Origin of the sequence: Roseomonas aerilata DSM 19363, from assembly GCF_000711725.1 — a bacterium.
GTDB classification, from domain to species: domain Bacteria; phylum Pseudomonadota; class Alphaproteobacteria; order Acetobacterales; family Acetobacteraceae; genus Roseomonas; species Roseomonas aerilata.
Genome location: NZ_JONP01000014.1, coordinates 52353 through 106679 on the forward strand (window position 1 = coordinate 52353; position 54327 = coordinate 106679).

57 protein-coding genes, 1 tRNA gene and 1 pseudogene (2 of these 59 running past the window's edge) are annotated in these 54327 nt (G+C 70.1%); 26 read left to right on the top strand and 33 right to left on the bottom strand.

Features of this window, described 5'->3' with window-relative positions; all coding sequences use genetic code 11:
* Positions 1-28: the start of a DUF3553 domain-containing protein gene (locus BO39_RS16850; protein WP_043835489.1), read on the bottom strand. Its footprint begins 167 nt before the window's first position; the window shows 28 of its 195 coding nt (coding positions 1-28); its start codon is at positions 26-28; its stop codon lies off the left edge, out of view.
* Between the two features lie 125 nt (positions 29-153).
* On the opposite strand from BO39_RS16850, the gene BO39_RS16855 reads away from it, so the two are divergent.
* The 6 genes from BO39_RS16855 to BO39_RS16880 all read left to right on the top strand — a co-directional run bounded on the left by BO39_RS16855 (position 154) and on the right by BO39_RS16880 (position 6646).
* Complete coding sequence (locus BO39_RS16855; RefSeq protein ID WP_043835491.1) at positions 154-771, top strand: histidine phosphotransferase family protein; 618 nt, start codon at positions 154-156, stop codon at positions 769-771.
* Between the two features lie 75 nt (positions 772-846).
* Positions 847-3546, top strand: coding sequence for a hybrid sensor histidine kinase/response regulator (locus BO39_RS16860; RefSeq protein WP_043835494.1), 2700 nt, complete (start codon positions 847-849; stop codon positions 3544-3546).
* Between the two features lie 31 nt (positions 3547-3577).
* Positions 3578-4072 carry a chemotaxis protein CheW gene (locus BO39_RS16865; RefSeq protein WP_043835496.1) on the top strand — a complete coding sequence of 165 codons (495 nt, stop codon included), beginning with the start codon at positions 3578-3580 and terminating at the stop codon, positions 4070-4072.
* 11 nt (positions 4073-4083) lie between these two features.
* Positions 4084-4464 carry a response regulator gene (locus BO39_RS16870; protein WP_043835499.1) on the top strand — a complete coding sequence of 127 codons (381 nt, stop codon included), beginning with the start codon at positions 4084-4086 and terminating at the stop codon, positions 4462-4464.
* A 59-nt stretch (positions 4465-4523) separates the two neighbouring features.
* On the top strand, positions 4524-5831 hold the full coding sequence (gene cheB, locus BO39_RS31160; protein WP_084698209.1) for a chemotaxis-specific protein-glutamate methyltransferase CheB: 1308 nt from the start codon (positions 4524-4526) through the stop codon (positions 5829-5831).
* Entirely contained in the window at positions 5828-6646 is an 819-nt protein-coding gene (locus BO39_RS16880) for a CheR family methyltransferase (protein ID WP_043835501.1), read from the top strand. Before cheB ends, BO39_RS16880 begins: the two co-directional genes overlap by 4 nt.
* 126 nt (positions 6647-6772) lie before the next feature.
* Here BO39_RS16880 and ctrA read toward each other — a convergent pair whose 3' ends face one another.
* Positions 6773-7537: a response regulator transcription factor CtrA gene (ctrA, locus tag BO39_RS16885; RefSeq protein ID WP_043835504.1), complete on the bottom strand. Its 765-nt coding sequence runs from the start codon at positions 7535-7537 to the stop codon at positions 6773-6775.
* 141 nt (positions 7538-7678) lie between these two features.
* Between ctrA and BO39_RS16890 the strand changes: the two genes are divergently transcribed.
* On the top strand, positions 7679-8998 hold the full coding sequence (locus BO39_RS16890; RefSeq protein WP_052402237.1) for a FliI/YscN family ATPase: 1320 nt from the start codon (positions 7679-7681) through the stop codon (positions 8996-8998).
* Positions 8995-9408 carry a hypothetical protein gene (locus BO39_RS16895; RefSeq protein ID WP_043835506.1) on the top strand — a complete coding sequence of 138 codons (414 nt, stop codon included), beginning with the start codon at positions 8995-8997 and terminating at the stop codon, positions 9406-9408. The genes BO39_RS16890 and BO39_RS16895 overlap by 4 nt, the downstream gene beginning before the upstream one ends.
* On the opposite strand, the gene phhA is transcribed toward BO39_RS16895, so the two are convergent.
* The gene (phhA, locus tag BO39_RS16900; RefSeq protein WP_052402218.1) at positions 9378-10238 is read right to left on the bottom strand and encodes a phenylalanine 4-monooxygenase; all 861 of its coding nucleotides are present in this window, start codon (positions 10236-10238) and stop codon (positions 9378-9380) included. The genes BO39_RS16895 and phhA overlap by 31 nt on opposite strands.
* 114 nt (positions 10239-10352) lie before the next feature.
* Here phhA and BO39_RS16905 point away from each other — a divergent pair, with 114 nt between their 5' ends.
* The 6 genes and pseudogenes from BO39_RS16905 to BO39_RS16920 all read left to right on the top strand — a co-directional run bounded on the left by BO39_RS16905 (position 10353) and on the right by BO39_RS16920 (position 15775).
* Positions 10353-10826, top strand: coding sequence for an Lrp/AsnC family transcriptional regulator (locus BO39_RS16905; RefSeq protein WP_043835508.1), 474 nt, complete (start codon positions 10353-10355; stop codon positions 10824-10826).
* Positions 10827-10963: 137 nt separating this feature from the next.
* Positions 10964-11242, top strand: a pseudogene (locus BO39_RS34465) (PAS domain-containing protein); the annotation flags it as partial.
* 139 nt (positions 11243-11381) lie between these two features.
* Complete coding sequence (locus BO39_RS34470; RefSeq protein ID WP_052402219.1) at positions 11382-12050, top strand: hypothetical protein; 669 nt, start codon at positions 11382-11384, stop codon at positions 12048-12050.
* 15 nt (positions 12051-12065) lie between these two features.
* Positions 12066-12851, top strand: a complete 786-nt coding sequence (locus BO39_RS30080; RefSeq protein ID WP_281175562.1) for a methyl-accepting chemotaxis protein — start codon at positions 12066-12068, stop codon at positions 12849-12851.
* Positions 12852-12940: 89 nt separating this feature from the next.
* On the top strand, positions 12941-13819 hold the full coding sequence (gene mmsB, locus BO39_RS16915) for a 3-hydroxyisobutyrate dehydrogenase (RefSeq protein WP_043835511.1): 879 nt from the start codon (positions 12941-12943) through the stop codon (positions 13817-13819).
* Between the two features lie 111 nt (positions 13820-13930).
* The gene (locus tag BO39_RS16920; RefSeq protein WP_043835513.1) at positions 13931-15775 is read left to right on the top strand and encodes an SLC13 family permease; all 1845 of its coding nucleotides are present in this window, start codon (positions 13931-13933) and stop codon (positions 15773-15775) included.
* Positions 15776-15794: 19 nt separating this feature from the next.
* Here BO39_RS16920 and BO39_RS16925 read toward each other — a convergent pair whose 3' ends face one another.
* The 13 genes from BO39_RS16925 to BO39_RS16985 all read right to left on the bottom strand — a co-directional run bounded on the left by BO39_RS16925 (position 15795) and on the right by BO39_RS16985 (position 28443).
* Positions 15795-16691 (bottom strand): lipid A biosynthesis lauroyl acyltransferase, encoded by an 897-nt coding sequence (locus BO39_RS16925; protein ID WP_052402221.1) that lies wholly within the window; start codon positions 16689-16691, stop codon positions 15795-15797.
* Between the two features lie 2 nt (positions 16692-16693).
* Positions 16694-17716, bottom strand: coding sequence for a zinc-binding dehydrogenase (locus BO39_RS16930; protein ID WP_043835516.1), 1023 nt, complete (start codon positions 17714-17716; stop codon positions 16694-16696).
* Entirely contained in the window at positions 17716-18972 is a 1257-nt protein-coding gene (locus BO39_RS16935; RefSeq protein WP_043835518.1) for a beta-ketoacyl-ACP synthase, read from the bottom strand. The genes BO39_RS16930 and BO39_RS16935 overlap by 1 nt, the downstream gene beginning before the upstream one ends.
* Before the next feature lie 16 nt (positions 18973-18988).
* On the bottom strand, positions 18989-20161 hold the full coding sequence (locus tag BO39_RS16940; RefSeq protein WP_043835520.1) for a beta-ketoacyl-ACP synthase: 1173 nt from the start codon (positions 20159-20161) through the stop codon (positions 18989-18991).
* Complete coding sequence (locus BO39_RS16945; protein WP_043835522.1) at positions 20158-20616, bottom strand: 3-hydroxyacyl-ACP dehydratase FabZ family protein; 459 nt, start codon at positions 20614-20616, stop codon at positions 20158-20160. The genes BO39_RS16940 and BO39_RS16945 overlap by 4 nt, the downstream gene beginning before the upstream one ends.
* A gap of 7 nt (positions 20617-20623) precedes the next feature.
* On the bottom strand, positions 20624-20929 hold the full coding sequence (locus BO39_RS16950; protein ID WP_043835525.1) for an acyl carrier protein: 306 nt from the start codon (positions 20927-20929) through the stop codon (positions 20624-20626).
* Positions 20930-21056: 127 nt separating this feature from the next.
* Positions 21057-21818, bottom strand: a complete 762-nt coding sequence (locus BO39_RS32650; RefSeq protein WP_052402222.1) for an ABC transporter permease — start codon at positions 21816-21818, stop codon at positions 21057-21059.
* Complete coding sequence (locus BO39_RS32655) at positions 21815-22741, bottom strand: ABC transporter ATP-binding protein (protein ID WP_043835527.1); 927 nt, start codon at positions 22739-22741, stop codon at positions 21815-21817. The genes BO39_RS32650 and BO39_RS32655 overlap by 4 nt, the downstream gene beginning before the upstream one ends.
* Complete coding sequence (locus BO39_RS16965; RefSeq protein ID WP_043835530.1) at positions 22738-23859, bottom strand: ABC transporter permease; 1122 nt, start codon at positions 23857-23859, stop codon at positions 22738-22740. Before BO39_RS16965 ends, BO39_RS32655 begins: the two co-directional genes overlap by 4 nt.
* Positions 23860-23909: 50 nt before the next feature.
* Positions 23910-24845, bottom strand: coding sequence for a glycine betaine ABC transporter substrate-binding protein OsmF (osmF, locus tag BO39_RS16970; RefSeq protein ID WP_043835669.1), 936 nt, complete (start codon positions 24843-24845; stop codon positions 23910-23912).
* 62 nt (positions 24846-24907) lie between these two features.
* Positions 24908-27727 carry a PAS domain S-box protein gene (locus BO39_RS16975; protein ID WP_043835532.1) on the bottom strand — a complete coding sequence of 940 codons (2820 nt, stop codon included), beginning with the start codon at positions 27725-27727 and terminating at the stop codon, positions 24908-24910.
* A 187-nt stretch (positions 27728-27914) separates the two neighbouring features.
* Positions 27915-28000: transfer RNA gene (locus BO39_RS16980), tRNA-Leu, on the bottom strand.
* Positions 28001-28062: 62 nt separating this feature from the next.
* The gene (locus BO39_RS16985; RefSeq protein ID WP_043835535.1) at positions 28063-28443 is read right to left on the bottom strand and encodes a cupin domain-containing protein; all 381 of its coding nucleotides are present in this window, start codon (positions 28441-28443) and stop codon (positions 28063-28065) included.
* 83 nt (positions 28444-28526) lie between these two features.
* Here BO39_RS16985 and BO39_RS16990 point away from each other — a divergent pair, with 83 nt between their 5' ends.
* Together BO39_RS16990 and BO39_RS16995 are read left to right on the top strand one after the other, a co-directional pair.
* Positions 28527-29045 carry a disulfide bond formation protein B gene (locus tag BO39_RS16990; protein ID WP_245615224.1) on the top strand — a complete coding sequence of 173 codons (519 nt, stop codon included), beginning with the start codon at positions 28527-28529 and terminating at the stop codon, positions 29043-29045.
* Entirely contained in the window at positions 29042-29659 is a 618-nt protein-coding gene (locus tag BO39_RS16995; RefSeq protein WP_084698194.1) for a demethoxyubiquinone hydroxylase family protein, read from the top strand. Before BO39_RS16990 ends, BO39_RS16995 begins: the two co-directional genes overlap by 4 nt.
* Before the next feature lie 19 nt (positions 29660-29678).
* On the opposite strand, the gene BO39_RS17000 is transcribed toward BO39_RS16995, so the two are convergent.
* From BO39_RS17000 to BO39_RS17015, 4 genes are all read right to left on the bottom strand, one after another.
* Entirely contained in the window at positions 29679-30398 is a 720-nt protein-coding gene (locus BO39_RS17000; RefSeq protein WP_043835537.1) for a hypothetical protein, read from the bottom strand.
* Positions 30399-30446: 48 nt separating this feature from the next.
* Positions 30447-30629, bottom strand: coding sequence for a hypothetical protein (locus BO39_RS17005; RefSeq protein WP_043835539.1), 183 nt, complete (start codon positions 30627-30629; stop codon positions 30447-30449).
* Positions 30630-30663: 34 nt separating this feature from the next.
* Complete coding sequence (locus BO39_RS17010) at positions 30664-31242, bottom strand: HNH endonuclease (RefSeq protein WP_052402238.1); 579 nt, start codon at positions 31240-31242, stop codon at positions 30664-30666.
* A 216-nt stretch (positions 31243-31458) separates the two neighbouring features.
* Positions 31459-32124: an alpha/beta hydrolase gene (locus tag BO39_RS17015; protein WP_043835542.1), complete on the bottom strand. Its 666-nt coding sequence runs from the start codon at positions 32122-32124 to the stop codon at positions 31459-31461.
* Positions 32125-32168: 44 nt separating this feature from the next.
* On the opposite strand from BO39_RS17015, the gene gluQRS reads away from it, so the two are divergent.
* Positions 32169-33080 carry a tRNA glutamyl-Q(34) synthetase GluQRS gene (gluQRS, locus tag BO39_RS17020; protein ID WP_052402223.1) on the top strand — a complete coding sequence of 304 codons (912 nt, stop codon included), beginning with the start codon at positions 32169-32171 and terminating at the stop codon, positions 33078-33080.
* A gap of 34 nt (positions 33081-33114) precedes the next feature.
* Here gluQRS and BO39_RS17025 read toward each other — a convergent pair whose 3' ends face one another.
* The 3 genes from BO39_RS17025 to BO39_RS17035 all read right to left on the bottom strand — a co-directional run bounded on the left by BO39_RS17025 (position 33115) and on the right by BO39_RS17035 (position 36086).
* On the bottom strand, positions 33115-33990 hold the full coding sequence (locus BO39_RS17025; RefSeq protein WP_043835544.1) for a PhzF family phenazine biosynthesis protein: 876 nt from the start codon (positions 33988-33990) through the stop codon (positions 33115-33117).
* A gap of 240 nt (positions 33991-34230) precedes the next feature.
* Positions 34231-35046, bottom strand: coding sequence for an ABC transporter substrate-binding protein (locus BO39_RS17030; RefSeq protein ID WP_084698195.1), 816 nt, complete (start codon positions 35044-35046; stop codon positions 34231-34233).
* A 68-nt stretch (positions 35047-35114) separates the two neighbouring features.
* Positions 35115-36086, bottom strand: a complete 972-nt coding sequence (locus tag BO39_RS17035; RefSeq protein ID WP_043835546.1) for a tripartite tricarboxylate transporter substrate binding protein — start codon at positions 36084-36086, stop codon at positions 35115-35117.
* A 181-nt stretch (positions 36087-36267) separates the two neighbouring features.
* Between BO39_RS17035 and BO39_RS30085 the strand changes: the two genes are divergently transcribed.
* The gene (locus tag BO39_RS30085) at positions 36268-37527 is read left to right on the top strand and encodes a calcium-binding protein (protein ID WP_052402224.1); all 1260 of its coding nucleotides are present in this window, start codon (positions 36268-36270) and stop codon (positions 37525-37527) included.
* 5 nt (positions 37528-37532) lie between these two features.
* Here BO39_RS30085 and BO39_RS17045 read toward each other — a convergent pair whose 3' ends face one another.
* Positions 37533-37823, bottom strand: coding sequence for a 4a-hydroxytetrahydrobiopterin dehydratase (locus BO39_RS17045; protein ID WP_043835549.1), 291 nt, complete (start codon positions 37821-37823; stop codon positions 37533-37535).
* 63 nt (positions 37824-37886) lie between these two features.
* On the opposite strand from BO39_RS17045, the gene BO39_RS17050 reads away from it, so the two are divergent.
* The 4 genes from BO39_RS17050 (at position 37887) to BO39_RS17065 (ending at position 42414) form a co-directional block, all read left to right on the top strand.
* Positions 37887-38279, top strand: coding sequence for a metallopeptidase family protein (locus BO39_RS17050; RefSeq protein ID WP_043835684.1), 393 nt, complete (start codon positions 37887-37889; stop codon positions 38277-38279).
* A gap of 166 nt (positions 38280-38445) precedes the next feature.
* Positions 38446-40626: a TonB-dependent receptor gene (locus tag BO39_RS17055; RefSeq protein WP_084698196.1), complete on the top strand. Its 2181-nt coding sequence runs from the start codon at positions 38446-38448 to the stop codon at positions 40624-40626.
* 98 nt (positions 40627-40724) lie between these two features.
* The gene (locus tag BO39_RS17060; RefSeq protein WP_043835553.1) at positions 40725-41498 is read left to right on the top strand and encodes a histidine phosphatase family protein; all 774 of its coding nucleotides are present in this window, start codon (positions 40725-40727) and stop codon (positions 41496-41498) included.
* Between the two features lie 28 nt (positions 41499-41526).
* Positions 41527-42414, top strand: a complete 888-nt coding sequence (locus tag BO39_RS17065) for an NAD(P)H-hydrate dehydratase (RefSeq protein ID WP_043835555.1) — start codon at positions 41527-41529, stop codon at positions 42412-42414.
* A 4-nt stretch (positions 42415-42418) separates the two neighbouring features.
* On the opposite strand, the gene BO39_RS17070 is transcribed toward BO39_RS17065, so the two are convergent.
* From BO39_RS17070 to BO39_RS17090, 5 genes are all read right to left on the bottom strand, one after another.
* Positions 42419-43033, bottom strand: a complete 615-nt coding sequence (locus BO39_RS17070) for a LysE family translocator (protein WP_043835557.1) — start codon at positions 43031-43033, stop codon at positions 42419-42421.
* A 134-nt stretch (positions 43034-43167) separates the two neighbouring features.
* Positions 43168-43740, bottom strand: coding sequence for a uracil-DNA glycosylase family protein (locus tag BO39_RS17075; RefSeq protein ID WP_043835686.1), 573 nt, complete (start codon positions 43738-43740; stop codon positions 43168-43170).
* A 38-nt stretch (positions 43741-43778) separates the two neighbouring features.
* Complete coding sequence (gene cobB / locus BO39_RS17080; RefSeq protein ID WP_156963727.1) at positions 43779-44489, bottom strand: Sir2 family NAD+-dependent deacetylase; 711 nt, start codon at positions 44487-44489, stop codon at positions 43779-43781.
* A gap of 30 nt (positions 44490-44519) precedes the next feature.
* Entirely contained in the window at positions 44520-45056 is a 537-nt protein-coding gene (gene thpR, locus BO39_RS17085; RefSeq protein ID WP_043835562.1) for an RNA 2',3'-cyclic phosphodiesterase, read from the bottom strand.
* Positions 45057-45062: 6 nt separating this feature from the next.
* Positions 45063-45722, bottom strand: coding sequence for a GDSL-type esterase/lipase family protein (locus BO39_RS17090; protein WP_084698211.1), 660 nt, complete (start codon positions 45720-45722; stop codon positions 45063-45065).
* Between the two features lie 55 nt (positions 45723-45777).
* Between BO39_RS17090 and BO39_RS17095 the strand changes: the two genes are divergently transcribed.
* Positions 45778-46482, top strand: coding sequence for an ABC transporter ATP-binding protein (locus tag BO39_RS17095; protein ID WP_043835691.1), 705 nt, complete (start codon positions 45778-45780; stop codon positions 46480-46482).
* A complete protein-coding gene (locus tag BO39_RS17100; RefSeq protein WP_043835565.1) occupies positions 46479-48992 on the top strand; it encodes an ABC transporter permease in 2514 nt (837 codons plus the stop codon). Before BO39_RS17095 ends, BO39_RS17100 begins: the two co-directional genes overlap by 4 nt.
* Here BO39_RS17100 and BO39_RS17105 read toward each other — a convergent pair.
* A complete protein-coding gene (locus BO39_RS17105) occupies positions 48961-49713 on the bottom strand; it encodes an EAL domain-containing protein (protein WP_342666328.1) in 753 nt (250 codons plus the stop codon). The two genes, BO39_RS17100 and BO39_RS17105, sit on opposite strands and share 32 nt — an antisense overlap.
* 509 nt (positions 49714-50222) lie before the next feature.
* On the opposite strand from BO39_RS17105, the gene BO39_RS17110 reads away from it, so the two are divergent.
* A complete protein-coding gene (locus BO39_RS17110; protein WP_043835568.1) occupies positions 50223-51020 on the top strand; it encodes a Bax inhibitor-1/YccA family protein in 798 nt (265 codons plus the stop codon).
* A gap of 66 nt (positions 51021-51086) precedes the next feature.
* Here the strand turns inward: BO39_RS17110 and BO39_RS17115 are convergent, their stop codons facing one another.
* Positions 51087-52289: an MFS transporter gene (locus tag BO39_RS17115; protein WP_211257473.1), complete on the bottom strand. Its 1203-nt coding sequence runs from the start codon at positions 52287-52289 to the stop codon at positions 51087-51089.
* A 109-nt stretch (positions 52290-52398) separates the two neighbouring features.
* Here BO39_RS17115 and BO39_RS17120 point away from each other — a divergent pair, with 109 nt between their 5' ends.
* The gene (locus BO39_RS17120; RefSeq protein ID WP_043835570.1) at positions 52399-52980 is read left to right on the top strand and encodes a TetR/AcrR family transcriptional regulator; all 582 of its coding nucleotides are present in this window, start codon (positions 52399-52401) and stop codon (positions 52978-52980) included.
* Between the two features lie 45 nt (positions 52981-53025).
* On the opposite strand, the gene BO39_RS17125 is transcribed toward BO39_RS17120, so the two are convergent.
* Positions 53026-53889, bottom strand: a complete 864-nt coding sequence (locus BO39_RS17125) for a CarD family transcriptional regulator (RefSeq protein ID WP_245615225.1) — start codon at positions 53887-53889, stop codon at positions 53026-53028.
* A gap of 330 nt (positions 53890-54219) precedes the next feature.
* Positions 54220-54327: the 3' portion of a ferredoxin FdxA gene (gene fdxA / locus BO39_RS17130; protein ID WP_043835573.1), read on the bottom strand. The gene runs 225 nt beyond the window's last position; the window shows 108 of its 333 coding nt (coding positions 226-333); the start codon falls outside the window, past its right edge; its stop codon occupies positions 54220-54222.

Genomic DNA, 54327 nt, shown 5'->3' on the forward strand with positions numbered 1-54327 from the left:
ATTGGCCGGGTTCGAAGATACTGTTCATGTGATATCGCCGTCTGCTCCCGGTTCCGCCCAGCGGTTGCCGGGATGCGACTTCTCTGGCCGATCGCTTTACTAGCCATCAAGCACGGGAGTGGCAAAAGCGGCACTCTCAACAGGAGCGCACGGATGAACGTGCTGTCCCTCGCGCAGGACCTCAGTGCGCGTATTTGCCACGATATCGGTGGCCCCCTGGGTGCGCTGTCAGGCGCCCTCGACCTTGCGGAGGTGGAGCCTGTGGAGGCCCTCTCGGTCGCCCGGGATGGAGCCACGGCCATGCGGCTGCGGCTGCGGCTCTGGCGCGCGGTCGCCGGGGCCGGCGCCGGGCCACTCGGCCGCAGCGGACTCGCGGAGCTGCTCGACGGTACCCTTTCCAGCGGCCGAGTCGTGGCCGACCTGTCGGGGCTGCCGGAAACGCCGCTTCCCGCGCCGCTCGCCCAGGCCGCCCTCGCCGCCGTCATGCTCGGGAGCGAGGCGCTGCCGCGCGGTGGCACGGTCTACCTAGCGGGGGAGGCGAGCGGCCTCGCGATCTGGCCCGAGGGACGGAACGCGGCCTGGCCGTACTGCCTTACTGCCGCCCTGGCGGGTGACGAGGTCAGCGGCCCGCGAGACGTGATGGCTCCCCTACTGCTGCACCTCGCCGCGGCGGCGGGCATGGGGCCAGCCCTTGCCATGGGCCGCGACGGCGCGGCCGCGCCGCTGACGCTCATGCCGCAGGCGGTCGCCGCCGAAGCGTCGCGCCGCTGAGAATCGGCGCAGCTTTACCAATTCTTCGAGAGTTGCGCCGCATCCTGACCCCCGCAGATGGTTCGCGGGGTTCGCATGGACGACTTAATCGCCGACTTCCTCACCGAGACGAGCGAGGGCCTGGCCGGGCTCGATGCGGCGCTCCTCCGGCTTGAGCGTCATCCGGACGACCCTCGGACGATCGGTGAGATCTTCCGCCTCATCCACACGATCAAGGGGACCTGTGGCTTTCTCGGGCTCGGTCGCCTCGAGCGGGTCGCCCATGCTGGCGAGAACGTCCTCGGCCGCTACCGGGATGGTTCGCTGACCGTCACCTCCGGCGGTGTCTCGCTCATCCTGCGTGTGGTCGACCGGGTGCGAGAGATCATGGCCGGGCTGGAAGCCTCCGGTTCGGAACCATCGGGCGACGACAGTGCGATCATCGCCGAACTGGATGCGGTCTTCGCCGGCGAGATCCCTGCGGAAGATGCAGCCCGCGCCGCGGAAGCCGTCCCCCAGGCAGTTGTGCCAGCGGCTAAGCCGGCTGGCCGTACGAAGTCCGGCGGCAAGGCGGCGGAGCCCTTGGGTGCCGAGGCGGCCGCCGCCCCGGCGGAGAAGTCTGGCCGCGACCGGCGTGCGAAGCCTGCCCCCGCCGCGACGCCGGAACCAGCCGCGACCGTTGAAACCCCCGCGGCGCCGGTCCAGGCTGCTGCTCCGCCTGCCGAACCGATCCAGGCCACGGAGGGTGTCGGCGTCGCGCAGACGCTTCGCGTCAACGTCGACGTGCTCGAGAGCCTGATGACGCTCGTCAGTGAGCTTGTGCTGACGCGCAACCAGCTCCTCCAGCTTTCCCGGGCACGGAACGACAGCGCGCTCACGGGGCCTCTGCAGCGGCTGTCGCACATCACCTCCGAATTGCAGGAAGGGGTGATGAAGACCCGGATGCAGCCGATCGGCAATGCCTGGAAGGGCCTGCCCCGCCTCGTCCGCGACCTGTCACGCGAACTGGGCAAGAAGATCGAGCTGGAGATGCGGGGCGCCGACACCGAACTCGACCGGCAGGTCCTGGAAATGATCCGCGATCCGCTGACGCACATGGTCCGCAACTCCGGTGACCACGGGCTGGAGGGCCCGGCGGAGCGGCGCGAAGCCGGCAAGCCCGAGGCCGGGCGCATCATGCTCGACGCCTATCACGAGGGCGGGCACATCATTATTGAGGTCGGCGACGATGGGCGTGGCCTGCCGGTGGAGAAGATTCGCGCAAAGGCCATCGCCCAGGGACTGGCGACCGAGCAGGAACTGGCCGGCATGGGGGAGCGCGATATCCAGCGCTTCATCTTCCGGGCCGGCTTCTCTACCGCCGCCGCCGTCACCTCCGTCTCCGGCCGCGGTGTCGGCATGGACGTGGTGAAGACCAACGTTGAGAAGATCGGCGGCACGATTGATCTCCGCTCGCGCGAGGGGAAGGGAACAACCTTCCTCATCAAGATCCCGCTGACACTCGCGATTGTCTCCGCGTTGATCGTGGAGGCTGGCGGCGAGCGCTTTGCCATTCCACAGATCGGTGTGGTTGAGCTGGTGCGGGCCGGCGACGGCGTGATGCATATCAAGGATGCGCCGGTGCTGCGCCTGCGCGACCGGCTGCTCCCCCTCGTCTCCCTGTCTCGCCTACTGCGTCTCGATGAGCGGCCGGTGGCGGAAGGCGAGGCTGAGCGCGGCGGCTTCGTGGTAGTGACCCAGATCGGGCAGAACCTCTTCGGCATCATCGTCGACCGCGTGTTCGACACCGAGGAGATCGTGGTGAAGCCAGTGGCGCCAATCCTGCGCCATGTCACGATGTTCAGCGGTAACACGATCCTCGGCGACGGATCGGTGATCATGATCCTGGATCCCAATGGCATCGCCCGCGCGACCGGCGTTGGTGCTGAAGGTGTGCAGGAGGAGCGCCGCAGCACGGCTGTCACGACAGCCACCTCCGCCGAGCGCCTGTCGCTGCTACTGTTCCGTGCGGGCGATGGTGGGCCACGCGCAGTTCCGCTCGGCCTCGTAGCGCGTCTCGAGGACCTGCCCGCGGAGCGCATCGAGATGTCCCACGGCAAACCGGTTGTACAGTACCGCGGTGCGCTGATGCCGCTGGTTCCGATCGCCGATGGATGGACGATGCCGCCGTCCGGTGGGCGCCAGGCGGTGCTCGTTTTCGACGACAGCGGCCGTGCCATGGGGCTGGCGGTGGACGAGATCCTCGACGTCGTCGAGGAGTCGTTAAAGATCGAGAGCGGTCAGGACCGACCGGGATATCTAGGCACTGCCGTCATCTCGGGTCGCGCGACGGAGGTGGTGGACTGCGCCTGGTGGCTCCGGCAGGCCGGCGCGGACTGGTTCGGACCCCAGCGCCCGGCATCAGCCCGCCGCGCGCGTGTGCTGGTCGTGGAGGATAGCGCCTTCTTCCGCAACATGCTCGTTCCCGCCCTCGGCGCCGCCGGCTTCGAGGTGACGGCGGCGGCGAGCGGTACGCAAGCACTCAAACTGCGGGAAGCCGGTGAGAGCTTCGATGCCATTGTCTCCGACATCGAGATGCCCGAACTTGATGGGCTCGGTATGGCACGAGCCATCCGCGATGGTGGCAGCTGGCACGAGACGCCGCTGATCGCGCTGACCTCGCACACCGACGACGCCTCGGTTCGCCGCAGCCGGGAAGCTGGCTTCATGGATCACGTGCCGAAGTTCGATCGTGATGCGCTGCTTGGAGCGCTGCGCAGTTGCCTGGCCACCACCACGGCGCCCGGCGGGCACTGAGCCGTTCCCCGACACGCAGAAGGAGATGCCAATGGAAGCCGCTCTTGCCCCTCGTCGTACGACCGTTCCGGCAGCCGCCGAGACATCCGTCCTCACCCTAACCGTCGCGGGTCAGCTCTGCGGTGTGCCGGTCCTCGGCGTGCGCGATATTCTCGGTTCGCAGGCGATCACACCCATTCCGCTTGCGCCCGCTGAGGTTGCGGGGGGGCTCAACCTCCGCGGCAGGATCGTGACGGCGGTTGATCTTCGGCGCCGCCTTGGCCTGCCCGCGCGGGAAGCGGGTGGCCCTCTGCCGATGAGCGTGGTGGTGGAGGGAGGGGGCGAGCTCTACGCTCTGCTCGCTGACTCGGTCGGTGACGTTTTGGCTCTTCCGGAGGCCGGGCTGGCATCCAACCCACCGACGCTCGACCCACTCTGGCGCGAGGTATGCGCGGGCGTACACCAGGATGTACCCGACAGCAGTGGTGCGGCCGGAGCACGGCTCCTGATCATGCTTGATGTTGAGCGCATTCTGGATATTGGCTGAGGGAGCGGAAGATGCCGGACTGCCTGGTAGTTGACGACAGCCGCACCGTGCGTCGTGTTGCGCGGCGGATGCTGGAGGCACAAGGCTTCGTTGTACGCGAAGCCGAGGACGGCCAGCAGGCGCTGGAGGCCTGCCGGGCAGCCCTTCCTTCGCTCGTGCTGCTGGACTGGAACATGCCGGTGATGGACGGCATCACCTTCCTGCGCCTCGCACGGCAGGAGTTCGGCCCGGATGAGCCGCGCATCATGCTGTGTACCACGGAGACTGACTTTTCACGCATTATGACGGCACTGGAAGGCGGGGCTCAGGAATACATCATGAAGCCGTTCGACGAGGAGATTCTGGTCGGCAAGCTCGAGGTGCTCGGATTGCTGCCGGACCAGGCGGCGTGAACGAACCCTCCCCACACGTGCCACTCGTTCCGGCGTCCACCACGCGCCGCGTGCGCGTGATGATCTGCGACGACAGCCCGACGGTGCGCGGCATCCTCGCACGGCTTCTGGATGTCGATCCAGAAATTGAGGTGGTGGCGCGCGTCGCTGACGGACAGCAGGCGCTAAATGTTCTCGGCGAGGCGCAGCCGGATGTCGTGCTGCTTGATCTCGAAATGCCGGTGATGGACGGCATGACCGCGCTTCCGAAGCTGCTGCGGGCCGATTCGAGACTGGCCGTGATCGTTGCGAGCGCGGTGACACAGCGTGGGGCGGCGGAGGCCATGGCGGCCCTGCGCGCCGGCGCGTCCGACTACATTCCAAAGCCGGGCGCCGGCCAAGGCGGAGCCGCGGATCCAGTATTCCGTGCCGAGCTGCTGGAGAAGGTAAAAGGCTGGGCGCGTATGCGCCGGAGGACGGCGGCGCAGGCTTTCTCGGGAGGCAGCTTCACCGTCCCCACGCAAGCCATTGCGCCGGCACCTCAGGCGGCGCCCAGCGCCACCCCTCAAGCCAGTTCGGCCCTGCCCGGCCGCGGCCAAGGCGGAGAGGCGCCGGGTAGCGTTCCTCCTTTGCCGGCGCCGTGCATTGGGACCCCGCCTGTCCGAAGCGCGCCTGTCGCGCCCGTTCCTCTAAAGCGAGGAAGCCCTCCGCCGCAGGTGACGAACAGCCGGCCGGCGCAGGCGCCATTACGGCCTATGCAGCCGCGCTCGTCACGCTCGGCTCAGGCACCGGTCTTGCTCGCCGTCGGATCATCAACCGGTGGCCCGCAGGCGCTGGCCGCTTTCCTCCGCGGCCTCACCTCGGTGCCGCCAGTGCCGGTCGTGATTGTGCAACATATGCCGGCCGGCTTTACGGCCATGCTCGCCGACCACCTCGACCGCCTCGGCCCGCTTCGGATTGCCGAAGCGAAAGAGGCGGAGGGGCTGCGCGCTGGGCACGCCTATGTTGCGCCCGGCGACCGGCACTTGCTGGTCGAGCGCGGGCCGGCCGGTTTGCTTGCCCGGTTGCGGGACGATCCGCCGGAGCACTTCTGCCGCCCGGCCGTGGACCCAATGCTGCGCAGCGCGGTGCAGTCCTGCGAAGGGCGCGTGCTCGCGGTCATTTTGACGGGCATGGGGCAGGATGGCTTTGAGGGCTGCCGCAGCGTCGTTGCCGCGGGCGGCACGGTGTTCGCGCAGGACGAAGCGTCCTCGGTTGTTTGGGGGATGCCTGGCGCCGTGGCCCGTGGCGGGCTTGCGCAGGAAGTTCTGCCGCCTGAGCGGCTGGGCGCTCGAGCTTCGGCCGTCCTGGCCGGAACTGGTTTTCTGGTTGGAAGGATTGCATCGTGAGCGGAGCGGCGTTCGAAACGATCGCGGGGCTTGTCCGCACGCGCGCTGGAATCGTTCTTGGGGCAGATAAGGCCTACATGCTCGACACGCGCCTTGGCGGGGTGATGCGCGAGCACGGTCTGGAAAGCCTGGACGCCATGGCAGCCAAGCTGCGCGCGCCGGCGAGCGAACGTTTGGCGGCCGCTGTGACGGAGGCGCTGACCACCAACGAGTCCTTCTTCTTCCGCGATGGCAAGCCCTTCGATCACCTTCGCCGCATCCTGCCAAAGCTGGCCGCAGCGCGTTCGGGCGGGCAGCGCCTGCGCGTGCTCTCCGCGGCATGTTCCACCGGACAGGAGGCTTACTCGGTTGCAATGGTGACCGAGGGTCTCGGGCTGGCAGGGCGGATGGAGGTGGTAGGCACGGATATCAGCAACGACGTCGTGCGTCGGGCGCGGGAGGGGCTTTACTCGCAGTTTGAGGTCCAGCGCGGCTTGCCCGTGCAGATGTTGGTAAAGCACTTCAAGCAGGAAGGGCCCCAGTGGCGCGTCTCTCCGGCTCTTCGCGCCCTCACTCGCTTTGAAACGGGCAACTTGCTGGCGGATCTGCGGCCCCTCGGCACGTTTGATGTCATCTTCTGCCGGAACGTCCTCATCTACTTCGACGCACCGACGAAGACGCGGGTGCTGTCCGCACTCGCGGAGCGGCTGGCGTTGGACGGCGTTCTCTATCTTGGTGGCGCGGAGACCGTGCTCGGACTGACGGACCGCTTCGCGACGATCGAGGGCGAGCGTGGAGTCTATGCCCCCGTCGTTCGCAATCTCCTGGCTGGATAGTTCTGGAACTGGCGGTACACGGGTCCAAACCCCGGCCTCGAAAGCGCGTTCGGGCGGTTCTCCCCAAGAAGGTCGGGAGAACCGCCAGAGCTGTGCCAGAATGCTAAGATGCGGCTGCCCCTTGGGTCAGGCCGCTGCGTGGGTCGCCTCGCCCGAGGCGTTCTGCACCGAGCTCCCAAGCACGCTGCTTCCGCCGAAAGCCTGGCGAGCGGAGGAGGGGGTGGGATCCCGCAGCACATAGCCGCGGCCCCAAACGGTACCGATGAGATCCTCACAGCCGGCCTGAGCGAGCTTCTTGCGCAGCTTGCAGATGAACACGTCGATGATCTTCACCTCCGGCTCGTCCATTCCACCGTAGAGGTGATTCAGGAAGGCTTCCTTGGTCATGACCATCCCCTTGCGGAGGGTCAACAACTCAAGGATGGCGTACTCCTTGCCCGTCAGATGGACCGGGCGACCGCCGACGGTGGCTTCACGCGCGCCGAGATCAAGGTTCAGCCGACCGACGGTGATGCTCGGCTGAGCGAAGCCTTTGGTGCGGCGAATGATGGCCTGGATGCGGGCGATCAACTCCTGGCTGTCGAAGGGCTTCACGAGGAAGTCGTCGGCACCAAGGCCAAATCCCTTAACCTTCGCTCCGGGCCTTGACAGGCCGGACAGGATGAGGACGGGAGTGGTGCTGCGCCCGGCGCGGAGCCGACGGACGACCTCGTAGCCCTCCATATCCGGAAGCATGATATCGAGCACGACGATATCGTAGTCATAGAGCCGCGCGAGTTCGAGAGCCTCCTCGCCGGTATCGGCTGCGTCGACAATCATGCCCTGAGTTTTGAGCATGAGGGTCACGCCGCGGGAGGTGGTCAGGTCATCTTCTACCAGCAGGACGCGCATCGTTCCGTTCCTCACTCGTTCCGGTATCATTAAGACAACTTATGCGCGAAAGGTGAAGGGGTTTTTTCATCTCCAACGTGTATTAAGAGTTGAGACAAGGATCGAAAAATGTTCGATAGCCGCTCAACCTTTCTGAGCCACATGCGCAAGACAGCAAAAGAAATGCAGAAAATCAGTGTGATAACTAGCTACGGCAGGATCCGCTCCGTGCGGGGCCTGAGCATCGATGTTGCCGGCTTGTACCCTAATCCACCAATCGGAGGTTGTATCCGCATCGCTGCCGCCGGCCGGGTAGAAATACACGCGGAGGTTGTATCGGGTCGCGATGGCGGGGTGCTGGCAGTTGGACGTCGAGAGCTTGACGGCCTGACTGTCGGCGCTCGCGTCGAGCATGTCCGGCGCCTTGTCGTACAACCTTGTGCTGCCTGGCTCGGCCGCGTCGTCGATCCGACCGGTAGGCCGATCGACGGTCGTGGGTCACTGTCCTCGGGCTCCGTGCCCCGCCCATTGCGTGCACCGCCGCCTGAGGCCGGAACGCGAGCCAGGCTCGGTCCGCGGGTGGATCTCGGCGTCCGGGCGCTGGATGCCTTCGCCACCTGCCGACGCGGGCAGCGACTCGGCCTCTTCGCTGCGTCGGGCGTCGGCAAGTCGAGCCTCATGGCCATGCTGGCGCGCCATGCGGATTGCGATATTGCCGTCATTGGGCTGGTTGGGGAGCGCGGGCGCGAGCTGCGGGAATTCATCGAGGATGATCTCGGTCCCGAAGGCCTTGCCCGCAGCGTGGTGGTCTGCGCGACCTCCGACCAGGCGCCGCTGATGCGGAGGGACGCGGCTCTGGCCGCCATGGCCGTGGCCGAGCACTTTCGCGATGAGGGAAAGCGCGTCCTGCTGATGATGGACAGCGTGACCCGATTCGCCATGGCCCTGCGTGAGATCGGCCTCTCGGCCGGCGAGCCACCGGCGACCCGCGGCTTCCCGCCGAGCGTCTTCGCCGAGTTGCCGCGGCTGCTCGAGCGGGCGGGTCCCGGCGCGGAGGGCTGCGCGGGGTCCATCACGGGCCTCTTCACCGTTCTCGTCGAGGGCGACGACCACGACGAGCCAGTGGCGGACGCGGTGCGCGGCATCCTTGATGGCCACGTCGTCCTGGATCGTCGAATCGGCGAGGGCGGTCGCTACCCTGCCGTGGACGTGCTCCGCAGCCTATCGCGGACCGTCCCCGGCTGCCTGGAGCCGGCGGAGCGCTTGATCCTTGCGCGAGCGCGGCGGATCCTCGCCCTCCACCGCGACATGGCAGACATGGTGCGGCTCGGTGCCTACCGGGCGGGCAGCGACCCCGCGGTTGATGAGGCAGTGCGGCTTGCACCGGCGATCGAGGCTGTGCTGCGTCAGGGCAAGGAGGAGGCTGGCAGCGTGGCCGGTGCCTTCGCCGCCCTGTCGCTCGCCATGGGACCGGAGTCGTGAAGCGCGACCCCCTGGCCGTGCTGGCGCGCCTGAGGAGCGCCGAGGTCATGGCTGCGAGGCGCAGGATCGCCGATGAGGCGATGCTTCATCAGGCCGCCGAGGAAAGAGCGCGGGCCGCGGCTTGTGCCCTCGTGGAGGAGGGCAGGCATGGCGGGGACTACGCGGCCTGGCTGCCGCGTGGCATGGCGCTGCGGGATGCCGCGGCCGCGGAGACGGAGCGGGCCGCGCTGCGCATGTCCGATGCCGGCGCTGCCCTGGCCGCTGCGCGGGCCGCCGAGCGCGCCGTCGAGTCGCTCGCCGAGATGCGCGCGGAGGAGGCGCGGCGTGCCCTTATGCGAGCCGAGCAGCGCGCGCTGGACGAGGCGGGAGCCCGGCGGAATCAGCCCCAGACCCGGTCGCCCGGAGCCTGACCTCCCGGAGCGATCGGTTCGGCCGACATCGCCTCGTCCAACAACCCGGCGGCGCGGCCGATGGCGTCATAGAGTTCCGTGTAGTCCTCGATGACGAAGTATACGGGCTGTACCTCATCAATCCGGTAGGTGCTGCGGAGCACCCGCGGCAGGTCGAAACGAAGGCGGCGCGGCGCCGCCGATAGGGCGTGCAGCGTCTCAGTGCGGGAGGACAGGATGCCAGCACCGTAAGCGCGCAGCCCGTCCCGTTCAGCGATGAGGCCGAACTCGACCATGAACCAGTAGAAGCGAGCCAGTGGTGCGAGCTGGCCGCGCTGCCCGGCTTGCAGTCCGAGCTGTCCATAAGCCTCCAGGAATTCGGCGTAGTGCCGGTTCGTCAGGAGCGGGACGTGCCCGAGGAAGTCGTGGAAAATGTCGGGCTCGACGACGTAATCGAGCTCCTCCGGTCGCCGGATCCACTCGGTGACAGGAAAACGGCGCTGTGCGAGCAGTGCGAAAAACTGGGCGTCCGGCAGAAGGCCCGGGCACGGAACCAGGCGCCAGCCCGTCGCTCCCTGCAGGATCTCGGAGGCAGCGGAGAGGCTGGGCACGGCCTCGTCGCAACGAAGACGGTCGAGCCCTTCCCGCCAGGAAGAGGCGGCCCGTCCGGGGAAGATACCGCGCTGGCGGGTCACGAGTGTTCGCCAGGTGGCGTGGTCCGCTGCAGAACGCTCGATGGTGCTATCGGGTAGCGTTCCATCTGGTTGGGCGCGGTCGTAGTCGCCCCGCAAGCCCTGCGGCAGCGTCTCGGTGCCGATGATGCCGGTGGCCGGCTTGATCGTGCCATCCATCTCGTCGTCTCCCTTCCTGCGCTGAGCCTAGCCCGCCTCACGCGACAAAAGACGGCTAAACAGGCGCCTGGCTCGGCTATGAAGAGGGAGATTCACTTCAAAGGGGCGCAATGGATGGTGAAAATCACTCCTCAGCTCGACGCAATCGATCGGCGGATGCTGCGCGCCCTTCAACGGGACGGTCGGCTATCGGTCGTGGCGTTGGCCGAGCAGGTTGGCCTTTCTCCTACGCCGTGCCAGCGCCGGCTGCGACGCCTGGAGGAGGGGGGCGTCATCGGGCGCTACGCGGCGGTGCTCGATCCGGGGCGTGTCGGCCTGCCCTTGCAGGCTTTCGTGATGGTCGCGTTATCCAGCCATGCTGAGGAGGTGGTCGAGGGCTTCCAGAAGGCCCTTTCCGCCAGGCCGGAAGTGCTGGCCGCCTACGCGATGAGCGGCGAGATGGACTACCTGCTGCACATCCTGGCCGCGGATTTTGAGGCCTATGCCGACTTCGCCATGCGCGCCCTGCTGCGCATGCCCGGGGTGAAGGAGACGAAATCCTCCTTCGTGCTCGCCGCGCTCAAGCCGCCGGGCGAAGTGCCGGTCTGAGGCGGGGGTCACGAAACCAGGGCCCCGATAACATAAATGTGTTCCCATGCTGCCGGCCGACGCGTAGCGGTCCAGGAGCAGGCAAAATGCGAGATAACGGGCCTATCACAACAAAAGAGGTGCCACTTCCAGACGGCATGTTCCTTGTCTCTCAAACAGACGTCAACGGACGCATCACCTTCGTCAACAATGCCTTCGTGGAGGTCAGTGGCCTCACGCAGGAGGAGCTGATCGGCGCGCCTCACAACCTCGTTCGGCACCCGCACATGCCGCAGGCTGCATTTCCCGACCTCTGGACGACGGTGCGGTGCGGCATGCCTTGGGAAGTCCTCGTGAAGAACCGGACCAAGTCCGGCGACTTCTACTGGGTGCGGGCGAACGTCACGCTGGTGGTCCAGGACGGGGCCGTGGAAGGCTTCATCTCGATCCGCAGCCGCCCCTCCCGGGCTGAGGTTGAGACTGCGGAGGCCGCCTATGCACCCATCAGAGAGGGGCGAGGCAGCAAGATCAGGGTTTCCGGCGGCACGATCGTCAGCGCTGGCCCGGTGCGGCGCGATGCAGGCAACGCGCGGCATCGCCGCCAGCCTGGTTATCGATATGGCCGTGCTCTTCGCGGCCATCGTGGCGAACCTCCAGGCAGCAGCGTATGGGGTGGACTTCACCCTGCGGGCAGGCGGGTTGCTGTTCGTCGTGCTGCTGGTCTGCATCCACGCTGGCCTGTCCGTCGTCAGGATCAGGCGGGCCTTCCGCCAGATCGACGCACAGTTCGCCGCACTGGCGCGAGGCGACCTTCGCAATGCCATCGAGGACGCTTCCGTCCCTGAGCTTCGCGCCGTGGGCGGCTTCATGCGCGGCCTGCGCGCGAGACTCACCTATGTCGAGGAAGTCCGCATCCAGCGTGAGCGCGAGGCGCTGCAAACGCGCGTCGGCGCGCTGCGCGAGATGGCCGACAAGGTCGAGGGCGCGGCGCACGAGACCGCTGAGGAGGTGATGACGACCACACTCGGGATGACCAGCGACGCCACGACCATGGCCGATGCAGTGGAGGCCGTTGGACTGCACGCCGGGACCACTGCCCGTGCGGCCGGGAACGCGCTGGCCAGCGCCCAGACCATGGCCGCCGCCTCTGAGGAACTGGCCGTCTCGATCAACGGGATCACGCTTCGGGTCAACGAGGCGAACGAGACCACGCGCTCCGCGGTCGAGGAAAGCGACGTTGCGTAGCGGGCGATCAGCCATCTGCGCACCGAGGTTGAGCAGGTCAGCCACATCACCTCTCTGATCGCGGACATCGCGAGCCAAAGCCATCTGCTCGCACTGAACGCCACGATCGAGGCCGCACGGGCGGGCGAGTCCGGCCGTAGCTTCGCGGTGGTCGCCGGCGAGGTGAAGAAGCTCGCCGGCCAGACCGAGAAGGCGACGGAGGAGATCTGCAAGCAGATCGCGCAGATTCAGCAGGCGACGACCGACACGGTGGGGGCTGTGGCGCGGATCGGCGGCAAGGCCGGGCAGATCGACGAGGTGTCCGCCGCAATCGCTTCCGCGATGGAGCAGCAGAGCGAGGCCACGCAGGAGATCAGCCGCTCCGTCTCCGACGCAGCCGCTGCCGCGCAGGCAGTGACGGAGGCGATGGGGGGTGTGCTGCAGATCGCCGGCGAGGCGAGCGAGAAGGCGGGGCGTCTGCGTGTCGGCTCGGACGAGCTTGCGCAGCAGGCGGGCCGTTCCCGACAGAGGCTGGTGCAGGCCGTCCGCACATCGGTGGCCGAAGCCGAGCGGCGCACGCGCCAGCGCCACTCCGTGGACGAAGCGTGCGAGGTGTTGAGTGGCACGGGGCTTCAGGAGGCTCGTCTGGTCGATATCTCCGAGGAGGGGGCGCGAGTGACCGGCTGCTCGGATCTTGCGCCGGTACGCGCGTGGAACTGCGCCTGGCGCGTCACGGCATCGCGGCCCAGGGCAGGGTGGTCTTTGATGGCGGCAAGCAGGGTACGGGTCTTGCCTTCGACTCGCCGCTCGTGCTGCCGGTGACGCTCGTCGACGGAACTCGCCAGGCGGCCTGAGGTGGACCCGGACCTGGGCCCGGCCTAGCCTTCCCGGCAACGGATAAGGAGGAAGCTTTGGCCAGGATCGGCTTCGTAGGGCTGGGCAATATGGGCGCGCCGATGGCACGTAGCCTCGCCCGCGCCGGCCATCAGGTCTCCGTCTACGACCTCTCGGCAGAGGCAATGGCGCGCGCTGAGGGGACCGCGCACGCAGCATCGGGCACGGAGGCGGCGCGGGACGCGGAGTTCGTTGTCACTATGCTGCCGGCCGGCAGGCATGTGCGCGATGCCTGGCTGGGGGAGGGAGGTCTGGCTGCCGCCGCGCCGGAAGGGGCGGTGCTGATCGATTGCTCCACCATTGATGTCGCCACCGCCCGGGAGGTAGCGGCCGGGGCGAACCAGCCCTTCCTGGACGCGCCGGTGTCGGGCGGTGTCATGGGGGCGGAGGCGGCGACCCTCACCTTCATGGTTGGTGGACCCGCGGCGGGGTTTGCCCGTGCAGAGCCGCTGTTCCGTGCCATGGGGCGTACGGTGGTCCACTGCGGCGAAGCGGGAGCCGGGCAGGCGGCGAAAGCCTGCAACAACATGCTGCTTGCCATCAGCATGATCGGAACTTGCGAGGCCTTCATCCTCGCGGAGAAACTCGGCCTCTCGCATGAGGCATTGTTCGAGGTCGCCTCCAAGTCCTCCGGCCAGTGCTGGTCGCTGACCACCTACTGCCCTGTGCCGGGCCCGGTTCCGGCAAGCCCCGCGAACCGGGACTATCGCCCGGGTTTCGCCGCGGCGCTGATGTTGAAGGATCTCGGCCTCGCGCAGCAGGCGGCTGAGGAAACCGGGGTGGAGACGCCGATGGGTGCCCAGGCGCTGGAGTTATACCGGCGCTTCGTGGGAAAGGGAGGCGCTGAGACGGACTTCTCCGGGATTATCGGGATGCTGCGGGCCGGGGCGAGCTGATTCGCGCGGGGCCGCAACCCGCGGACCCCGCGTGCCTTCTGATGGCGGCGAAGCCGATGGGGAGAAGCCGGGCGGGAATCGCCGGGCGTCGGGTGTCGCGGCAGAGGCTTCATGACACTTGACCAAGGACTGGCCTTCGCGCTGATGGCGGCGACCATCGGCTTCTTTCTTTGGGGGCGGTTTGCTTACGACGCCGTGGCGCTGGGTGCGCTGCTCGCCGGCGTCCTCATCGGCGTCGTTCCCGCGAACAAAGCTTTCGAAGGGTTTTCCGACGACGTGGTGCTGATCGTCGCCGCGGCGCTCGTGATCAGCTCAGCCGTCGCAAAGTCGGGGGCCGTGGAGACGATCATGCGCCCGGTGACGCCGAGGCTGCGCACGGCTTCCATGCAGGTGCCGGTGCTCGTCGCGGTAACCATGCTGCTCTCGATGATCACCAAGAATGTCGGCGCGCTGGCGATCATGATGCCGGTCGCGCTCCAACTCGCGCGGCGCACGGGCACGCCGGTGGCGGCGATGCTGATGCCGATGGCAGCGGCGGCCATGGTCGGCGGCGTGGTCACGCTGGTGGGCACGGCGCCCAACATCATCATGTCCCGCGTTCGGCAGGAGCTGACCGGCACCGCCTTCGGCATGTTCGATTACACGCCCGTTGGGCTCGGAGTCTGCGCGGTGGCGCTGCTCTTCCTTTCCGTCGGCTGGCGGCTGTTGCCGGGAGGGCGGCGCGGCACGGCCTCGATGGGGGCGGCCTTCAACATCGGCAGCTACACGCTAGAGGCGCGCGTGCCGGAGGGTGGCGAGGCCGTGGGCATGACGGTGGCGGGGCTGGAGGCTCTGGCGGAGGGAGAGGTGCGCGTCTCCGGCATCCTGGCACCGGAGATGGCTCAGGAGGGGAAGGCCCCGGCCCGCCCTCACGGAGCGGTGGCCAATTCGTTTCCCGCCGATCCGCCCCAGCAGGACAGGCGCCTGACCGCGGGCGAGACGGTTCTATTGCGGGGCGAGCCCGAGGAACTGGAGCAATTGGTCGCCCGCGCCGGGCTGACCCTGGCCGAGGACAAGTCGCCGCCAGACGATCCGGAGACTGAGGAGGACGACCAGCGCGTGATGGAGGGGGTGATCACCGGCGACAGTCCGCTGGTCGGCCGCACCCCGGCCGCGGTGACGCTCCGCACCCGGCACGGCATGTCCCTGCTGGCGGTCAGCCGTCGCGGCGAGCAGCAGATCCGGAGCAGCCTGTCCCACCTGCGGCTGCGGGCAGGGGACGTGGTGCTGCTGCGAGGCCTCGCCGCCGCCATGCCGGACCGCCTGGGGGAGTTGCGCGTGCTGCCGCTGGCCGAGCGCGAGATGGCGCTAGGTAAGGGGCGGCGTTCCTGGATCCCGCTCGGGGTCCTGGCCGTGGCGATGGCGCTGGTGGCGATCGGGGCAGTGCCGATCGCGGTCGCCTTTTTCGGGGCCGTGGTCGCCCTGCTCGTCCTGCGTGTGATGACGACGCGGGAGGCCTATGAGGCGGTGGATTGGCCAGTGGTTGTCCTGCTGGCGGCGCTCATCCCGGTAAGCGGTGCCATCCAGCACACTGGCGGAACGGACCTGCTGGCTGGCTGGCTGACCGGTGTGGTGCAGGGCCTGCCTGGAATGGCGGCGCTCGCCGTGACCATGGTCCTGGCCATGGCGGTCACGCCCTTCCTGAACAACGCAGCGACCGTGCTGGTAATGGGACCGATCGCGGCGACCCTGGCGGGCAAGCTGGGGCTGAACCCCGATCCTTTCCTGATGGCGGTAGCACTGGGGGCCGCGAGCGACTTCCTCACGCCGATTGGGCACCAGTGCAACACGCTGGTGATGGGGCCGGGCGGGTACCGCTTCGGTGACTACGCGCGGCTGGGATTGCCGCTCTCGATCCTGATGCTGGGGGCTGGCGTGCCGTTGATCGCGTATTTCTGGCCGCTGGCGCCTCACTGAAGGAAGCAGGAAAAGCCCCTCAGCGCCAGCGGCGGTGCATCCAGAGCCACTGCCCCGGGTGCTCCCGCACCCAGCTAGCGATGACATCGTTGATCACCTGCGTGGCCGCCGGCACGTCGATCAGCCCCTCGGCATCCCGCGGCATGGGAATGGGATCGGTCAGCTCAAGGCGGAAGCGGCTGCCCTCCAGGCGGATCGCGCGGGCGCCGCGCACGGGGCAGTCGAAGCGCCGGGCAAGGTTGGCCAGCAGCGGGTTCGCCTGAGCGGGGCGGCCGAGAAAATCGATGCGTGGGCCGCGGCCGAAGCGCTGGTCCACCACCATGCCGACCACGGCGCGGCGCTGGAGGGCCTTGGCCAGCTTCGTGGGCGCCATCAGTCCGGCTGGAATCAGCTCCCCCATGGCGTTCTGCCGCAGCGCGAGGATTGCCTCCGCGATCGGGCGGCTGTTCGGCGTGCGGTAGAGCACGGCGGCGTCGAGCCCATGGCGGGCGGCCGCGACGGCCGGCAATTCCCAGTTCGCGAGATGGGCGGCGAAGATGAGGACGGGGCCGCCGCTCTCCCGCAACTCGGCGAAGCGAGCATAGGTCGCGTCGTCCACCTGGATGCGGCCGGCGGGGTCGCGCGCCTCGGTCAGGTCCCAGATGCGGTCGATATGGACGTACTCGCAGGCGACACGGCCGAGATTGTCCCAGGCCTCGTCGGCGATCCGCCGGTGCCAGGCCGCGTCCTTCTCCGGAAAGGCCGCCCGGATGTTGTCCATCGCGATGCGGTGGGCCGAGGTGAAGGGGCCTAGGCGGCGGGCCACGGCCGCGCCGACGCGGGGCGCGAGGTCGGGGCCGAGCGCGCGGGGCACGGCGAAGCCGAGCTTGGTCAGGGCCGCCAGGGCGGCGTCGGCCGGGCCTCCGCCGCGGGCCATGGCTAGATCGTCACCACGATCTTGCCGAAGACGCGGCGGCTCTCCAGCCGGTCGAGGCCTTCGGCGAAGTTCTCGAGCGGAATGACGCAGTCGAGCACGGGGGACATGCCGCCGGCCATCTTCGCCAGCCCGTCCGCGACGTTGCGCATGGAGGCGCCGAAGGAGCCGAATATGCGGAGCTGGCGCTGGAAGATCATCATCAGGTTCGTCTCGGCTGAGACGCCCGAGGTGCTGCCGCAGGTGACGAGCCGCCCGCCCATCTTCAACGCGAGGAGGGAGCCTGCCCAGGTGGTGGCGCCGACATGCTCGAAGACCACGTCCACGCCGGCCTTGTTGGTCAGGCGGCGGGCGACGGAGGCGAAGTTCTTCTCGCTGTAGTTCACGACGTGGTCGGCGCCGAGCTCTTTCGCCTTGGCGCATTTCTCGTCGTCGCCGGCCGTCGCGATGACGGTACAGCCGAGCGCCTTCGCCTCCTTGATGGCGACGGTGCCGATGCCTGAGCCCGCGGCCTGGATGAGGATCGTCTCGCCAGGCTGCAGCTTCGCGTTGTCGAAGAGCATGTGCTCGACGGTGGAGAAGGTGACGGCCGCGCAGGCGGCGTCGTTGCTGGAAACGGCCTCGGGCACGCGCACCATCAGCCGCGCCTTCTGGTTCACGTATTCCCGCGCGAAGCCGTCGAGGTGGAAGCCCATGACGCCCGCGACGTTCTCGCAGAGGTTGTCGCGCCCCTCGACGCAGGCGCGGCAATGGCCGCAGGTCTGCGCGCCGTAAGGCGCGACGCGGTCACCTACCTTCCAGCCCTCCACGCCCTCGCCGAGCGCCACGATCTCACCGACCGCCTCGACGCCGACGCAGATGGGAAGCTGGCGCTGGGCGAAGGCCATCCCGCGCCAGCCCCAGACGTCGATGTGGTTCAACGCGATGCCGTGCATGCGAAGCCGCGCCTCTCCGGGGCCGGGCGGCGGGGGCTCGGGGATGTCTTCGAGGCGAAGGTCGCGGTCGCCGTGCAGACGAAGGGCGCGCATCAGGTGGGTTCCGCGGAGAGCACGAGGCAGACATTCTGCCCACCGAAGCCAAAGGAGTTGGAGAGCACGTGGCGCACCGTCGCATCGCGCGCGACGTTCGGTACCACGTCGAGCGTGACGCTTGGGTCCGGCTCGTCGTGGTTGATGGTGGGCGGCAGGCGCTGGTCGCGGATGGCGAGGAGTGAGAAGGCGGCTTCCAGGGCGCCTGCGGCCGAGAGCGTGTGCCCGATCATGCTCTTGTTGGAGGAGATCGGCGGCGCGTTCTCCCCGAACACCGCGCGCATGCCGAAATTCTCCATCTTGTCGTTCTCGGGCGTGCCGGTGCCGTGCCCGTTGACGTAGGAGATCTCCCCGGGCTCCAGCCCGGCATCGGCCAGCGCGTTCTTCATCGCGCCGACGATGGCGCGGCCATCGGGGTTGGAGCGGGTGCGGTGGAAGTTGTCCGCGCGCTCCCCCGCGCCGGAGACGAGGCCGATGATCCGCGCGCCGCGTGCCTTGGCCGTGTCGTAGTTCTCCAGCACCAGGGCTGCGGCGCCCTCGGCCATGACGAAGCCGTCGCGCGACTTCTCAAAGGGGCGGGAGGCCTTCTCCGGCGCGTCGTTGCGGGTGGAAAGCGCCGAGAGAAGCGAGAAGCGGATCAGCGCCTCCGCATGCACCGACCCGTCCGCGCCGAGGGCGATGCAGGCATCCGCCTCGCCCCGCTGGATGGCCTCGACGCCGAGCTGGATGGCCGAGGCCCCGGTGGCGCAGGCGGTAGTGAGAGAGATGGGCGCGCCACGCGTGCCGAAGCGGGCGGCCAGGCGCTCCCCGACGCCGCCGTAGAGGTAGGTCTCGTAGATGTCGTGCCGGCCGGCGGCGGTCGCGGTCATGGCGGCGTAGGAGGGATCGTGCCCCTTGCGGGCGAGGTCGAACCGGGCGGGCCACTCGACCTCGACAGGCGGCATGCCGACGAAGAGCGGGCCGGGGAAGCCCCCCTTGCCGCCGATCCCCGCCTCGGAAATCGCCTCCTCGATCACAAAGGCGGCCATGTGCTCGACGCGCACCGGGCTGGTGAAGGGCTCGCCGTGCTCCTCCGGCAGGTCCACGCAGCCGGCGATGGTGGTGCGCAGGTGATCGGTCGGGAAGCGGGTGATGCGGCGGATGCCGGATTGGCCCGCCAGCAGGCGCGACCAGCTCTCGGCGACACCAAAGCCGAGGGAGGTGACGGCGCCGATGCCGGTGACGGCGACGAGCGGACGGCCGAGATGGTCGCGCATGGTCAGAACTCCCCCTTCAGACGGAATCGGGGCGTGAAAGGGCAGCAAGCGCTTCGCCGCGCCACTGGCCGAAGCCGGTCACCAGGATGCGGCCGGGCGCGTCCTCAGGGTCCATCGGCGCGTCGGCGGGGTCCATCGGCGCGTAGAAGCCGCCGCGGTGAAGGGCCAGGGCGGCCAGGGCCACATGGGCAGGGAAAGCGCCCTCCACCCCGTGGCCGATGAGGCTGCCCGGGCGGCGGACGGGGGCGGCGACCTCCCGCAGGAAGGCCTGCTCCTCCTCCCAGGCGCCGGGCGTGCCAGTCGCGCCGGAGATCACCGCATCGACTCCATCCGGTGCCACCCGCGGCAGGAGGGAGCGGGCGGAGGCGGCGGCCTCGCCGGGCGCCCCCCGGCGGGCGGCATTGCTCGCCACGCCGTCGAGCCGCGCGAGGACGCGAGCACCGCGGGCGCGGGCGTGCCCGGCCGTCTCCAGCACGAGGAAGCCGGCCATGCCGCCGAGGATCATCCCCGGTTGCTCGCGCTCCGAGAGCGGCTTGTGCGGGCCCTGCCAGAGCCCGTCCTCGCCGCGGTAGAGCAGCAGCAAGTCCCAGCGCTGGGCCGTCATCGCGCCGCCCACGAGGGCGATGCCGCCCCGCCCTTCGGCGAGACGGGCATGAGCGATGCGGAGCGCGTCGGCGGCGGCGCTCTCCTCGCCCATGAAGGTGCGGGAGGAGCCCGTCACGCCGTGGACGATGGAGATGTTGCCGGCCAGCAGGTTGGAGAGCTGGGCCAGGAAAAGCGTGGGCCGCAGGCCGGTGGCCAGCATCTCGTTCAGCCGCGCGCCGTCATTCGCCTCGGCCAACTCGGCGTTCACCTGCTCGTCCAGCGCCAGGTCGCGCTCACCGCCGCCGGCGGCAACGATCAGGTGCATGTCCTCCACCAGCCCGCGCGCGTTCGCGTCGTCGATGGCCAAGCCCGCGGCATAGGTGCCCAGGCGCTGCCAGGGCTCCATCTGGCGCTGGTCGCCCTTCTTCGGGATCTGCCGGTCGAGGGTCAGCGGCGGCAGCGGGTGCACGGGCCAGGGCGCATAGGTCCCGTTGTCCACCACGGGCGCCGTGCCGGCGGAGAGCGCGTCCCAATGGGCCTCCGGCCCCTCGCCTAGAGCGGTGACGAGACCGATTCCGGTAATGACGACGTCCTGGCGCGTCATGCGGCGTATCCCGGCAGGCCAATCCGCGCGGCGTTGGCGCGCATGGCGGCCTCCAATTCCGGATTGGGGAAGGGCATGGAGCGCAGGAGGATCTCGGCCTCCGCGATGCGCTTGCCCGCGCTTGTCAGCCGTGCCTCGGTCACCGTGTAGCCGGACCCCTCGTGGCTAATGCGAGCGGTGACGTCGAGCGGCGCGTCCGGGCCGACGAAGGAGCGGAACTTTGCCTCCTTCACCGTCATCAGGAAGGGCATGCGCTCGAAGTTGTTGCGGCCGAGAATGAGCCAGCCGCTGGCCTGCGCCATGGTTTCCACCAGCAGCACGCCGGGAACCAGAGGATGGCCGGGGAAATGGCCCTCGAAGACCGGGGAGGCCTCGGGCACGCGGCTCTCGACCACGATGGCGTCGCCGTCCAGCGACACCACCCGGTCGATCATCTGGAAGTATTCGAGGCGCATCCGCGCCTCAGGCCGCCTTGGCGGCGACCAGCTCGTCGATGCGGGCCGCGAGGTTCTTCATGACGAAGTAGTGGTCCGCGGGCTTCTCGCCGGCATTCACCTCCTGCGTCCACTTCTCCACCGGCACCTTGATGCCAAAGGCCTTGTCGATCGCGAAGACGATGTCGAGGAAGTCGAGGCTGTCGATGCCGAGATCCTCGGTGACATGGCTGTCCGGCGTGATGCTGTCACGCGCAACCTCGCTGTTCTCCGCGATGATCTCGGCCACCTTGTCGAAGGTCGGGCCAGGAGAAGGGGTGGTCTCGGCAGCCATGGGGCGGTTCCTGGTCGGGCGCGGGCCCCGCTGCGCAGGGCGCTGGGCGGGGTCCCGGATGATCGGCGCGGGTGATGGACCGGAATGGGGTGGAAAGTCCAGGGGCGGGCCGACCGGCCCTGGTGGGTCAGGGCTGCGCCCCGCCGCTGCCTGGGGAGCTTGAGGCTTCAGGACTGGGTGCGCCGAGCAGCCCGAGCGCTCGGTCTAGCAACAGGGCGAGCCAGGCGGTGAAGATCGCGCCCTGCAGGACATAGGAGGGGTTGGCGTTAGCCAGGCCGGTCACGATAGGCGTGCCGAGGCAGCGCGCGCCCGCAACAGCCCCGACCGCAGTCGTTGCGACGGAGAGGGTGAGCGCGAGCCGCATCCCCACCAGCAGCACCGGCCGGGCGAGCGGCAGTTCCACGTCCCGCAGGCGCTGCCAGGGCGAGAAGCCCAGGCCCCGCGCCGCCTCGAGCGCGCCGGCCGGGACTGAGTCGAGGCCGGACACCGTGGCGCGCAGAACCGGCAGGGCCGCGTAGAGGACGAGGGCGAGCAGCGTGGGCGCCGCCCCGAAGCCGAGCAGCGGCAGGGCCAGCGCGACGGCCGCGACCGGCGGTATGCCCTGGGCAAGGGAGAATATCGCGTCCAGCAGCGGCCGCATCCGCCGTCCCGCCGGGCGCGTGGCGAGGATGCCGGCGGGGATGCCGATGACGGCCGCCAGCCCCACGGCGCCGAGCGAGAGGACGAGGTGCCAGCCGAGGAGCAGGAACCAGGAGTCCTGCTGGAAGGTCGGCCGCGCGACCTCGGGGAAGAGGGCGTGCCAGAGCGCCTCGGCCCGCGGGGCGGCGAGAAGGGCGGCCAGGAAGGCCAGGGCCTCGGCGGCGAGGCGGGCGGCGCGCGCGCCCCTCACGGGGCGGAGGCGCGGAGGATCGCGGTCATGGTCAGGTGGCGCGGCGGCGCGCCCTCCAGGGCCACGCTGTCGGTGCCATGGGCGAGCATGAGCAGGAGGGCGTCCTCCAGCGTGGCGCCGGCCGGCAGGCCGGGGGAGCCGGGCGCCGGACCATTCTCGGCCGCACCGGCTGCGGGCAGGGCAGCGAGCCGGTGAAGGACCAGGGCGCCGGTCCGCACCATCCGCCGCACCGCCTCTGGCGCGCCCGGGCCGAGCACCTCGGCGGGCGGACCCTCGGCGACCAGCCGCCCCTCCGCCATCACCGCGATCCGGTCGGCCAGGACGAGAGCTTCCTCCAGGTCGTGGGTGACGAGCAGAATCGTCTTGCCGGTCTCCGCATGGATGCGCCGGAGGGCCGTCTGAAGTCCCCGCCGCGTGCCCGGGTCCAGCGCCGAGAAGGGCTCGTCCATCAGCAGGACGGGCGGGTCGGCCGCCAGGGCGCGGGCGAGGCCAACCCGCTGCGCCTGCCCGCCCGAGAGCGTCGCCGGGCGCCGGTCGCGATAGGTGCCGGGGTCGAGACCGACCATCTCCAGCAAGGCGTTCACCCGCGGCTCTACGCGCGCGCGGTCCCAGCCGAGCAGGCGAGGGACCGTCGCCACGTTCCCGGCCACGCTGCGATGAGGAAAGAGGCCGACCGACTGGATCACGTAGCCAATGCCGCGCCGAAGCGCCTGGGGGTCGATGCCCGCCACGTCGCGCCCATCGAGGAGGACGCGTCCGGCCGTGGGCTCGATCAGCCTGTTGACCGTCCGCAGCAGGGTGGACTTGCCCGAGCCGCTCTCGCCCAGCAGCACGCAGAGGGCCCCCGCCGGCACCTCGAAGCTGACGCCGCGCAGGGCTTCGAGAGTACCGTACTGGTGCGACACGCCTTCGAAGCGGATCATGCAGGCACCAGCCGGGCGAGCAGGGCGAGGCCGGCATCCACGGCCAGCGAGAGGGCCAGGACCGGGAGCACGCCCAGTAGGATAAGGTCCGTCGCCAGTTGGCCGATCCCTTGGAAGACCAACGTGCCGAGCCCGCCGCCGCCGACCAGGGCGGCTAGCGTGGCCAGCCCCACAGCCTGCACCGCCGCCAAGCGCAGCGCCCCGAGCATGACGCCCGCCCCGAGCGGCACGCGAAGGCCCCAGAGAACCCCGGCCGGGGAAAGACCCTGGCCACGGGCGGCCTCCACCAGATCCGCCGGGGCAACGCGCAGGCCGGAGAGGATCCCCCGGGCGAGCGGCAGGACGAGGTAGGCCGCGATACCGAGAATGGCGGGGGCAGGGCCGATGCCGCCCAGGCCGAGCTCCCGTAGCGCCGGAAACGCCGAGGCGAGGGCAGCGAGCGGCGCGATCAACAGTCCGAAGAGGGCGATGGAGGGGATCACTTGAATGCTGGAGGCGGCGGTGAGGAAGGCTGCCTCCAGGCGCGGACGACCCAGGGCGAGGGCCGAGAAGGGAACGGCCAGGATCAGCGCGAGGAGGAGCGCGGCGAGGGAGAGCGCGACATGTCCCGCGAGGGCGTCGCGCAGTTCGGCCGCGCGGCCGGCGGCCTCGCGCACGAGGGAAAGGGAGTCGAGCCCCCCGGCCGCGCCGAGCACGGCGAGGCCGAGAAGGCCGACGAGGAGCGGAAGCGCCGGCGCCCCGCCCCGAATCACCGCCGCTGCGGCAAGGGCGAGGGAGAGGACGAGCAGGGAAAGCCAGGCGCCCGCGGCGGGCGCGGCGCGCGCCACGGTGCTGCCGGCGGGCAGGGCGGCCGCCGTGCCGAGGCCGACCGTGGCGGCGAGAGAGAGGATAGCCAGGATTGCCGCGGCCTCGGGCAGCCAGGAAAGCCGCGGACGCCAGGCGGAAAGCAACATCCCGAGGAGGGAGAGATAATAGAGCCCCGCGGCGGCAAGCACCGGCAAGCTGCCCGGCAAAGCAGCCGCACGCGGTGATACGAGCCGGTTGGGCGCGACCGAGATCCAGCCGAGCAGCGGGGGAAGCAGAGCTGCCGCCAGGGCGAGGGGAACCAGGGCCGTCACGCCAGCGGCGCGTTGGGATCTTGCGCTGGCTGCGCGCGGCACCTGCGGGCTCAGCCGGTCTGCCCGACGCTGCGCAGGTGCTCGCGGGCGACGTCGCGCAACGGCCGGCCCTCCACCACGATCGCGGCGTTCAACGCCTGCAGCCGCTCGAGCGTCAGGCCGGCAAAGGCCGGCCCCAGCCAGGCCTGCAATTCAGGCAGTCGCCGGGCCACCTCGCCGCGCGCGCAGGGGGCGGGCTGATAGACGATCTGCGCGCCCTTGGTGTCCTCCAGCACGCGCAAGGAGAGGGCGGAGATGGCGCCGTCCGTGCCATAGACCATGGCCGCGTTCACCCCGTTCAGCCCCTCCCCGGCGGCACGCATGGTGACCGCCGTGTCGCCACCCGGCAGCACGAGCAGCTGCGAGGAGGAGAGGGTGAAGCCATAGGCGCGCTGGAAGGCGGGCAGGGCGGCAGGGCTCTCCACGAACTCGGCGGAGGCCGCGAGCTTGAAGGTGCCGCCACCCGTGAGATAGCGGGCCAGGTCCTCCAGGCTGCGCAATCCTGCCCGGCCGGCGAGATCGCCCCGCACGGCGATCGCCCAGGTGTTGTTGGCGGGCGCGGGGCGCAGCCAGGCGATGTCGTTGCGCGCTCCGTCCAGCTCCTTCACGCGTTCATAGGCGGTGTCGGCGCGCTTCCAGGCGGGGTCGTCCTCCTGCTGGAAGAAGAAGGCGCCATTGCCGGTGTATTCGGGATAGAGGTCCACCTCCCCCGCCAGAAGCGCCTGGCGAAGGATGCGGGTTGGGCCGAGCTGGAGCCGGGCGCGAACGGCCACGCCCCGCGCCTCGAGAGCGATGGCCATCATCTGCCCGAGCAGCGCTCCCTCCGTGTCGAGCTTGGAGGCGACGGTGATTGGGCCGGAAGCCTGCGCATGCACCCCAGTGCCCCGCAAGGCCGGCAGGGCGAGGCTCGTCGCGAGCAGGATGCGGCGCGTCGGCTCGGCGGGCATGCTCATTCCTCTCCTGGTCGCTGGCGCCGAGCCTCGGCCAGGCCGCGCGGATTTGCAAAGCGCTATCCGATCATCGCGCGGACACGGGCTGCCAGGGCCTCGATCTCGAAGGGCTTGGTGATCAGTTCCATGCCTGGATCGAGGAAGCCACCGTTGCTCGTCGCGTTCTCCGCATAGCCCGTCATGAACAGCACCTTGAGCCCCGGGCGGTGGCGGCGCGCCGCATCGGCCAACTGGCGGCCGTTTAGCCCCGGCAAGCCGACATCGGTCACGAGAAGGTCGATCCGTGCGCGGGATTCGAGGATGTGGAGCCCCGCGGGCCCGTCCGCCGCCTGGACGGCGCGGTAGCCTAGGCCCGACAGCACCTCCACGACGAGGTCGCGCACCACGGCCTCGTCCTCGACCACCAGCACCACCTCGCCGCTCTCCGCCTGGCGCGCGGCCGCGGCGGGGGCGGGCGCGTCCTCCTCCTCGTCAGTCTCACCGGGGCCGCGTGGAAGAAGGAGGCTGACCGTCGTGCCGCGACCGGGCGCCGAGACGATCCTTGCGTGCCCCTCCGACTGGCGGGCGAAGCCGTAGACCATCGAGAGGCCGAGGCCGGTGCCCTGGCCGATGGGCTTCGTGGTGAAGAAGGGCTCGAAGGCGCGCTCCACGGTGTCGGCATCCATCCCCACGCCGGTGTCCGAGACATGGATGACGATGTAGTCGCCGGGCAGGATCCCGCGCTCCGCCTCGTCCCAGGCATCCGAGGGCTGGTCGGGCGGCGCGGCCCCGATGCGGGTGTTCGCCGTCTCGATCGTCAGGCGGCCGCCGTCGGGCATGGCGTCCCGCGCGTTGATCGAAAGGTTGAGGACGGCGCTCTCGAGCTGGTGCGGGTCGCACAGAGTGGGCCAGAGCCCCTGGGCGGTCACGATCCGGAGGCGGATGCTCTCGCCGATGGTCCGGCGCAGCAGGTCCTCCATCGAGGTCACGAGCACGTTCGCGTCCACCGGCTTCGGGGCTAGCGGCTGGCGTCGCGAGAAGGCGAGGAGCCGGTGGGTGAGAGCCGCCGCCCGGTTCGCCGAGGCGATGGCGGCCGCGACGTAGCGCCCAGCTTCCTCGGTGCGGCCGGCGGCGATGCGCCGCTGCATAAGGTCGAGGCTGCCGATCACGCCAGTGAGCAGGTTGTTGAAGTCGTGCGCAATGCCGCCGGTGAGCTGGCCGACCGCCTCCATCTTCTGTGCCTGGCGAAGCGCGGCCTCGGTTGCCTGCAACGCCTCCGCCGCCTCCTTCTCGGCCTGGATGTCGCGGCCGACCGCGTGGATGAAGCTCTCGTCCGGCACGGCCGTCCAGGAGATCCAGCGGTAAGAGCCGTCCTTCTGGCGATAGCGGTTCTGGAAGCGCAGCGTGGTCAGGCCCTCGGCCAGCTTGGCGGCTTCCGCGCACGTGGCCTCTATATCCTCGGGATGCACGAGGCTCATGAAGTCGTGGCCTAGCAAGTCCTCCTCTGCCCAGCCGAGCATCGAGGTCCATGCGGGATTCACTGCCTCGATGCGGCCGTCGAAGCGGGCGACGAGCATGATGTCCGTCGAGAGCCGCCACATGCGGTCGCGGTCGCGCGTGCGCTCGGCCACGCGTGCCTCCAGATCCTCGCGCGAGCGGGAAAGCGTCTCCCTCGCTTCGACGATCTCCTGGATGTCACTGCAGACGCCGATCCAGCGATGCACCGTGCCGTTCTCGCCCCGCACGGGCTGCGCGCGGGCGAGCCACCACCGGTAGGCGCCGTCGGCCCTCCGGAGGCGGCACTCGACCTCGTAGGGCGCGCCTGTCGCAAGGCTCTCGGACCAGCGCGCGTTCACGCGCGGAAGGTCCTCGGAATGGACGAAGGCCTGCCAGCCGTGCCGGCGGAGGGCGGTGCGGCTGCTGCCCGAGTACTCGAACCAGCGCTGGCTGCTGTACTCGATCCGGCCATCGGGATTTGCCGTCCAGACGAACCCCGGGACCGCCTCCGCCCCTTCGCGCAGGCGTGCCTCGCTGAGCGCGAGCGCCCGCTCGGCCTCGCGCTGGGCCGTGCGGTCGCGCAGCACCTTCACGAAACCGACCGGCGCGCCCGAGTCGTCGCGCAGCGGCGTCATCTCACCGCTGGCCCAGAAGCGCTCGCCGGTCGCGCGCATGTGCCAGCGTTCGTCGGGGGAATAACCCTTCTCGAGCGCTTCCTGCCGCTCGGCCGTCAGACGGCCGCCATCCAGGTCTTCGGGCGTGAGGATGCGGTTGGCGGGATGGCCGAGCATCTCCCCCTCGGTCCATCCGAAGGCACGCCGGGCCCCCTCGTTCCAGCGGGTGATCCGCCCTTCGGTGTCCGTGACGATGATCGCGTGGTCCGTCACGCTGTCGAAGATCTGGTGGGCCAAGGCCTCGCTGTCGCGCAGGGCGCGTACCGAGAGCACCTGCCGGGTGGTCTCCATGACCGGGCAGAAGAAGCCATCGACCTCGTCGCTCTCGCCCCGGACAGGGGTATAGGAGAAGGCGAAATGCGCCTCCTCCGGGTAGCCGTTGCGCTGCAGGACGAGGCTGATGTCGTCCATCTGGACCGGGCAGCCGGCTTCGACCTGCTCGACCAACGGAACGAGTTCGTCCGCGACCTCTTTCCAGACCTCCATGAAGCGCGCACCGAGCGCGGAAGGGTGCTTGGCCCCGAGGATTTCCGCGTAGCCGTCGTTGTAAAGCATGACCCTCTGCGGCCCCCAGGCGACGAACATCGCGTGGCCGGACCCGAGCATCACGCCGACGAGGGTCTTCAGCGAGGCTGGCCACCTCTCCGGCGGCCCGAGCGGGTTCGCCGCCCAGTCGAAGCCGCGGATCAGGGCGCCCAGCCTTCCTCCGCCAGAGAGGAAGTTCAGCATGAACGGAGCTGTGGGGTGGTCAGCCGCCAGCTTGACGGCGCAGCACGAGGAAGCTGCCCTGGCTTCGCATTATCGGATTGGCGGTGCATTGGTAGCAGGAAGGCTCCTGGCGGGCTTGGGTTTCAAGCCCGGCAAAGGCGTCGTTCCTGGCCCTTCAGGGTTGTGCCGCCCAGGCTCGTGGGCGCCCTGGTGCGGGTGGTCGGGCTCGAACCGACACTCCGTTGCCGGAAACGGATTTTGAGTCCGTCGCGTCTACCGTTCCGCCACACCCGCAGCGTTTGCAGCCAGGGGCGCTGATGCCACGGGCCGCCCCGTCTCGTCCAGCGGGGATCCGCTCAACCTTGGGGTGCCTCGGCTTCGGCGGTCCGGAAGGCGGCAGGAGAGGTGACCTCCAGCATCTCCAGGTCGTCGGAATGCGCGACCTCGCGGTGGCGGATGCCGGGGGGCTGGACCACGCTGTCGCCGCGCTCGAGCAGCACCTCGCCGATGTCCTCGTACTCGAACCGGACCCAGCCCTGGAGCACGAGGACGAGCTGGAAGCCGAGTTCGTGGGTATGCCAGGCGGGCTTCGGGCCCTCTCCCGGCACGGCGCGAATGATATGGGCTGCGTGGCCGCCGCCGGTCGCCTCCCGCGCGCCCAGGTCGCGATAGGCGAAGAAGCCTCGCAACCCGGCATCGTAGGTGGCGTCCGCCGCCCGGCTGACTGTGGTTCGCATGCCTGGACCTCTCCCTTGGCCGGTGTCCCGCCATGCGTCCGGCGGGACTTGCCCGGCGCGGGGCCGGGCGCCAGCCTGCCCTGATGAGCGCCGAGATGAACACGGGACAGATGAGCACCGGGCCGACGACCCGGCAACACGCGGTGGCCGTTGCCCTGCTGGCCGCCGCGGCGCCGCTCGCGGCTCTTGCCTCCGAGCGCTTCCTGGAGATGGCGCCCTGCGCCCTCTGCCTCTGGCAGCGCTGGCCCTACTGGCTGGCGGTGGTGCTGGCGGCGCTCGCGGCCGGCATGCGGTCCCGGCCCCTGCTGGCGCTGGCGGGGCTGGCAGTGCTCGTCTCCGGCGCGATCGCCGCGCTGCATGTCGGGGTGGAGCAGGGATGGTGGCCAAGCCCGCTGCCCTCCTGCGCCGCGCCGACCGCGGGCGCCACGATGTCGGTGGACGACCTCATGCGCAGCCTGGCGGCCCGACCGGCCAAGCCCTGCGACGCCGCCGCCTACCTCATCCCCGGCCTGCCGGTCTCGATGGCCGCGATGAACCTTCTCTACGCGCTTGCCCTGGGCGCCCTCGCGCTTACTTGGTCGCGGAGAGGAGCACAGCGATGAGCGATGCGAGGGATGGGGCTGCCGAAGGGCGCGCGGGACGCTCGGCACTGCTAGGGCGCGCGCGGCGCGCGACGCTGGAAGACCGCCTGCCAGGCGACCCGACGCCGCGCGACTACGTGGCGCGCACCATCCGCGTGGACCACGCCGGCGAGTACGGCGCGAAGCGGATCTATGAGGGCCAGCTCGCCGTGCTCGGCCGCACGAAGTACGGCCCGGTGCTGGAGCACATGAAGGCGCAGGAGCAGGTTCATCTCGACACCTTTGCCGGCCTGATCGGCGAGCGGCGCGTGCGGCCGACGGCGCTGCTGCCCATCTGGCACGTCGCCGGCTTCGCCCTTGGCGCCGCGACCGCCCTCATCGGCCATCGCGGGGCCATGGCCTGCACGGTGGCCGTGGAGGAGGCGATCGACGAGCACTATGCCGCCCAGCACGCGACGCTCGGCGACGACGAGGCGCCGCTTCGCGAGAAGATCGAGCGCTTCCGGCAGGAGGAACTGGAGCACCGCGACATCGGCCTCGAGAACGAGGCGGAACTCGCGCCGGCCTACAAGCTGCTCTCCCGCGTCATCAAGGCCGGCTGCAAGGTCGCGATCAAGGTAAGCGAGCGTATCTGATCCCGGCCGCCGCGGCGCGTCAGGTCCGAAAGGCCGGGCCGAGGCCGAGGGGTGGCGCGGGCGCTGGCGCGCGCGGTGCGGCCTGGCGAGGCGGCCCGGGTGGCTTCGCGCCCGGGAGGGGAAGCGGCAACTCGACCGTCGGTGCCGCCTCGGCCCGCTCCGGTTCGGGCGGATGGCCGGAGAGGGCAACGAGCAGTCGCATCGTCAGCGCCAGCAGAGGATCGCGGGCGCCGTGCCGCGGCTCGACCGTCTCCGGCGCCACCAGGGTCACCACGAAGACGCGGCGGTCGAGCATGGTGGCGCAGCCGAGCTGGCGGCGGGGAACTTCGCCCCGCAGATGCACGTCAAGGCAGCGGGCGGAAGGGCCGGACTCGGCCACGCGGGCGCCGAAATGGCGGAAGGTGGCGTCCTCTCGTCGGGAGGCGGCATCGACCACGGTGGCGCGGGCGAAGACCTCCACGGCGGCACTCACCTCTGGCCCGTCCTCCCCGTCGCGGGCGCTGGGGCGGCGGGTCGGGGGCAGGGCATGGACGGAAACCGAGGCGCGGTTCGGATGAGCGAATCGGGCGATCAGGCCAGGGCCGTAGCTGTCATCCGGCTGGGTCCTGCGGAAGCCGCTGATCTCCTGCGGCAAGCGGGCGAAGGCCCCCTCGGTGGTCAGGCCAGAGGTGGCAGGCACGGCACAGGCGCCGAGGAGAGGTGCGATTGCGACGAGGAGCGGGAGAGCCCTGGGCAGCATTCGCAATTCCTAGCCGAGACCCGGCACGGCGGATAGGAAGCGCAGGGCTCAGGGATGCGGCAGGCGCGGCATCGGCGCGCGCTCGACCCGTAGCCAGCTTGGCCAGCCGACCACCCGCTCCACCGCCACGAGACCGAGCGAGAGCGCGAGAGCGGCCATCATCACGAGAAGCGCGCCGCGCGACGGCGGGCGCCGCCACAGGCGCCACAGGAGGAAGAGCATCCGGTCCATCGGGCAGCGTGCCGGGTGCGGCGCGGCCTATTCGTCAGCTCTCCAACTCGCTGTCCCAGTAAAGGTAGTCGCGCCAGCTCTCGTGCAGGTGATTCGGCGGAAAGCCGCGCCCGTTCTCCTGCAACTCCCAGGAGGTGGGCTGGCGGGGCGGCATCCGAGGATGCATGCCGATCTCCCGCGGCAGCTTGGAACCCTTGCGGAGGTTGCACGGCCCGCAGGCTGCGACAACATTTTCCCAGGTGGTGCGCCCGCCACGGCTGCGCGGGATCACGTGGTCGAAGGTGAGGTCAGGGGCAGGGCGGTCGGCCCCGCAGTACTGGCAGGCGAATCGGTCCCGCAAGAAGACGTTGAAGCGCGTGAAGGCCGGGCGACGCGCGGCGGGGATGTATTCCTTCAGCGCGATTACGCTCGGCAGGCGCATCGTCAGGCTGGTGGAGTGGACTTCCGTCTCGTACTCGTTGAGCACCGAGACCCGATCCAGGAAGACCGCCTTCACGGCATCCTGCCAGGACCAGATGGAGAGCGGAAAGTAGGAGAGCGGGCGGAAATCCGCGTTCAGCACCAGGGCTGGATAGTTGCGCCCACCGGGGGAAGTCCCGGCGGGGGCCCCCAGGGCACCGAAGGCGGGCAAGTCACTGATACTGTCGCCGAGCTGGGTTCCGTCTGGCACGCGCTGCTCCCTGCCGGGGGCGCGGCTTCACAAGCGCTGGGGCTCCACCGGGCGGTCGGGCCCCAGATCAAGTGGCGCCGCCCCGTACAGTGGCAGGATGGCAGGCGTCCGCAGGGGGTGCAACTCACCCGCCGACGGCTTCACGGGACCGTCACGCCTTCAGGCCGGCGGCAGTCCCGCCGCGGCGCGCTGGAGAAAGAGCGCGCCGGCTGCCATGCCCGCCTCGTCGATTCCATGGCCGAGTCGCGGTGAATAGACGGACTCGACGGGCACGCCGGCGTCGCGCAACTCCCGCTCCGCCGCGCGACTGCCGGCGACCGGCACCACCTCGTCCACCTCGCCATGCACCAACAGGACCGGCGGCCGCCCGCGGATCTCCGCGCCGAGCGACTCCGGCGCAACCAGGATGCCTGAATAGGCGAGGATGGCCGCGGGCGGTGTCGCGCGGCGCAGACCGCAGAAAAGGGCGGTCATGGCGCCCTGGCTGAAGCCCATCAGCATGACATGGGTCTCAGGCAGGCCCGCGGCGGCGCACTCGCGGGCGATCATCGCGTCCACCGCCGGGAACACGGCACGCAGGCCCGCCTCCATCCGCGCGGGGTCGCGGTCCGTCAGGTCGAACCACTGCCGGCCAAAGGGTGCGCCCTGATAGGGGTTGGGGGCGTGGGGGGAGATGAACAGCGCGTCCGGGACGGCCCGGGACCAGCCGGGCGCGAGGTCGATCAGGTCGTTCCCATCCGCGCCAAGCCCGTGTAGCAGGAAGACGATCTGCCGCGGCTTCTCCTTGGAGGCGGGGCCCCAACGCGGTCCGTCGAGATCAGCCATCCTGCTTCCCCTGTCTGTCCCGTCCCGCTAACCCGGCCGGCGCGATGGCAGCAACCCCCCCGCTCTCCCAGCTGACGACCACCCGCTTCGCGCCGAGCCCGACGGGCTTCCTGCATCTCGGCCATGCCCGCTCCGCCCTCATTGCGTGGCGCGCGGCGCGGGAGGTGGGCGGGCGCTTCCTGCTGAGGATCGAGGACATCGACCGCACCCGTTGCCGGCCGGAATACACCGCGGCCATCCTGGGGGACCTGACCTGGCTCGGCCTGGACTGGGACGGGCCGGTGCGCGTTCAGTCCGGGCACTTCCCGGATTATCGGGCGGTGCTGGACAGCCTCTCGGCGCGCGGTCTCCTCTACCCCTGTTTCTGCACGCGGGCCGAAATCACGCGCGAGGCGGCGGCGATAGGCGCGGCGCCGCACGGGCCGGAAGGGCCGCCCTATCCTGGCACCTGCCGGCGCCTCTCGGGCGCGATACGGGTGGCGCGGATCGCGGCGGGTGATCCCTACGCGCTGCGGCTAGACGTTGTGGCGGCCCTCGCCTCGGTCGAAGGGCCGCTCTACTTCGAGGAGGTGGGGGAGGGGCCCATCCGCTGTGACCCTGCCCGCTTCGGGGACGTGGTGCTGGCGCGGAAGGACGCGCCCGCTTCCTACCACCTCTGCGTGACGCATGACGACGCGCGCCAATGCGTGACGCTGGTGACGCGCGGGGAGGACCTGAGACCGGCGACGGACCTGCACCGCCTTCTGCAGGCGCTCATGGACTGGCCCGCGCCGGCCTACCGCCATCATCCACTGATGCTGGGGGCAGATGGGCGGAGACTGGCGAAGCGGGACGGTGCGTTGGCCATCCGGGAACTGCGGGCGAGGGGCATCAAGGCCGCTACCGTGCTGGAGATGGTGGAGGGCGAGGGCGCAAGCATCTCAGCAAGCCTCTTTCCGACGGTTCAGAAATCCTGATCCCGTGCCGCGCCCGGCGCGTTGCCGCGCGCTCTCACAGCATCACCTCCCCCCGCAGCACCGGAACGCAGCCGCCGCCGACTGTTGCCCGGATGCCCTCCGGGGTCCGTCGGGCGGTGGTCTGCAGAAGGCTCGGTCGGCCCATCTCCACGCCCTGCATGATGTCCAGTGCGGCGGCGTCGGCACCCGAAAGGTGCAGCAGGAAGCCGGCGAGCGGTGTCGCGGCGCTGCCGGTGGCCGGGTCCTCCGGCGTGCCGGCCAGGGGGGAGAACATCCGGGCGCGGGTGGCGCTGCCGTCCCGGCAGTAGAGATAGAGGGACAGGTGCCTCCCGAGCGCGGCCGGGTGCTCGGCCAGGGCGCGGCGGAACGCGGCCGTGTCGGGCGAGGCGGCGGCGAGCCCCGTAGGCGTCACCTCCACCAGCAGACGGTGGTTGCCGCCGTCGGAAGCGAGAGTGGGCTCGTGCTGGGCAAGAACGACCTCCTCCGCGCCGATCCCGGCGCAGGCCGCGGCGAGGGCGGCGGGCAGGGTGGCGCCAACCTTCAGGACCTGCGGCGCCGTGATGGTTGCGCCGTTCCCGTCGGGCGTCATGCGTACCTCCACCAGGCCCGCGATCTGCTCGAAACGCAGCACCCCGCCCACGGCGCGATCCGCGAGGACGAAACCCGTGCCGACATTCGGGTGCCCGGCGAAGGGCATCTCGGCGGTGCGGTTGAAGATCCGGACACGCGCGGTGTTCGCGGGATCCTCGGGCGGCAGGACGAAGGTGGTCTCGCTGAGGTTGAACTCGGCGGCCAGGGCCTGCATCTCGTCATCCGAGAGGCCCCGTGCGTCGGGGAGGACGGCCAGTGGGTTCCCGCCGAAGCGGCGGTCGGTGAAGACGTCGACGGTGACGAAGGGGAAGGCTCGCATGGCGCGATCCTGGCCCGGGCCGGGCGGCGGCGTAAGGGCCCTTCGCCGCGCGGACGAAGGATGAGGCGTTGGGGCGGCACGGCGGCAGGCCTTCAGCCCTCTATCGGGCGTCGCCGACTCGCTCGCCGCTTCGCTCCGTGCCTGGGGAACGGTGCACGGGATGGCTATGCTGTTGCTGAACGACGCCCTCCCGACAGACGCCGATGCAGGAGGTGCTGGGCGGGGCGTGCCCTGGCCGGGCTAGTCCGCCGCCGGCGCGACCGCCGCGTCGCCCTGCCCGCTGGAGGCCAGGGCGTGGGCGACGAAGCCAGAGGCCTTCATCTCCTCCACGAGGGCGCGGACGAAGGGCAGGCCGGCGTCGCGGCCCGCGGGAATGCCGACCGCCTGCTCGATCACCATGAAGCGGCCGGGAATGACGCGCACTGCCGGGTGGTTCCGCGCGTATTCCACCAGCGGCTGCTTGACGCCCGCGGCGGCCTCGAGCCGGTCGCGCAGAAAGGTGTCGATCGCCTCGGCGGAACTGGCCGCGCGGACCAGCTCGGCCTGGCGCAGCGCGCGGGTGAGATAGAGGTCGTAAGCGCTGCCCCGGCCGACCGCGATCCGCGTCCCCGGGCGGTCCAGCTCCTCCACCGCCTGCAGGGAGGAGGCGTTGCTGACCATGTAGGTTCCCTCGATCACCACATAGGGCGCGGTGAAGAGGATTCCCTGGGCGCGCACGGGGTCGCGGGCCAGGAAGGCGACGTCCCAGGCGCCCTCCTTCCCGGCATCTGTCACCTTCCCCGCGCCGTCGAAGGTGAGGAAGGTGACGGGCACGCCCAACCGCCGGGCAAGCTCGGTCGCGAGCTCGGCCGAGACGCCGCGCGGGGCGCCCGTGGCCGGGTCGGGCTGGGCGAGCACGGTGTTGCCGAAGTTGATGGCCGCCCGCAGCGTGCCGGTGGGGGCGAGGGTCGTGACGACCTCTCGCGACAGGGATTGCGCACTGGCCGAGCCGGTCATGAGGGCGATTCCGAGAAGGGCGGTGGGCAGGCCGGTTAGCCAGCGCAGCTTGCGCGCCATGTTGCGTGATTCCTCCCGTTTCCCGCGAGGCTAGCACGCGCCACGGACGGCGGAAGGCCGGGCATGGCTCAGCCCGCGGCCTGCGGCTGGATGCCGGCGCGGCGGGCGGCATCGCCCCATTTCTCCAGCTCGGCCTCGACGAAGCGGCGCGTTTCCTCGGGCGTGGAGCGCACGACCTCGGCGCCGAGCGCCGCGTGGCGTGCCGCGATCTCGGGCCGCATGACGGCCGCGCCGCAATCCGCCGAGAGCTTGGCGAGGGTTGGCGCCGGGATGTTGGCGGGACCGATTACCATGCCCCAGGTGGTGGCCTCGTAGCCCGGCATGAAGGCTTCGGTCAGGGTGGGCACGTCCGGCAGTTGCGGGGCGCGGGCGGCGCCGGTGGTGGCCAGGGCCTTGAAGGCGCCGGACTGGATGTGGCCCAGCGCGGCGGGCACCGTGTCGAACATGATGTCCACCCGGCCGGCCATGAGGTCGGGATGCGCCTGGGTGGAGCCGCGATAGGGAACATAGGTCATTTCCACCCCCGCGCGCTGCGCGAAGAGCACGGGCGCCAGGCGCACGACGCCCCCGGTGCCGGCGAAGGTGACGTGGCCCGCGGGATTGGCCTTGGCGTAGGCCACGAGCTCGGCCGCGGTGGAGGGACCGAATCCCTTCCCCGCGCAGAGCACCAGCGGCGTCCTCGTCGTTAGCGTCACGAAGGAGAAGTCGCGCATCGTATCGTAGGGCAGGCGGTAGAAGGCGGCGTTCACCGGATGGCCGACCGAGACGAGGGCGAGGGTCTGCCCATCCGGCGCCGATTTCGCGACCACCTCCGTCCCGATGATGCCGTCGGCGCCGGCGCGGTTCTCGACAGGCACGGGCTGACCCCACTGGGCGGCGAGCGGCTCCGCGATGAGCCGCGCGGTAATGTCGGAGACGCCGCCGGGTGTGTAGGGGACGATGATGCGCACGGGCCGAGTTGGGAAACCGCCCTGCGCGCGAGCGGGAAGGGCGGCGAGCAGCGCGGGTGCGGCCAGGGCGATGCGGCGCGTGATGAGCATGGTTTCCTCCTCTGCCGCTGGCGCGGCTTTGGGCAAGGCTGCGCGCCGGCCGCGACGATCGCAACCGGGAAGGGAGGCGCGGGATCGCGTCACCGCTCGCGGGCAGGGAACGACAATCGCGCTTCCGGAAGATCACGAATTTGTGTAATCGGGCGATCAGCACCGGGGAGGATGGGGGCAGATGGGCACGGCGTATATCTCGGACAGCCAGATGGCCGGAGCGGAGGCGCTGCGCTTCGTCTCCTATGTCAGCCCCATCCCGGGCCTGAACAACTGGGACAAGGCGGCCGCCTACGCCGCCGACGGCTACGCCGTGCCCTCGGCCAATCACTTCACCCTCAACCTGACGGAGGGCGCGACCTACGACATCTACGCCTACCGGTTCTTCTCCGGCACGGACACGGCGCCGACGCTCAGCATCGAGGATTCCGTGGGCAACCTGCTGGCCGCGTCCTCCGGCACGCACGCGACCGGCTACGGCCTCGACACCCTCCTGCACTTCGTCGCGCCCGTCTCCGGCCGCTACTATGTCAGCATCGGCACGGCACCGGGCGGACCGCCGCAGCCCCTGGCCCTCGGCGTGCTTGAGGATACCGGCACCGCGGCCTCCGCGCATGTCGCACCTCAGGTCCTCGTCGGGACGGGCGGCGCGGAGGTACTGGCGGGCGGTCCGGGGGGCGATACGCTCTATGGTGTGGGCGGGGACGACCTGATCAATGCCGGGGACGGCAACGATACCGTGGCGGGCGGCGACGGGAATGACATCGTCCTCGGCTGGTTCGGCGACGACCTGATCCTCGGCGAGGCGGGCGGCGACACCCTCTACGGCGAAGGGGGCGCGGACCTGATCTTCGGCGGTGGTGGCGAGGACGTCCTCGTTGGCGGGGCCGGGAACGACGTGCTGGTGGGCGAGGACGGCAGCGACCTCCTCTTCGGCGAGAACGGCGCCGATACGCTCTACGGCCAGGCGGATGCGGACCATCTCCGCGGCGGCGGCGGTGACGATGTCCTGTCGGGTGACGCGGGGGATGACATCCTCGTGGGTGAGGCAGGCAACGACCTCGCCTTCGGCGGGGACGGCAACGACACGTTCCTCGGCGAGGCCGGTGACGACCACCTGCGCGGCGATGGCGGCGATGACACGCTGATCGGCGGCGAGGGAACCAACATCCTGGTGGGCGGGGCCGGCAACGATGTCTTCGTGCACGGCCCGGCCGGCGCCGCGGGCGCAACCGACGTGATTTATGAGTTCGCCCGGCTGCCGGGGGACAGCGACGTCGTCCGCTTCCTGCCCGGCAGCTTCGCCAGCTTCGAAGCGGTGATGGCGGCCAGCCAGCAGGTCGGCGCCGACGTGCAGATCCGCGCTTCCGCGACGGATGGCGTCACCCTCGTGGGCACGTCCCTCTCCGCGCTCGTGGCCGCGGACTTCCTGTTTGGCTAGAGGCGTCAGCCCAGCAGCGCGTCGATCGCCGCCGCCATGGCGAGGTCCCGCTCGCTGAGGCCGCCCGCGTCGTGCGTGGTGAGGGTGATCTCCACCCGGTTCCAGACATTCGACCATTCGGGGTGGTGGTCGTGCTTCTCGGCGAGAAGCGCGACGCGGGCCATGAAGGCGAAGGCCTCGGAGAAATCCCGGAAGAGGAAGCGGCGGTGCAGCGCGTCGCGCCCCTCGGCCATGGACCACGCCGGCAGCAGGCCGGGCACGGCCTGGCGACGTGCGGAGGGAAGGGGTTCGACCATCGCGCTCTTCCTGCTTGACCTCGGCCCCTCTTATGGCCCCCTTCACCCATGCCGAACACCGGGATGAAGTGGGGTGCCCCGCCCACAGCCGAGGATCTCGCCGCCCTGGCCGAGGCCGCCCTCGCCGCCATTCCCGAGGCCCTGCGCGAAGCCGTGCGCGGCACCGCCATCCTCGTGGAGGAACTGCCCGACGACGAGACGCTGGAGGCGCTCGGACTCGAGCACCCCTGGGAGTTGACTGGCCTGTACCGCGGCACCCCGCTGACGGAGAAGTCCGTGCTCGACCCGCCCTCCGGCCCCGACCTGGTCCTGCTCTATCGCGAGCCGATCCTGGTGGAGTGGGTGGAGAGCGGCGAGGACCTGTTCCGCCTCGTCCGCAACGTGCTCATCCACGAGATCGCCCATCATTTCGGCTACTCCGAGGAAGGAATCGCCCGGCTGGAGGGGGAGGGGTAGCGGCCCCTTCTCTGGCGTCAGGCCCGCGCATCGCGGCAGGCAGTCCCCTTCGCATTCCCTCCTTCGGTACTGAGCGGCCCCGACCGGGCTTGCGACCCGTCGTCACGGCTGGTAACGCGCGATTGCAAGTAAGTCGCATTACGCTTCGCCGGAGACAACGACCGCCATGCCCCGCCGACCGAGGCCCGCCCCCACCCACCAGCCTTCCTCAACCTGGGCCGGGCGCGCCGCCCTTCTCCTGGCGGCAACCGCGCTGGGATCGGGGGCCGTGCCCTTCGCCCTCGCCCAGACCGCAGCGCCCGAGCCGTCGTCGGACGGCGTCGTCGCCGTGCCCACGGTGGACGTGCGCGCGGCGCCCGCCAGCACGAACGGCTACCAGGCGACCCGCAGCCGCACGGCCACCCGCACCGACACGCCACTGCGCGACGTGCCGCAGAGCGTGAGTGTCGTGACCCAGGAGGCGATACGCGACCTCTCGTTGCAGAACCTGCAGGACGCGCTCCGCTTCGTGCCGGGCGCCGGCTTCGCCCAGGGCGAGGGCAACCGCGACACGCCCGTGCTGCGCGGATATTCCAGCACCGCCAACCTCTTTGTGGACGGGCTGCGCGACGACGTCGAGTACTACCGCGACCTCTACAACATCGACCGTGTCGAGGTGCTCCTCGGGCCGAGCGCCATGATCTTCGGCCGCGGCGGCGGCGGCGGCGTGGTGAACCGCGTGACCAAGCAGCCGGACTGGGAGACGATCCGCGAGGTCCGCCTCCAGACCGGCTCCTACAACAACTACCGCGGCACGATCGACCTCGGGCAGGCCATTAACGAGAGCGTCGCCTTCCGCATCCTCGGCATGTACGAGGACACGGACACCTACCGCGACGGCGTCAGCATCCGCCGCTACGGCATCAACCCCAACGTCGCCTTCCGCATCGGTGACAGCACCACGCTGCGCATCAGCTACGAGAACTTCCGCGACGAGCGGAACACTGACCGCGGCATTCCCTCCTTCAACGGAAAGCCCGTGAGGCTTGGCGTCTCCACCTTCGTGGGCGACCCCAACCTCAGCGTGAACCACGTCAACCTGAACGCGGTGAACGTCACGGGCGAGCACCGCTTCGACAACGGCGTGGTCCTGCGCAACCTCTTCCGCTACGCCACCTACGACAAGTTCTACCAGAACGTCTTCTCCGGCGCCGTGAACGCCGCGGGCACGGCGGTGCAACTCGCGGCCTACAACAACGCCACTCAGCGCGACAACATCATCAACCAGACGGACGTCCAGTTCGCGCTCGACACCGGACCGATCCGGCACACCTTCCTCGCCGGCTTCGAGTACCAGCGCCAGGTGTCCGACAACTTCCGCAACACCGGCTACTTCACGGCCGTCGGCCCGAATGCTACGGCCTTCACGACGCCGCTGAGTGCGACGCGCGTCAGCACGCCCGTCCAGTTCCGGCAGAGCGCGACCGACGCGAATAACCACGGCGTGGCGACCTCGGCGGCCGTCTATGTGCAGGATCAGATCCAACTCCTGCCGCAGGTCCAGCTCATCGCCGGGCTGCGCTACGAGAACTTCGACGTCGACTTCACCAATAATCGCACCGGCGCCCAGTTCAACGCTACCGACAACAAGGTCTCGCCGCGCATCGGTCTGGTGTACAAGCCGATCGAGCCGGTCTCGCTCTATGCCAGCTACAGCACCTCCTACCTGCCGCGCGCGGGTGAGCAGCTGGCCTCGCTGAGCCTGACCAATGCCAACCTCCGGCCGGAATCCTTCACGAACTACGAGATCGGCGCCAAATGGGACCTCGCGCAGAGTGTCAGCCTCAACGCTGCCCTTTTCCGGCTTGAGCGTAATAATGTCGCCGTAACTGACCCAAACGACATCAGCCGCCTTATTCTCGTGGATGGGACACGGGCACAGGGCTTGGAGATCGGCGCCCGCGGCCGCGTGACCAACGCCTGGAGCGTCATCGGAGGCTATGCCTATACGGAAGGGGAGATCAGCAGCGACCAGTCCGCGACCATCCGCAAGGGCAACAGCGTGCCCTACCTGGCCCGTCACACCGCCTCCCTCTGGAATCGCTACGACTTCACGGAGAACTGGGGCGCAGGGCTCGGCGTGATCGCGCAGTCCGCCTATTTCGCGGCCACCGACAACGCGGTCCGCATCCCCGGCTTCGCGCGGGTGGATGCCGCTGTCTTCTGGAAGATTAACGAGCGCTGGGGCGCCCAGGTGAACGCGGAGAACCTGCTGGGCACCCGCTACTACCCGGTTGCCCACAGCAACAACAACATCACGCCGGGCGCGCCCTTCAGCGTCCGGGCAGCGCTGACCGCCCGGTTCTAGGGGCTGCACGCCGCGGGCGGGGAGGGGGCGGCCTTGTCCCGGCCTCCCTCAACCCGCCCGGCGGCGAGGCGTTGGGCACGGGAGGAGAACCCGCCCCCATGCCGCAACCGTCCCAGCGATGGCCGAACACGCTATGGATCGTCCGCCACGGCGAGAGCGCGGGCAACGTCGCGCGCGACGAGGCACACCGCTCCGGCGCCGCGCGGATCGCGGTGGCCGGGCGGGACGTGGACGTGCCGCTCAGCCCGCTGGGGGAGGAGCAGTCGCGCTCCCTCGGCCGCTGGTTCGGCCGGATGGCGGAGGATGAGCGGCCCGAGGTGGTGCTCTGCTCCCCCTACCGGCGGGCACGGCAGACGGCGGCGCTGATCCACGACGCTGGCGGCCTGCCCGTGGCGCCCGAAGACTTCGTCATCGACGAGCGCCTGCGGGAGAAGGAGTTCGGCGTGCTGGACGGGCTGACCACCCGCGGCATCCGCGACGTGTATCCGGATCAGGCGGAGTTCCGCCGGCTGCTTGGCAAGTTCTACCACCGTCCGCCGGGAGGCGAATCCTGGTGCGACGTGATCCTGCGCCTGCGCTCGGCTCTGGACACCATCAGCCTGCATCATGCCGGACAGCGGGTGATCGTGGTGGGCCACCAGGTGGTCGTGCTCTGCATGCGCTACCTGCTCGAGAACATGACGGAGGAGGCGATCCTCGCCGTGGATCGCGAGGGCGACGTGCCGAATTGCGGGATCACCGAGTACCGTTTCGATGCCGGCACCGGCTCCAGGGGGGCGCTGCGGCTGGCCCGCTACAACTTCGTGGCGCCGCTGGAGCGCGAGGGCACGCCGGTAACTGCCGAGCCCGACGCGAAGGAGGTCGCCCCTTGAGGATCGTCCCGGCCATGAGACCTCCCGCATGACCGCGATTGATCCCTCCTGGTTGCGCGCCCATCCGCTGCCCATCCCGGCCGCCGACGACGACAAGTCCCAGCGCGGCACCGTGCAGGTGGTCGGCGGCTGTTCCGAGGTGCCCGGCGCGGTCCTTCTTGCCGGAGAGGCCGCGCTCCGCGCCGGCGCCGGCAAGCTGCGCCTTGCCACCGTCCGCTCCGCCGCCTTCCACCTCGCGCTGGCGGTGCCGGAGGCCCTGGTCGTCGCCCTCGACGAGACGGAGGAAGGGCTTATCGCCCCCGGCGCCGCCCGGGCGCTGCTGTCCCGGTTGAACCGCTGCACCGCGTTGCTTCTTGGGCCGGGCATGATGGGCGCAGGAGCGGAGGCACTGGTCGGCGCGCTGCTCGGCGGCCTGGAGCCCGGTGTGGGCATCGTGCTGGACGCCGGTGCGCTGAACGAACTCGCATCGCACCCTGAGCCGCTCCGGCGCCATGCGGGCCGGACGGTCGTCACCCCTCATGCCGGCGAGATGGCGAGCATCCTGGGCATCCCGAAGGAGGAGGTTTCGGCCGATCCGCTGGCGGCCGCCCGTCGCGCGGCGGAAGCACTCGGCGCCGTGGTCGCGATGAAGGGCTCGCATACCTGGGTGGTCGCGCCTGACGGGCAGGCCCTGTCCTGCGACCACGGCATGGTCGGCCTCGCCACTTCCGGCTCGGGGGACACGCTGGCCGGGATCGTGGCAGGCCTGCTCGCTCGCGGCACCGATCCGGTGCAGGCGACCGCCTGGGCGGTCTGGATGCATGCGGAGGCCGGTCATCGCCTTGCGCGACGGAGGGGTCCTCTCGGCTTTCTCGCCCGCGAGCTGCTGGCGGAGGTGCCGGCAATCATGGCGGACCTCTCCGCCAGGGCGGGATGACCGATCAGCGGGTTGCCACGGCCACCGCGGCGCCCGCCATCACCGCCCCCGTCCCGCGGTTCAGCGCCCGCACTGACCGGGGCGAGGTGAAGAGCCGCCGCGCGCGGGAGGCCGCAAGCGCGTAGGCGGCGAGTACGCTGGACAGGATCACGATGCTCAGCCCGGCGATCTCCAGGAACCCGGCGAGGCTGAGCGTCTCCAGATGCACCACCGTCGGCAGCAGGGCAAAGAAGAAGGCGATCACCTTGGGGTTCCCGAGCGTGACCGAAAGCCCTGCGAGGTAGAGGCGCGGCCCCGTCTCGGGCCGGCCCGGCCGCTCCAGCCCGCCGGCTGAAGCGGGCGCCGTCCAGAGCCGGAAGGCCAGGAAAAGCAGATAGGCCGCGCCCGCGTACTTGATGACCAGGAACAGCGCCGCAAAACTTTGGGCGAGTACCGTAAGTCCGGCCGTCGCGATGCAGAGCCAGGCGAGGTCACCGGTCACGAAGCCCGCGATGAACCAGGGCACGCCCGCCGTTCCGCGTGCCAGCACGCGTGCAACAAGCGCCGCGATTCCGGGGCCGGGTGAGGCAGTGGCCATGAGGTAGGTGGCGGCAAAGACGAGCAGGCCGGAGAGGGACATGCGGTGGTATCCTGGCAGTGCCATACTTTCCGCCCAGACGCCGCTTTCGTGAAGGGCGCCTTCTCTGCCGGTGCCGGAAGGCGCTGCCCTTGTTGGCGAGGCACCCGCCACAGCGTGCAAGGCTGGTCCCGGTATCAATCAGCCAGCGCCCGCTCTACCTCCCGCCGGAGCGCCGGGATCACCTCCGCGTCGAACCACGGGTTGCGCTTCGCCCAGACGAGGGTGCGCCAGGAGGGGTGGGGCAGGGGGAAGTGCGCGGGCAGCGCCTCCGCGTAGCGCGCCACCCGCTGGGACAAGGGCACCTTTGTGCCGAGCACGAAGCGCACGGCATAGGACCCGACCAGCAGCCGCAATCGCAGGTCGGTGAAGCGCGGCAGGACGCGCGGGTGCCAGAGCGGCGCGCATTCCGGCCTGGGCGGGCAGTCGCCGCCGCGCGGCAGGCGGCCGGGGTAGCAGAGCCCCATCGGCAGGATGGCCAGCTTCGTCGGGTCGTAGAAGATGTCCCGGCCCAGCCCCAGCCAGTCGCGCAGGCGCTCCCCCGAGGCGTCCTCGAAGGGGATGCCGGAGAGATGTGCCTTGGTTCCGGGCGCCTGGCTGGTGATGAGGATGCGCGCTCGCGCGTGAAGCTGGTGGATCGGGCGCGGGCCGAGCGGAAGATGGGGCGCGCAGAGGGTGCAGGCGCTGGCCGCCGTGGCCGCCTCCTCCATCGTCGCACCAGGAGCCAGGCCGGGATCGCGCGCGGGGATCACCCCCACTTGGCCAATACCTCCTGCACGAAGGCGGGAACGAGTTGCGTGGCGGGCCCGTGCCGGGCCTCGTCGAAGAGGTGGCTGCCCTCGCTCGGCTCGAGGTTCAGCTCCAGCGTATCGGCGCGGTGGCGGACCTCCCGCACGAAGCCCGCGGCGGGATAGACGGCGCCGCTGGTGCCGATGGAGACGAAGAGGTCGCAGGCATCGAGCGCGGCCTCGATCCGCTCCATCTCCAGCGGCATCTCGCCGAACCAGACGACATGGGGGCGCAGGCCGCCGGCCTCGCCGCAGGCGGGGCAGGGAGTCTCGGGGAGGAGGTCGCCCTCCCACGGACCGACCGTGCCGCAGCGCAGGCAGCGGGCCTTCGCCAACTCCCCGTGCATATGGATCAGCCGGCGGGAGCCCGCGCGGTCATGCAGGTTGTCCACGTTCTGAGTCACCAGCAGCAACTCGCCCGGCCAGCGCCAATCCAGTTCGGCCAAGGCTTCGTGCGCGGCGTTCGGGCGGATTTCGGGGTCGCGCAGGGCGGCGCGGCGGGCGTTGTAGAAGCCCTGCACCAGGGCGGGGTTACGGGCGAAAGCCTCGGGCGTCGCCACGTCCTCGATCCGGTAGCGGGCCCAGATGCCGTCGGCGTCGCGGAAGGTGTGCAGGCCTGATTCGCGGGAGATCCCGGCGCCGGTCAGGATGACGATCTTGGGGGCTGGCATGCTCCCCCACAGATCGTCATCCCCGTCCGGTCAGGCAAGCTCGTACTCGACTTCCGGCACATAGACGGGGCTCTCCTTCCCCAGGCGGGAGGAGAAGAGGGTAAAGTGCTCCATCGTCTCCGGCGGCGCGCGGAACAGGTTATGGGCCTGCACCCAGGCGACGAGCTTGTCAGGCGGGGCCCGGTCGGTGCGGGCCAGCGTCACATGGGGCGCGAAGCGCCGCCGCTCCGGCTCCAGCCCCACACGCTGCAGGGCGGTCTCGATCTTCGCCTGCAGGTGCGTCAGCCCGTCGTTCTTCTCCACCCCGATCCAGAGCGCCCCGATCTTCCCGGCCTTTTCAAAGGTACCGACGCCGCGGAGCGACAGGTCGAAGGGCTTGCACCGGATGGCCGAGAGTGCCTCGTCCACCTCGTCCGCGCGCCAGTTCTCGACCTCGCCAATGAAGCGCAGTGTCAGGTGGTAGTTTTCGGGGGGCACCCAGCGGGCGCCCTGGATACCGCCCGCGAGCATCGAGAGCTGCGTGCGCAGCGACTCCGGCAGGGCGAGCGCGACGAAGAGACGAACCATGGCAGCTCAGGCGGGCCTCACCTTCTCGAGGAGCGTCTCGACCGCCGGGAGCAACCGGCGGACCATTTCATCAACGCCCCGGGGGTTAGGGTGGATGCCGTCAGGCTGGTTCAGCGCGGAATCGCCGGCCACGCCCTCGAGCAGGAAGGGATAGAACACGGCCTCCGGGTGCTCCCTGGCCAGCGCTTCGTACACGCCCGCGAACTCCCGGCCGTAATCGGCACCGAGGTTCGGCGGCGCGTACATGCCGGCCAGCATGGTAGGGATGCCGCGGGCCTTCAGCGTGTCGAGGATGGCCGCGAGGTTCGCCCGGCTCGTCCGCGGCTCGATCGCTCGCAGCCCGTCATTGCCGCCCAATGCGACGATTACGGCATCCGGCTTCTCCGCGAGCGACCAATCCAGCCGGGCGCGGCCGCCTGCCGTCGTGTCGCCGGACACCCCGGCATCGATCACCGTGACCGGCCGCCCCTTGCCGCGCAGCGCCGCCTCCAGCCGGGCTGGCAGCCCTTCCCCCCGGGAGAGGCCATAGGCGGCGGTGATGCTGTCGCCGAGCATGAGGAGGCGCAGCGGGCGCGGCTCCTGGGCAAGGGTCTTTCCGGTCAGACACAGAACGAAACCTCCGGCGCCCCTAGTGATGAGCCCCCGGCGCCCCAACTTCGCGTCCATGCCGGATTCCCTGACCCAGAGCTCGACCGCCCCGAAGGGGGCTGCCACAGAGGCAATGGCGAGCGCGCCCCTGATCGACGCGCGCTCCCTGGCCTTCAGGGTGGTGGGGGCAGGGGGTGAGGTCAACATCCTCCGGGGCGTCGATCTGCTCGTCTCCCCCGGCGAGGCCGTCGGGATCGTCGGTCCCTCGGGTTCGGGCAAGACCTCCCTCATGATGCTGCTGGCCGGGCTGGAGCGCCCCAGTGGCGGCACCCTGCGCGTGGCCGGAGAGGATCTGGCCGCCCTGGACGAGGACGAGCTGGCCCGCTTCCGGCGCGACAGCCTCGGCATCGTCTTCCAGGCCTTCCACCTCGTCCCGACCATGACGGCGCTGGAAAACGTGGCCATCCCCCTCGAATTCGCCGGTCGCCCCGATGCCTTCGACCGCGCGGAGGAGGCGCTGAAGTCGGTCGGCCTCGGGCACCGCATCGGCCACTACCCCGGCCAGCTCTCGGGCGGCGAGCAGCAGCGCGTGGCCCTCGCCCGCGCCTTCGTGGCCGAGCCCGCCCTGCTGCTGGCCGACGAACCCACCGGCAACCTCGACCGTGCGACGGGGGAGAAGGTCATGGACCTCCTCTTCGGCCTCAGGGAGCGGTTCCGGACCACCCTTCTCCTCATCACCCACGACCCCGCCCTGGCCGCGCGCTGCGAGCGGCAAATTCGGGTGGAGGACGGCCGGATCGTCTCCGACACGGGCCTTGAAGCGGACGCCACCGCGTGAACAACTGGCGGATAGGCTGGCGCCTCGCGCGCCGGGAGCTGCGCGGCGGCGTGCGCGGGCTGCGGATCGTCCTCGCCTGCCTCGCGCTGGGTGTCGCGGCCATCGCCGCGGTGGGCACGCTCCGCGCCGCCGTCCAGGCGGGACTGGAGGCCGACGGCGCCCAGCTAATGGGCGGTGACGTGCTTGCCGCCAATTCGCGACCTTTCCCGCCGGAGGCCCGCGCCTGGATCGAGGGCCGCGGCGGGCGGGTCTCCCAGCTCGTCCTCACCCGATCCATGGTCGTCGCGTCCTCGGGCGAGCGGACGCTGGTGGAGCTGAAGGCGGGGGACAACGCCTATCCCCTCTACGGCGAACTGGCGATCGACCCGCCCGGCCCGCTCTCCGCCGGTGTGGGCGGCCTGCCGCCCGTCGTGCTCGACCCGCTGGTCGCGCAGCGGCTGAACCTCGCGCCCGGCGACACCGTGCGGATCGGCGACGCCCGCTTCGCCTATCGCGGCGCCCTCGTCTCCGAGCCCGATAAGGCCGCCGGCGCCGCCATTCTCGGTCCGCGCGCCATCATCCCCCTCCCGGCGCTCGAGGCGGCGGGGTTGGTGCAGCCCGGCAGCCTCGTGACCTACGAGCTGCGCGCCGCCCTGCCACCGGGCACCAATTCCCGCGCCTTCGCCGATGCCCTGCGCGCTCAACCCTTCGCCGATGGCGGCTGGCGTGTGCGCGACGCCTCCCAGGGACAGCCGGGCGTGAACCGCTTTCTCGACCAGGCGGCCTCCTTCCTCGTGCTCGCGGGGCTCACCGCTCTGCTCGTCGGCGGCATCGGGGTCGCGACTGGCGTTCGCTCCTGGCTGGAGCAGCGGGCCCGTACCATCGCGACGCTCCGCTGCCTCGGGGCGCCGGCGGGGGCGATCTTCGCGACCTACCTCATCCAGGTGGCGGGCCTCGCGCTCCTGGGCACCGTGATCGGGCTGGTGGCAGGCTACGCGCTCACCGGCCTCGCCGCGGTCGCGCTCGCCGGCATGCTGCCGGTGCCGCCGCGGCTCGGCTTCTATCCGCTGCCCCTGGCGCTCGCCGCCGCCTACGGCCTTCTCACGGCCCTCTCCTTCGCCCTCTGGCCGCTCGGACGGGCGCGGGACATTCCCGGTGCTGCCCTGTTCCGTGACAACCTGCTGCCCGACGCGCGGCGGCCGCGCCTGGGACTCGTCATCGCCAATGGGGCCGCGGTGGCCGCCCTCGTCGCGCTCGTGGTGGGGACGGCGGAGCGCCCCCTCTTCGCGCTGTGGTTCTGCATCGCGGCGCTTGCCACGCTCGGCCTCTTCCGCTTGGCCGCCGTCGGTCTCCAGGCCGTGGCGCGGCGGCTGCCGGTACGGCGGCGCCCCTCTGTCCGGCTCGGCCTGGCAAATCTGCACCGCCCGGGGGCGCCCACGGCGCTGATGCTCGTCTCGCTCGGCATCGGCCTTTCCACCCTCGCGGCCATCGCCCTCATCCAGGGCAATATCCGCCAGCAGATCAGCGAGAGCCTGCCGGACGCCGCGCCCTCCTTCTATTTCATCGACATCCAGTCCGATCAGGTCGCTGAGTTCGACCGCGTGGCGGGGGCCGTGCCGGGCGTGACCGAGGTGCGCCGCGTGCCCTCGCTGCGCGCCCGGATCGCAAAGGTGAACGGCGTGCCGGCCGACCAGGTCCAGGCAACGGAGGAGACCCGTTGGGCGCTGCGCGGCGATCGCGGCCTCACCTATGCCGCGACGCCACCGGAGGGCACCCGCATCGTGCAGGGGAGGTGGTGGGCGCCGGACTACCGTGGTGAGCCGCTCGTCTCGCTCGACGACAACCTAGCTCGCGGCTGGAACGCGGGGCCGGGTTCCACCATCATGGTCAACGTGCTCGGGCGCGACATCGACCTGCGCGTCGTCTCCACCCGGGACATCGAGTGGCGCGGTCTTGGGCTGAACTTCGCGATGGTCGCCTCGCCCGGCCTGCTGGAGGCGGCGCCCCATACCCACATCGCGACCGTCCGCGGCAGCCCCGCCGAGGATGCGAGGCTGTTGCGAGCGGTGACGGACGCGCTGCCCAACGTCACCGGCATTCGCGTGCGGGATGCCCTGGACGCCCTCGCGGTCCTGCTGGGCCGCCTCGGCACGGCGCTCTCCTCCACGGCGGCGCTCACCCTTGTCTCAGGCCTGCTGGTCCTGGCCGGGGCGGTCGCGGCGGGGCAGCGGCGGCGGATCCGGGACGCGGTGGTGCTGAAGACCCTCGGTGCCTCCCGCGCCCAGATCCGGCGGGCCTGGCTGGTGGAGTTCGGGCTGCTCGGGCTCGTGGCGGGGCTCGTGGCCGCCGCCGTGGGCACGCTCGCCTCCTGGGGTGTCACGCGCTTCGTCATGCGGACGGACTGGACCTTCCTGCCCGGCACGCTCTCCGTGACGATCGTCCTCTGCGTCGCCCTCACCCTCGCGATGGGCTATGCGGGCACTGCGCTGGCGCTGCGGGCTAAACCGGCGCCGTTGCTCCGGAATGAGTAGGGTGTTCCGACGCTGCCCCACTCGAAGTGGCCGCCGGCCAGTTAATGTCGGCGGTAGTGGCAATGCCCTCGAAAATAGGGCGGGCTAAGAAATATCCCTGCATGAAGCGAACACCGACCGAGCGTAGCGCCTCGACCTCCTCCAGGCGCTCGACTCCCTCCGCGACGACCTTCACCCCGATGCCGCTCCCCATGGCGACCATCGAGCGGAGGATCTCAAGGCGCACCCCATCCCGGTCGCAATCCGCCACCAGTGCGCGGTCGAGCTTGATGATGTCCGGCCGAAGGTTGGCAAGCCGCGAAAGCCCGGAGTAGCCGGTTCCGAAATCGTCGAGCGCGACGCGGAACCCGTGCCGCCGGTACTCCTGCATGATCGAGAGGATATGCGCCTCCTCCGCGATATGCTCGTTCTCGGTGAACTCGAAGGTCAGCCGGTTCGTCGGGAAGCCGGTGCGGAAGGCAGCGTCCAGCGTCATGCGGATGCAGGCGCGCGGCTCGTAGACCGCCCGGGGCATGAAGTTGATGTTGAGATCACCCTCCAGGCGGAGTTGCGCCGCCATCTCGATCGCCCTGACGCGGCATGCCTGGTCAAAGGCGTAGAGGTTGTCCTCGGTGACCTGTCCGAGGATCGAGGCGGCGCTCTCCCCGTTCGGGCCGCGCACCAGGGCCTCATGCGTATCGATGCGGCCCTCCTGCAGGTCCACCACGGGTTGGAACGCCATGGTGAAGGGGAAGCCAAGTTGGCCCAGCCGACATCCTGAACATCCACGAGGCGTCCCGGCCATGACATCTCCGCTTCGTAGGGATGATCGTTCGAGCGATTACTATAACGCGCGAGAACAGCACCGAAATGAGTCCGGTGCCGATTCCCTGCCCGTCCGCGAAAATTTGGCAGGACTTTGTCCGGCCCAGCAGGTGGCGAAGGCGGCTACGCCGTGTTCGCCTGTCGAGGGGTGGTGGGCCAGACCGTGCGCTACCCCATGTGTTCCAACACCCAGCAGTGCAGAAAGCGGTCCGGCCAGGGGCAAGCGCGCGAATGCCGAGGCTCAGCACCGGGACGAACCCTGCACTAGGGGCAGGTCATCGTGAGTAGCCTCAGGCCGCCTCCCCGGGGCACGGACCTTTCGGTGGCCTTACATGTGGATTGCCGCTTGATCCGCATTACAGGAAGTCCATATATCCCCCAGTCAGGGGTGGGCGGGTGCCCTCCCCGGAAGGAGTTGTGAACCTCATGGCCTTCGGTCCCGACAACCGTCTCCAGAACGGCCCGTCCGTCTGGAACCAGCCGCTGGGTCGCGCCGCTACCGATGCCGCCACACTGGATGCCGGGCTGCGCGCCTACATGCTGCGCGTCTACAACTGGATGGCTTCCGGCCTCGCGCTGACGGCCATCACCGCCTACGTGATCGCGAACACCGGCCTTGCCGAGCTGTTCTTCAACGTGGTGCGGACGCCGCGCGGCCTGGCCACCCAGCCCACCATCCTCGGCTTCGTCGCGATCTTCGCGCCGCTAGCCTTCGTGATGGTGCTGTCCTTCGGCATCAACCGCCTGTCCAAGGGCACGACGCAGGCGCTGTTCTGGGCCTTCTGTGTGGCGATGGGCGCCAGCATGGCGAACATCTTCGTCGTCTATGTCGGCGCGTCCATCGCGAGCACCTTCTTCGTCACCGCCGGCATGTTCGCGGCCGTCAGCATCTACGGCTACGTCACGAAGGCTGACCTGACGCGGATGGGCGGCTTCCTGATGATGGGCCTGATCGGCATCCTCATCGCCGGCCTGGTCAACGCCTTCGTCGGCAGCTCGGCGCTGCAGTTCGCGATCTCGGTCCTCGGCGTGGTGATCTTCACGGGCCTCACCGCCTACGACACGCAGCGGATCAAGAACGACTACATCGAGTACAGCTACGCTGAGGGTTCCGACGAGGCGGGCAAGCGCTCCGTGATGGACGCGCTGGGCCTCTACCTCAACTTCGTGAACCTCTTCCAGCTGCTGCTGCAGTTCATGGGCGTGCGCAACTCGTCCGACTGATCGGCCGGACCGCGACGCGGAACGGAACCCCGGGGAGCGATCCCCGGGGTTTTTCATGCACGCCGCTCAGGCGGCCGGCCCGCGCAGGCGAAGCGCTGCCGTGGCCGAGGCGAGCGCCAGCAGCATCAGCACCGCCCCATAAACGATGGCGGTCGCGTGCAGCCCGAAGACCGGAACGGCCATGCCCGCCAGGACGGTCGGAAGGCTGAAGGCGAGGTAGCTCTCGACATAGTAGGCGGCCATCAGCCCGGCCCGCTCGGCCGCGCCCGCCAAGGGGAAGACGCCGCGCACCGCGCCGGAGAAGGCGGCGCCGAAGGCAAGTCCGGCGACCAGCGTGCCGCCGATCAGGAGCGCAGCATTCGTCGCGTAGACGCCCATCAAGGTGAGGCCGATGCCCAGCGCCAGGCCCAGCGCGCCCGTGGCGATGCACCGCGCAGGCGGAAGGTTGCGCAGCACGCCCAGGCTGAGGGATCCTGCCAGCGGCAGGATGGCAATCACCGCCGCGGTGGCCACTGGCGGCAGCGCCCCGACACTGGCCCGCAGCAGGCCCGGCATGAGTGAGAGATAGAAGCCGCCCAGCGCCCAGGCGGCAGTGTTCACCGGCGTGATAAGTAGGAGCATGGCCCGGGCCTGACGCGGCACATGCACGCGCGGCCGCAGCGCGCCCCAGGCACCCGGGTGGCGCGCCGCCGTTTCCGGCAGGAACCAGACCCCAACCGCGAGGAGCAGGAAGAGCGCCGCCGTGACGGCATAGATGAGCGCCGCCGGATGAGGCGCGTGGTTGACCAGCACCGCGGCCGCGATCAGACCCACGGCCATGCCGAGGAAGGGCGCAATGCTGCTGACGAGCGCCCCCCGCGCGCGGTCCACGTCCAGCATCGCCGCACCGAGCGCCGACAGGGCCGCCCCCGTGGCGAGCCCCTGGATCAGGCGCGCCGCGACGAGCGCAGCAAGCGAATCCGCGGTGATGAAGACGAGCATGGCAAGGATGCTAACCAGCATGCCCGCCGAGATCATGGGGCGCCGCCCCACGTGGTCGGAAAGCGAGCCAAGGGTCAGCAGCGCAAGCAGAAGGCTGCCCGCATAGGCTGCGAAGACGAGGGTGAGGCCCGGCGCGGTGAGGTGGAGGCCGTCCGAGTAGAGCCGGAAGAGCGCGGTTGGCTCTGCCGATCCTGCCAGCAAAGCACCGGTCGCGACCCCTCCGAAGCTGACCATGGAGAAGCCGCGGGTTCGGCTTGGCAGCCGGTCGGGGGAGACGCAGGTGGACACGAGAAGATCTCCTTAACGCCACGTATTTGCGCTAAGAGGGAGGTAGGCCGGTTTTTTGAATTAACGCAACTCCTTTGCTTTAACTGGAGCTGAGCACGAGTTGGAAAGAATGTCGGAAACGGTCATCAGGCAGGTCCGCACCGGCGGGCGCAGCGCGCGTATCCAGGCCGCCGTGCATGAAGCGACAGAGGCGCTGATTTCAGAGCTCGGCCGCGCGGCGCTGACGGTGCCGGCCATCGCCGCGCGAGCCGGTGTCACGCCGTCCACGATCTATCGCCGCTGGGGCGGCCTTCCTGCCCTGCTGGCCGATGTGGCGGCCCGTCATCTGCGGCCTGTGGCCGAGCCTGCCGATGCCCCGACGCTGCGGGAAGCCCTTCAGGCCTGGGTGGAGCAATATGCCGACGAGATGTCCTCGGGGCCCGGCCGCGCCCTGATCCACGACGTTCTCAACGGCAGCGCGGAGCCGGAATTCACAGGGCGGTGCTGCAGCTATACGATCGACCAGTTGCGCGTCATTTCCGACCGCGCCATGGCCCGGGGAGAGCCACCGCTGCCCCTGGAGGAGGTGGTGGACCACGTGGTGGCCCCTATTATGTACCGGATCATCTTCGGGCTGGACCTCACGGATCCCGCCTGGTGCCGCGGACTGGTGGACCGGCTCTTCGACGGCAGTCCGCCGCTGGAAGGCTGAGCGCCCGGCGGCCGTGTAAGGCAGCCGGGCCCACTCGATGGCGTCCTACTTTTCCGCCTTCTCGCCCTTCTCGCTCGTCTTCAGGTAGTCCAGCAGCTTCTGCGTCGCCGCCGTCTTGTCCGTACGGTCCAACGCACCGACCTCGGCTGCCAGCCGCTCCAGCGCCAGCTCATAGATCTGCCGCTCGGAGAAGGACTGGTCGGGCTGGCCGGCGTTGCGGTGCAGGTCGCGCACCACCTCGGCGATGGCGATCGGATCGCCCGAGTTGATCTTCTGCTCGTATTCCTGGGCGCGACGGGACCACATGGTGCGCTTGATCCGTGCGCGGCCGCGCAACGTCTCCATCGCCTCGCCCATGACCTTCTCGGACGCGAGCTTGCGCAGGCCAGAGGAGGCGGCCTTGGCCATCGGGACCTTCAGGGTCATCCGGTTCTCCTCGAAGGTGACCGTGATCACCTTGAGGGTCTGGCCGGCGATCGGCACGTCCTCGATCCCCTGCACCTGGCCAACGCCATGAGTGGGGTAGACGACGAAGTCGCCCGCGCGGAAATCCTTTCCGGCATTTCCCAGCGGCTTTGGCGGCGGCGCCGGGCGCATCGGCGCCTGGATCACGGGCTCTGCGGCAACCGGCGGGGGCTCGGGGGCGGCGGCCTGCGTCTCGGCCATGCCCGGAGCCTCCGTGACCTTCGCGCGGGCCGAGGATTCGGTCTTGGCCGCGACGTCCGTGCGCGCCGCGGCAGCCTTCGGCTTCGGCGCCGGGCTGGGCGCCGTGGTCGCGGCCTTCTTCAACGCCGTGGCCGGCGCCGCCTCCGTCTTGCGCTCGCTCGCCACGGCCTGGGCCGCCGGCGCGGCGGCCGTGTCCGGGCTCGTATTGCTCGGGGACTTGCTCCCGGCGGGTGCCTTCATCATGCTCTCCGCAATCTCTCTCGCCGCCTGCCCTGCCAGGACCGCCCCAAGGCCGACGCATCGGCCGACGACGGAAACCGGAAGGAGGACGAGGGGCCTGCCTTGCCGGGTGCCGCGCCGGTCAGGGCAAGCGCCCCCGGCCTCGCCAGGGTGAGCCCCGTCGCTACAACCTTCGTGCATCGACCCGGCCGCCCGGATGGCTGAACCGTTCCGCAGCAGACGGTATCACGAATCGCTGGCCCGGTCACGCGGCAGGGGATCATCACGGCGCAACGCGGTGGAAGCGCGCGGGTTTTCCCCTTGCGGACAGGCGCGGCCCTGCGGCCGGGCGGCTCAGCCCTGGCCGGGCGAGGCGTCGAACAGCTTCGCCTTGTCGGGCTTGCCGTCCCACTCTTTCGCGTCTTCCGGCGGCTCGCCCTTGCGGGAGATGTTTGGCCACTG

Excerpts from the sequence above, each read along its gene's own strand:
- BO39_RS16855 (WP_043835491.1), top strand. The coding sequence starts at position 154 with ATGAACGTGCTGTCCCTCGCGCAGGACCTCAGTGCGCGTATTTGCCAC.
- BO39_RS16860 (WP_043835494.1), top strand. The coding sequence starts at position 847 with ATGGACGACTTAATCGCCGACTTCCTCACCGAGACGAGCGAGGGCCTG.
- BO39_RS16865 (WP_043835496.1), top strand. The coding sequence starts at position 3,578 with ATGGAAGCCGCTCTTGCCCCTCGTCGTACGACCGTTCCGGCAGCCGCC.
- BO39_RS16870 (WP_043835499.1), top strand. The coding sequence starts at position 4,084 with ATGCCGGACTGCCTGGTAGTTGACGACAGCCGCACCGTGCGTCGTGTT.
- cheB (WP_084698209.1), top strand. The coding sequence starts at position 4,524 with ATGATCTGCGACGACAGCCCGACGGTGCGCGGCATCCTCGCACGGCTT.
- ctrA (WP_043835504.1), bottom strand. The coding sequence starts at position 7,537 with ATGCGCGTCCTGCTGGTAGAAGATGACCTGACCACCTCCCGCGGCGTG.
- BO39_RS16890 (WP_052402237.1), top strand. The coding sequence starts at position 7,679 with ATGCGCAAGACAGCAAAAGAAATGCAGAAAATCAGTGTGATAACTAGC.
- phhA (WP_052402218.1), bottom strand. The coding sequence starts at position 10,238 with ATGGATGGCACGATCAAGCCGGCCACCGGCATCATCGGCACCGAGACG.
- BO39_RS16905 (WP_043835508.1), top strand. The coding sequence starts at position 10,353 with ATGGTGAAAATCACTCCTCAGCTCGACGCAATCGATCGGCGGATGCTG.
- BO39_RS34470 (WP_052402219.1), top strand. The coding sequence starts at position 11,382 with ATGCAGGCAACGCGCGGCATCGCCGCCAGCCTGGTTATCGATATGGCC.
- BO39_RS16920 (WP_043835513.1), top strand. The coding sequence starts at position 13,931 with ATGACACTTGACCAAGGACTGGCCTTCGCGCTGATGGCGGCGACCATC.
- BO39_RS16925 (WP_052402221.1), bottom strand. The coding sequence starts at position 16,691 with ATGGCCCGCGGCGGAGGCCCGGCCGACGCCGCCCTGGCGGCCCTGACC.
- BO39_RS16930 (WP_043835516.1), bottom strand. The coding sequence starts at position 17,716 with ATGCGCGCCCTTCGTCTGCACGGCGACCGCGACCTTCGCCTCGAAGAC.
- BO39_RS16935 (WP_043835518.1), bottom strand. The coding sequence starts at position 18,972 with ATGCGCGACCATCTCGGCCGTCCGCTCGTCGCCGTCACCGGCATCGGC.
- BO39_RS16940 (WP_043835520.1), bottom strand. The coding sequence starts at position 20,161 with ATGACGCGCCAGGACGTCGTCATTACCGGAATCGGTCTCGTCACCGCT.
- BO39_RS16945 (WP_043835522.1), bottom strand. The coding sequence starts at position 20,616 with ATGCGCCTCGAATACTTCCAGATGATCGACCGGGTGGTGTCGCTGGAC.
- BO39_RS16950 (WP_043835525.1), bottom strand. The coding sequence starts at position 20,929 with ATGGCTGCCGAGACCACCCCTTCTCCTGGCCCGACCTTCGACAAGGTG.
- BO39_RS32655 (WP_043835527.1), bottom strand. The coding sequence starts at position 22,741 with ATGATCCGCTTCGAAGGCGTGTCGCACCAGTACGGTACTCTCGAAGCC.
- osmF (WP_043835669.1), bottom strand. The coding sequence starts at position 24,845 with ATGCCCGCCGAGCCGACGCGCCGCATCCTGCTCGCGACGAGCCTCGCC.
- BO39_RS16975 (WP_043835532.1), bottom strand. The coding sequence starts at position 27,727 with ATGCTGAACTTCCTCTCTGGCGGAGGAAGGCTGGGCGCCCTGATCCGC.
- BO39_RS16985 (WP_043835535.1), bottom strand. The coding sequence starts at position 28,443 with ATGCGAACCACAGTCAGCCGGGCGGCGGACGCCACCTACGATGCCGGG.
- BO39_RS16990 (WP_245615224.1), top strand. The coding sequence starts at position 28,527 with ATGAGCGCCGAGATGAACACGGGACAGATGAGCACCGGGCCGACGACC.
- BO39_RS16995 (WP_084698194.1), top strand. The coding sequence starts at position 29,042 with ATGAGCGATGCGAGGGATGGGGCTGCCGAAGGGCGCGCGGGACGCTCG.
- BO39_RS17000 (WP_043835537.1), bottom strand. The coding sequence starts at position 30,398 with ATGCTGCCCAGGGCTCTCCCGCTCCTCGTCGCAATCGCACCTCTCCTC.
- BO39_RS17005 (WP_043835539.1), bottom strand. The coding sequence starts at position 30,629 with ATGGACCGGATGCTCTTCCTCCTGTGGCGCCTGTGGCGGCGCCCGCCG.
- BO39_RS17015 (WP_043835542.1), bottom strand. The coding sequence starts at position 32,124 with ATGGCTGATCTCGACGGACCGCGTTGGGGCCCCGCCTCCAAGGAGAAG.
- gluQRS (WP_052402223.1), top strand. The coding sequence starts at position 32,169 with ATGGCAGCAACCCCCCCGCTCTCCCAGCTGACGACCACCCGCTTCGCG.
- BO39_RS17025 (WP_043835544.1), bottom strand. The coding sequence starts at position 33,990 with ATGCGAGCCTTCCCCTTCGTCACCGTCGACGTCTTCACCGACCGCCGC.
- BO39_RS17030 (WP_084698195.1), bottom strand. The coding sequence starts at position 35,046 with ATGGCGCGCAAGCTGCGCTGGCTAACCGGCCTGCCCACCGCCCTTCTC.
- BO39_RS17035 (WP_043835546.1), bottom strand. The coding sequence starts at position 36,086 with ATGCTCATCACGCGCCGCATCGCCCTGGCCGCACCCGCGCTGCTCGCC.
- BO39_RS30085 (WP_052402224.1), top strand. The coding sequence starts at position 36,268 with ATGGGCACGGCGTATATCTCGGACAGCCAGATGGCCGGAGCGGAGGCG.
- BO39_RS17045 (WP_043835549.1), bottom strand. The coding sequence starts at position 37,823 with ATGGTCGAACCCCTTCCCTCCGCACGTCGCCAGGCCGTGCCCGGCCTG.
- BO39_RS17050 (WP_043835684.1), top strand. The coding sequence starts at position 37,887 with ATGAAGTGGGGTGCCCCGCCCACAGCCGAGGATCTCGCCGCCCTGGCC.
- BO39_RS17055 (WP_084698196.1), top strand. The coding sequence starts at position 38,446 with ATGCCCCGCCGACCGAGGCCCGCCCCCACCCACCAGCCTTCCTCAACC.
- BO39_RS17060 (WP_043835553.1), top strand. The coding sequence starts at position 40,725 with ATGCCGCAACCGTCCCAGCGATGGCCGAACACGCTATGGATCGTCCGC.
- BO39_RS17065 (WP_043835555.1), top strand. The coding sequence starts at position 41,527 with ATGACCGCGATTGATCCCTCCTGGTTGCGCGCCCATCCGCTGCCCATC.
- BO39_RS17070 (WP_043835557.1), bottom strand. The coding sequence starts at position 43,033 with ATGTCCCTCTCCGGCCTGCTCGTCTTTGCCGCCACCTACCTCATGGCC.
- BO39_RS17075 (WP_043835686.1), bottom strand. The coding sequence starts at position 43,740 with ATGGAGGAGGCGGCCACGGCGGCCAGCGCCTGCACCCTCTGCGCGCCC.
- cobB (WP_156963727.1), bottom strand. The coding sequence starts at position 44,489 with ATGCCAGCCCCCAAGATCGTCATCCTGACCGGCGCCGGGATCTCCCGC.
- thpR (WP_043835562.1), bottom strand. The coding sequence starts at position 45,056 with ATGGTTCGTCTCTTCGTCGCGCTCGCCCTGCCGGAGTCGCTGCGCACG.
- BO39_RS17090 (WP_084698211.1), bottom strand. The coding sequence starts at position 45,722 with ATGGACGCGAAGTTGGGGCGCCGGGGGCTCATCACTAGGGGCGCCGGA.
- BO39_RS17095 (WP_043835691.1), top strand. The coding sequence starts at position 45,778 with ATGGCGAGCGCGCCCCTGATCGACGCGCGCTCCCTGGCCTTCAGGGTG.
- BO39_RS17105 (WP_342666328.1), bottom strand. The coding sequence starts at position 49,713 with ATGGCGTTCCAACCCGTGGTGGACCTGCAGGAGGGCCGCATCGATACG.
- BO39_RS17110 (WP_043835568.1), top strand. The coding sequence starts at position 50,223 with ATGGCCTTCGGTCCCGACAACCGTCTCCAGAACGGCCCGTCCGTCTGG.
- BO39_RS17120 (WP_043835570.1), top strand. The coding sequence starts at position 52,399 with ATGTCGGAAACGGTCATCAGGCAGGTCCGCACCGGCGGGCGCAGCGCG.
- BO39_RS17125 (WP_245615225.1), bottom strand. The coding sequence starts at position 53,889 with ATGATGAAGGCACCCGCCGGGAGCAAGTCCCCGAGCAATACGAGCCCG.